The following is a 56,807-nucleotide window of genomic DNA, read 5'->3' on the forward strand; positions in this document are numbered from 1 at the left end:
GCGCCCCACGCGCCGTTCCGGCCACGGATGGGCAGCCAGAATCCCCCCGGCCGCCGCACCCGCCTCTTCCCCCCCAGACCACCAGAAGGCGGCAACAACATGGGTATGACGACTCCCCAGGTCGTCGTCCACCGGGACAAGGAGCTGATGGCCCAGGCCGCGGCCGCCCGGCTCATCACGAAGATCGTGGACGCGCAGGCGGCCCGCGGCAGCGCCTCGGTGGTCCTCACGGGCGGCCGCAACGGCAACGGGCTGCTCGCGGCCCTGGCGGCGGCCCCGGCCCGGGACGCGGTGGACTGGTCCCGCCTCGACCTGTGGTGGGGCGACGAGCGGTACGTCCCGGCCGACGACCCCGAGCGCAACCACGTCCAGGCCCGCGGGGCGCTGCTCGACGCGGTCCCGGTGGACCCGGCGCGGGTCCACGTGATGCCGGCCTCTGACGGCCCGTACGGCCATGACGTGGACGCGGCGGCCGCGGCGTACGCGGAGGAGCTGCGCCGGGCGGCGAGCCCGGAGGACCACGGTCCGGTGCCCCGCTTCGACGTGCTGATGCTGGGCGTCGGCCCGGACACGCACGTGGCCTCGCTGTTCCCGGAGCACCCGGCGGCGCGGGAGACCGAGCGCACGGTCGTCGGCGTCCACGGCGCGCCGAAGCCGCCGCCGACCCGGGTCTCGCTGACCCTGCCGGCCATCCGCGCGGCCCGTGAGGTGTGGCTGCTGGCGGCCGGCGAGGACAAGGCGGGGGCGGTGGCCATCGCGCTCGGCGGGGCCGGTGAGCTCCAGGCCCCGGCGGCCGCCGCGTACGGGCGCTCGCGCACCCTGTGGCTGCTCGACCGGGCCGCGGCGGCGAAGCTCCCGCCGGGCCTGTACCCGCCGGCCGCGGCCTGACCTGACACAGGGTCAGAACCGGACCCGGCCCGGACCTTGTCCGACCCGGGCCCGGCCCTCGTCCCGGCCCCCGTAGTACGCGCGGGGCCCGCCCTCCCCGGCAGGAACACCGGCGGGGGGCGGGCCCTTGGCGCGTGCCGGGGCCGGACGGCCGCGCAGGGTCAGGAACGGCCGCGCAGCGAGCGGTAAGCGGCCACCAGGCCCCGGGTCGAGGCGTCGAGGCCCGGGACGTCGGCGCCCTCGGTCAGCGCCGGCTCCACCCGCTTGGCGAGGACCTTGCCGAGCTCCACGCCCCACTGGTCGAAGGAGTCGATGTTCCAGACGGCGCCCTGGACGAACACCTTGTGCTCGTAGAGGGCGATCAGCTGGCCGAGCACCGAGGGGGTGAGCTCGGCGGCCAGGATCGTCGTCGTCGGGTGGTTGCCGCGGAAGGTCTTGTGCGGGACGAGGGGCTCCGGCACGCCCTCGGCGCGGACCTCGTCCGCAGTCTTGCCGAAGGCCAGGGCCTGCGTCTGCGCGAAGAAGTTCGCCATGAGCAGGTCGTGTTGGGCCGCCAGGGCCGGGGACAGCTCGGCCACGGGGCGGGCGAAGCCGATGAAGTCCGCCGGGATCACCTTCGTGCCCTGGTGGATCAACTGGTAGTAGGCGTGCTGCCCGTTGGTGCCGGGCGTGCCCCACACGACCGGGCCGGTCTGCCAGTCCACGGGGCGGCCGTCGCGGTCCACGGACTTGCCGTTGGACTCCATGTCGAGCTGCTGGAGGTACGCGGTGAACCGGGACAGGTAGTGGCTGTAGGGCAGGACGGCGTGCGACTGGGCGTCGTGGAAGGCGCCGTACCAGATCCCGAGGAGGCCGAGCAGCAGCGGTGCGTTCTCCTCGGCGGGCGCCGTGCGGAAGTGCTCGTCCATCAGCCGGAAGCCGCCCAGGAGTTCGCGGAAGCGGTCGGGGCCGATCGCGATCATCAGGGAGAGGCCGATGGCCGAGTCGAAGGAGTAGCGGCCACCGACCCAGTCCCAGAACTCGAACATGTTGGCCGGATCGATGCCGAAGTCCGACACCTTCTCGGCGTTGGTGGACAGCGCGACGAAGTGCCGTGCCACGGCGCCCCGGTCGCCGCCGAGACCGTCGAGCAGCCAGGCGCGCGCCGATTCGGCGTTGGTGATGGTCTCGATCGTGGTGAAGGTCTTGGAGGCGATGATGAACAGGGTGCGCGCCGGGTCGAGGTCGCGTACCGCCTCGTGCAGGTCGGCGCCGTCCACGTTGGAGACGAAGCGCACGGTCAGGTCGCGGTCGGTGAAGGCGCGCAGCGCGTCGTAGGCCATGGCCGGGCCCAGGTCGGAGCCGCCGATGCCGATGTTGACGACGTTGGTGATGCGCTCGCCGGTGGAGCCGGTCCACTCCCCCGAGCGGATCCGGTCGCTGAAGGCGGCCATCTTGTCGAGGACGGCGTGCACGCCGGGGACGACGTTCTCGCCGTCCACCTCGATGACCGCGTCGGGGGCGGCGCGCAGCGCGGTGTGCAGGACGGCGCGGTCCTCGGTGGTGTTGATCTTCTCGCCGCGGAACATGGCCTCCCGCAGCCCGGCCACGCCGGTCGCGTCCGCCAGCTCGCGCAGCAGCGCCAGCGTCTCGTCCGTCACGAGGTGCTTGGAGTAGTCGATGTGCAGGTCCCCGACCCGCAGCGTGTAGTCCGTGCCCCGGCCCGGCGCGGCCTCGAACAGCTCGCGCAGGTGCGTCTGCCCCAGCTCTTCCCGGTGCTTGCCGAGGGCTAGCCACTCGGGGGTCCGGTTGAGCCTCACACGGCTGTCTGCGTTCATTTCGGACATCAACCCGTTTCTTCCGTCCTGTCGTGCCCCGCCGATCACCAACTTAAGGGATCGGAAGAGGGCCAACCGCACGCGAAGGGGCCCGGCCCGCGGGAGAACACTCCTGCGGGCCGGGCCCCTGTCACATCGTCACCGCGCGTTCGTCAGATCTCGCCGCGGAGTTTGGCGAGCGCCTCCGCGAGGATCGCCTCGCCGTCGGCGTCCGTACGCCGCTCCCGTACGTACGCCAGGTGCGTCTTGTAGGGCTCGGTGCGGGGCGGCGCCGGGGGGTTGTCCCGGTCCTGTCCGGCCGGGAACCCGCAGCGCGGGCAGTCCCAGGTGTCCGGGACCTGCGCGTCGCTGGCGAAGCTGGGCTGCGTCTCGTGCCCGTTCGAGCACCAGAACGAGATGCGCAGGCGGGGCGCGGACTCGCCGCGCTCGGCCTCGCCCATCGGCCCCGCCCCGACCCGGCTACCACGGATCGCGTTGCCACTTGCCACGGTCGTAACTCCCTGCGTGATGGTGCCGCGAGGCGTGAGTGGTTTCCGCCGCGGGCGCCCCAGTCTACGTAAGGCCCAACGGACGTCCAGCAAATGGAGTTACTCACTCCAGGCTGTGGACGCCGTCCTCATGATAGGCGGGGCGGGTCCGGCCGGACGGGCCGAATGGCGAGAACCGATGGCTGCCCGGACGGGTCAGACCGCCGACTTGGTGAGCAGGCCGAGCACCACGATGCAGGCGAACCACAGCAGACCCACCACGATGGTGATGCGGTCGAGGTTGCGCTCGGCGACCGAGGAGCCGCCGACCGACGACTGCATGCCGCCGCCGAACATGTCCGAGAGGCCGCCGCCCTTGCCCTTGTGCATCAGCACCAGCAGCATCAGCAGGGCGCTGAAGACGATCAGGGCAATCGAGAACCCCATAACCACGGCTGATTCCTACTTTCTGGCTTCTCTGGCTTCCGGCTGGGCTGGGCGTGCGCGGGGGCCAGTGGCTGCTTGGTTCAGCCCCCTGGCCCCCGCAAGGGTACGACGGATCCGCCCTGCCGCCTACTCGCTGCCGCGAGCGTCCGGCCTGCGTGCGGACCCGCCGCGGACTACTGGTCCCGGAAACGGACGATCTTGACGAACTCGTCCGCGTCGAGGGCCGCGCCGCCGACCAGGGCGCCGTCCACGTCCGGCTGGGCCATGATCGCCGCGATGTTGCCGGCCTTGACCGAGCCGCCGTACTGGATGCGGACCTTGTCGGCCAGCTCCTGGGAGTACAGCTCGGCGAGGCGGGCGCGGATGGCCCCGCAGACCTCCTGGGCGTCCTCGGGGGTGGCGACCTCGCCGGTGCCGATGGCCCAGACGGGCTCGTAGGCGATCACGATGGTCTCGGCCTGGTCGGCCGGGACGTCCTTCAGACCGCCGTCGACCTGGGCGAGGGTGTGGGCGACCTGGTTACCGGCCTTGCGGACGTCGAGGCCCTCGCCGACGCACAGGATCGGGGTGAGGCCGTTGCGGAAGGCGGCCTTGACCTTGGCGTTGCAGAGCTCGTCGGTCTCGCCGTGGTACTGGCGGCGCTCGCTGTGGCCGACGGCCACGTACGTGCACTTCAGCTTCGAGAGCATCGGGCCGGAGATCTCGCCGGTGTAGGCGCCGGAGTCCTGCGCAGAGACGTCCTGGGCGCCGTACTTGATCTTCAGCTTGTCGCCCTCGACCAGCGTCTGGACCGAGCGCAGGTCGGTGAAGGGCACCAGGACGGCGACCTCGACGGCGTCGTAGTCCTTGTCGGTGAGGCCGAAGGAGAGCTTCTGGGCGTGGGCGATGGCCTCGAGGTGGTTGAGGTTCATCTTCCAGTTGCCCGCCATCAGCGGGATGCGCGTGGTCATGCGGGGTCAGACCTCCAGTGCAGCGATGCCGGGGAGCGTCTTGCCCTCGAGGTACTCGAGGGAGGCGCCGCCACCGGTAGAGATGTGGCCGAAAGCGTTCTCGTCGAAGCCGAGCGTACGCACGGCCGCGGCGGAGTCACCGCCGCCGACGACGGTGAACGCGGGGCTGTCGACGAGGGCCTGCGCGATCGCGCGGGTGCCGCCGGCGTAGTCGGGGTGCTCGAAGACGCCCACCGGGCCGTTCCAGAAGACGGTCTCGGCGTCGGCGATCTTCGAAGCGTACAGCTCGCGGGTCCTGGGGCCGATGTCCAGGCCCTCCTTGTCGGCGGGGATCTTGTCCGCGTCGACGGTGATGTAGTCGGCGGGGGTTCCGCCCTTGATGTCGGGGAAGTCCGCGGAGGCGAGGACGTCCACCGGCAGGAGCAGCTCGACGCCGTTGGCCTCGGCCCGCGCCATGTACTCCTTGACCTTCTCCACCTGGTCCTTCTGGAGCAGGGAGATGCCGACCTCGTAGCCCTTGGCGTGCAGGAAGGTGTACGCCATGCCGCCGCCGATCAGGAGGCGGTCGGCCTTGCCGAGCAGCTCGTCGATGACGGCGAGCTTGTCGGAGACCTTGGCGCCGCCCAGGACGACGACGTAGGGGCGGTTGACCTCGGCGGTCAGCTTCTTCAGGACGCCGACCTCGGTGGCGATCAGGGAACCGGCCGCGTGCGGGAGGCGCGCGGGCAGGTCGAAGACCGAGGCGTGCTTGCGGTGTACGGCACCGAAGCCGTCGCCGACGTAGAGGTCGGCCAGCTCGGCGAGCTGGTCGGCGAAGGCGCCGCGCTCGGCGTCGTCCTTGGACGTCTCGCCGGGGTTGAAGCGCAGGTTCTCCAGGACCGCGACCTGGCCGTCGGCGAGCTTCGCGACGGTCTCCTGCGCGGAGGCGCCGACGGTGTCGGTGGCGAAGGCCACCTCGGCGCCGAGCAGTTCGCCGAGCCGCTCGGCGGCCGGGGCGAGGGAGAAGGCCGGGTCCGGAGCGCCCTTCGGGCGGCCCAGGTGCGAGGCGACGACCACGCGGGCGCCGGCCTCGGCGAGCTTCGCGATGGTCGGCTGGACGGCGCGGATGCGACCGTCGTCGGTGATCCGGTCACCGGCGAGCGGCACGTTGAGGTCCGCGCGCACGAAGACCCTCTTGCCGGAGACGCCCTCGGCGAGGAGTTCGTCGATCGTCTTCATCTGTTTCTACTCCTTGTCCCCCGGCACGGGCGGTGCCGGTGCGGGGTGGGTGGGACAGGCAAGCAACAGGGCCCGTACAACGCTTCATCGCGCTGCGCGGACCCTGTGCTCACATCATCGTGTTTGGCTTTGGTGCCCGACGAACCTTAGAGCTGACCGCCGACGTAGACGGTGAGGTCGACGAGGCGGTTGGAGTAGCCCCACTCGTTGTCGTACCAGCCGACGACCTTGACCTGCTTGCCCTGGACCATCGTCAGGGAGGAGTCGAACGTGCAGGAGGCGGGCCAGTTCACGATGTCGGAGGAGACGATCGGGTCCTCGGTGTAGTCCAGGATGCCCTTCAGCTGGCCCTCGGCGGCCTTCTGGAAGGCGGTGTTGATCTCTTCCTTGGTCGTCTCGCGGTCCAGCTCGATGACGAGGTCGGTGACCGAGCCGGTGGGGACCGGGACGCGCATGGCGATGCCGTCCAGCTTGCCCTTGAGCTGCGGGAGGACCAGGGCGGTGGCCTTGGCGGCACCGGTGGAGGTCGGGATGATGTTCTCGGCGGCGGCACGGGCGCGGCGCAGGTCCGAGTGCGGGAAGTCCAGGATGCGCTGGTCGTTCGTGTACGCGTGGACCGTGGTCATCATGCCCTTGACGATGCCGAAGTTCTCGTCGAGGACCTTGGCCATCGGCGCCACGCAGTTGGTGGTGCAGGAGGCGTTGGAGATGACGTGGTGGTTGGCCGCGTCGTACTTGTCCTGGTTGACGCCCATCACGATGGTGATGTCCTCGTCCTTGGCCGGAGCCGAGATGAGGACCTTCTTCGCGCCCGCGGCGATGTGCTTGGCGGCGTCGGCCTTCTTGGTGAAGATGCCGGTCGACTCGATGACGATGTCGGCGCCCAGCTCACCCCAGGGGAGCTTCGCGGGGTCACGCTCGGCGAAGGTCTTGAAGGTGTTGCCGCCGACCGTGATGGTGTCCTCGGTGTGCGTGACCTCCTGCTGGAGGCGGCCGAGGATGCTGTCGTACTTGAGGAGGTGCACCAGGGTGGCGTTGTCCGTCAGGTCGTTGACACCGACGATCTCGATGTCCGCCCCCTGCTCCAGGAGAGCTCGGAAGTAGTTGCGGCCAATGCGGCCAAAACCGTTGATTCCTACGCGGATCGTCACGAACCGATCTCCTCGTTGGTGCGCCGGTCTGTGCGCCGGCGAGCTGTAATGGGATGTCCCCGACCGCTTACGACCCTACCTCTCCGTGAGCTTGCGAGTGACATCGTCCAGGGGCTGACACACCCCGGAGGCCCGCACCGGAAAGGCGGTGCGGGACCTCCGGGGCCCCGACCCCAGTGACGCAGGGTGAGCAGCGGCCGGGCCTTCGATCAGTGGTGCAGCGAGCGGAGCGCCTTACCGACGAGTACGGCACGGTCCCGGGCCGTCGGCAGGTGTTCCAGACCGAATCCGAGCAGGACGGTGTTACGGGTGGTGACCGACGCGTAGGACTTGAACAGCTCTCCGGAAAGGGACCAGTCGCCCGGAACCGCGGGGCTTCCGGTCGGTCCGGGCTGCACCGTCCAGGCTCCCAGGGAGCCCTCGAAACCGTCAGTGGTCTGGTCCACTGAGCCGAGGGAGAGGCGCGCTGTGTCGAGGAAGACCCCCCGGCCGCCCTCGCTGCCGTCGGTGACGTACGAGAAGGAGAGCTCGACCGTCTTGCCCGCGTAGGCGCTCAGGTCGAAGGAGACCTGCTTCCAGCCGTCGGACGAACCGGTGAAGCTGTGCCACGCGCCGCTGCTGCCCTGCGGGGTGCAGCCGTTGCTGCCGAGGGTCAGGTAGTGGCCCAGGAACGGATGGCCGCCCAAGAAGAACCCGGCCGCGCACTCCGCCGGTACCTGGGAGCGGGTGAGGCCGCCGGCCTCGGGCAGCGTGGTCCAGTCGTCCCCGCCTGCGGTACGGGCCTCCAGGACCGCGTGGTCGTAGCCGGGCTCGGTGTTCCAGTGGAGGGCGGCCTTGAGCTGCGGCTTGTCGGCCGCGGCGACCTTGGTGAGGTCGATGGTGCGGGTCAGCCGCTTCCAGTCGTCGTCGGCGTGGGCGGCCGCGGCCATCCCCGTGCCCGCGTACGGGGCGTAGGGGTTCACGACCCCGGCGTAGCTGCCGCCCTGTGCACTCTTGAACTGCGGGAACTGTGCCGGGGGCAGGGCCTCGGAGGTCACGGTGTACGCCCCGGGGGTGTCGAGCGGGTTGCCCGCCGCGTCGCCGACGGCCCCGTGGGCGCCGGCCAGGGCTCCTGCGCCGGTGAAGCCAGTGGCGCCGCTCGCTCCGGCGCGACCGTAGGCGCCGAGCCAGTACTGGCTGAAGTCGTCGGTCAGGGCGGGCCCGACGCGGGCCCTGCCGCCCGCCAGCTCGCCGGCCTCGATCAGTCGGCCCCCCTCGTTGAGGAAGTCGCGCACGGCGAGCTGGGTGGGGCCGCCGGGTGACGCCGCCCCGGTGTAGTGGACGGCGGTGCGGAAGTGGGAGAGGACACCGAGGCGGTGCGGGGCGCCGCGCTCGGCCACGTCCCAGACGGCCGCGGGCCGTCCGGCGGCGCGCAGGGCGTCGACGTAGGTCTGCGCGTGCCGGGCCGTGGCGCCCTCTTCGGCGATCACCAGGACGTCGGCGCGCGGCCGCTGCGCGACCGTGTACGTGAAGTGCTCGCTGGAGACCTGCCGACCGGACTCGTCGCGGCCGGTGAACCAGACCTCGACGCGGTCGCCGGGCCGGGTGCCCTCCACCTCCGCCCGGTACTGGTCGAACCAGTTGTTGTCCTCGCCTCCGTAGACGGACCCGCCCTTCCAGGCGCGCAGACCGTCGTCGTGCGTACGGCCCCCGTTGATGCGGTACTTGAGCCGCTTGTCCTTCAGCGCCTTGCGGGCCGTGACGGAGACCGCCTGGTCCTGGCCGCGGGCCGCGTAGGAGGTGGTGAAGGGGTCGAGGGTGAAGTCGGCGGCGGTCAGGCCCACCGGGGACTTCGGGCGGTCGGGGCGGGCTGCGCTCTCGGCGACGGCGAGGGCGAAGGGGATGTTCTTCGCGAACTCGGCCTGGACCAGCTTCTCGTCGTCCGGGAAGGTGAAGCCGGAGCGGCAGTCCTCGGGCCGCCAGCGGTCGTTCGGGTCACTGGCGGAGGCCGTCTGACAGGTGGTCATCTCCGGCGTGAACATCATGATGCCGTTGACGTTGGAGGCGTGGCCGTCGGCCTCGCCGTTGGTGGTGTAGAGCTCCGACGACAGCTGCGGGTGGTAGCCGGGGACGGCCGGGTTCTCCGGGGTGCCGGCCAGCGCCGCGTAGGCCACGTCGTCCGGGGTGCCGGTGGCCACCTGCCAGCCCACGCCGTAGAGGAGCAGCTCGGCGGCGGAGTGGTAATTGATCGCGTACCGGAAGCCGATGCGCTTTTGGAAGCGGTCGAGCGCGACGGTCTCGGGCTCGGAGGACGCCCGCGGGCCGCGGTAGGTCTCGCTCGACGGGACCGGCGAGGAACCCTCGTTGTCGTAGCCCCACTTGTAGGCGAAGTTCCGGTTGAGGTCGACGCCGTCCCCGGTGGTGATCTTTCCGTCGCCGTTGTTGTCGTGGAGGTTCTTGCGCCACAGCCGCTTGCCGTCGGGGGCGTGGGTGTAGTCGTACCCGTCGGGGTTGGCGGAGAGCAGGAACCACAGCTCGGTGGAGTCCACCAGTGCGGTGATCCGCGGGTCCTTGCCGTAGGTGTCGAGGGTGTGGTGCATCAGCCGCCGGGTCATCTCGGGGGTGATCCACTCACGGGCGTGCTGGTTGGACATGTAGAGCACGGCCGGCTTCCGGCCGTCGGCGGTCCGGGCCGCGTCCTTGGTGACCTTCAGCGCGAGGATGTCCTTGCCCTGGACGGTCTTGCCGATGGAGACCACCTTGGTGAGGGCCGGGTGGTCCTGGGCCGTCTTGAGGATCTCCTCCTGCAGCCCGCCCTTGCCGCTGTACGGGCGGAACACCCCGTCGCCGGAGGCCTGGGCGCGGGCCGACTCCCCGACCCGCCGCTCGGCGAGGCGGATTCCGCGTGCGGAGAGCTGCCCGGCCTGGGCGGGGGTCAGGACGAGCTCGACGCGGGCGGTGCCCGTCTGCGGGGCGCGCTCGGTGAGCTCGTGCGCGTCCTGGCCGGCGGCGAGGACGAGCGGGATCTGCTCCTTGGTGACGTCGGCCTCGTAGACGCGTAGGTCGTCGGTGCCGGTGTCGGCGCCCGGTGCGGTGTCTGCCGCGGGGCGCGCCTGGGCCGCCGGGAGGGCGGCCAGGGTGGTTCCTAACAGGAGTGCGCCGGCGGCGAGGATCGATCTCGTGAGGTGCCTCATGTGCCCCCCTGGGCGTCGTCAGCCACGAAAGCGAAAGCGTGTGCACGACAGGCTCACGAGAGCCCATGTTCATGTCAATGGGGCCTCGTGGGATTGAGCCGCCGCGCGGCAGGGGCCGGCACGTCACGCGGTCTGCGACGTGCGGGCCCCTGCCGCGCGGCGTACGGGCAGCAGGGATGCCGAACCGCAGGCGGCGCCGCCGCGGCCGCTCAGCCGGCCATGTTGTCGGCCATCTCCTCGCTGAGGTTCGACTCGGTGCCCGGGATCCCGAGGTCCTGGGCCCGCTTGTCGGCCATCGCCAGCAGGCGCCGGATCCGGCCGGCTACCGCGTCCTTGGTCAGCGGCGGATCGGCGAGCGCGCCGAGCTCCTCCAGGGAGGCCTGCTTGTGCTCCATGCGCAGCCGTCCGGCGGCGGCGAGGTGCTCGGGGACCTCCTCGCCGAGGATCTCCAGGGCGCGCTGGACGCGGGCTCCGGCGGCCACGGCGGCCCGGGCCGAACGGCGCAGGTTGGCGTCGTCGAAGTTGGCGAGGCGGTTCGCGGTGGCGCGGACCTCGCGGCGCATCCGCCGCTCCTCCCAGGCCAGGACCGACTCGTGGGCGCCGAGGCGGGTCAGCAGGGCGCCGATCGCGTCGCCGTCGCGGACCACGACCCGGTCCACGCCGCGCACCTCACGCGCCTTGGCGGCGATGGAGAGCCGGCGGGCGGCGCCCACCAGGGCGAGCGCCGCCTCGGGGCCGGGGCAGGTCACCTCCAAGGAGGAGGACCGGCCCGGCTCGGTGAGCGAACCGTGGGCCAGGAAGGCGCCGCGCCAGGCCGCCTCGGCGTCACAGGTGGCCCCGGAGACCACCTGCGGGGGCAGACCCCGGATGGGACGGCCGCGGCCGTCCACGAGGCCCGTCTGGCGGGCCAGCTGGTCGCCGCCGGCCACGACCCGCACGACGTACCGGCTGCCGCGGCGCAGGCCGCCCGGGGCCATGACCACCAGGTCCGACGAGTGGCCGAAGATCTCCAGGATGTCCTTGCGGAGGCGCCGCGCGGCGATCCCGGTGTCCAGCTCCGCCTCGATGACGATCCGGCCGCTCACCAGGTGCAGCCCGCCCGCGAACCGAAGGATCGCCGAGACCTCCGCCTTCCTGCAGCAGGTCCGGGTGACGGGGAGCCGGGAGATCTCATCCTTCACCGCTGGCGTCATCGCCATGGGCCGATCCTTCCATGCATCCGAAAAATACGGTCGTACGCGGCGGCGAGCAGCTCCGGGTCGTGCTTCGGGGAGCCGTCCTCCCTGGCCACCGGCGCCAGCTCGACCGCGGCGCCGAAGCGCTGCGCGGCATCGGCGAGGGACTCGCGGTCGGGCACGGCGGCCTGGTCGGCCAGCACCACGTCCAGGGCGAGTTTAGGGGCGTGTCGGGCCAAAACCTCCAAATGACGCTGCGGAGAGAAGCCCTCTGTTTCGCCGGGCTGCGGAGCCAGGTTCAGCGAGAGGACCCGCCGGGCCTTGGTCTCCATCAGCGCGTCGAGCAGCTCCGGCACCAGCAGGTGGGGGATCACGGACGAGAACCAGGATCCCGGGCCCAGCACCACCCAGTCCGCGTCCAGGACGGCGGCGACCGCCTCGGGCACGGCCGGCGGGTCGCTGGGCACGACGTGCACGGACAGCACCTCGCCGGGGGTGGTGGCCACGGTGGCCTGCCCGCGGACGGTGTCGACGTCCGCGGGACGCCCCGGGTCGTGGCCCCTGACCATGGCCTGGAGCTCCAGCGGCACCGCCGACATCGGCAGCACCCGGCCCTGGGCGCCCAACAGCCTGCCGACCAGGTCCAGGGCCTGGACGGGGTCGCCGAGCTGCTCCCACAGGGCCACGATCAGCAGGTTGCCCACCGCGTGCTCGTGGAGGGCGCCCGCCGACTGGAAGCGGTGCTGGATCACGCGGGCCCACGTCTGGCCCCAGTCGTCGTCGCCGCACAGGGCAGCCAGGGCCTTGCGGAGGTCGCCGGGCGGGAGTACGCCGAGCTCCTCGCGCAGCCGGCCGCTGGATCCGCCGTCGTCGGCGACGGTGACCACGGCCGTGAGCTCGCCGGTGATCCGGCGCAGGGCGGCCAGGGAGGCCGACAGCCCCATGCCGCCGCCGAGGGCGACGACCTTGGGGGCGGCCCCCTTGGAGGCCGCGCCGCGGCGCGGCGCGGTGCGGCCGGCGATGTCCTCGCCCCGCCCCGAGGTGAGACGGCGCAGGCGGCGCAGCCTCAGGGTACGTCCGGTCACTCGCGCCCCATGTCCCGGTGGACCACGACGGTCTCGACCCCTTCGGAGGCGAGGCGGGCGGCGAGCTTCTCGGACATGGCGACGCTGCGGTGCTTGCCGCCGGTGCAGCCGACGGCGATGGTCACGTACCGCTTGCCCTCGCGGCGGTAGCCGGCGGCGATGAGCTGGAGCAGCTCCGTGTAGCGGTCCAGGAACTCCTTGGAACCCGGCTGGCTGAAGACGTAGCCCGACACCTCCGGGTTGAGGCCGGTGAAGGGGCGCAGCTCGGGCACCCAGTGCGGGTTCGGGATGAAGCGGCAGTCAACGACGAGGTCGGCGTCGACGGGCAGGCCGTACTTGTAGCCGAAGGACATGACGGTGGCCCGCAGCTCGGGCTCCTCGTCTCCGGCGAACTGGGCGTCCATCTTGGCGCGCAGCTCGTGCACGTTCAGGCTGGAGGTGTCGATCACCAGGTCGGCGTCGCCGCGCAGCTCGCGCAGCAGGTCGCGCTCGGCGGCGATGCCGTCGACGATGCGGCCGTCGCCCTGGAGGGGGTGCGGGCGGCGGACCGACTCGAACCGGCGCACCAGGGCCTCGTCGGAGGACTCCAGGAACACGATGCGCCGGGTGACCCCGCGCAGCTCCAGATCGGCGAGGGACTCGCGCAGGGCGTCGAAGAACTGGCGGCCGCGGACGTCGACGACGACGGCGATCCGGGCCACGTTGCCCTGCGAGCGGGCACCGAGCTCCACCATCGTGGGGATCAGCGCCGGCGGAAGGTTGTCCACGACGAACCAGCCGAGGTCCTCCAGGCACTTCGCCGCGGTGCTGCGGCCGGCCCCGGACATCCCGGAGATGATCACCAGCTCGGGGATGGCGGCCTCGGCGCTCTCGCCGGGCTCTGGTGTCGTGCCCGTACTCACCTGTGCTCCGTCTCGGTCGTACTCGGTCTCGTGCTCGGTCATCGGTCGGTCCCCCGTTCGGACGACGTACCCCAGCCACCGCTGGGCGGTACCCCCACCGCTGGCGCGGTGGTCTCATCCTCAATGATCTCTCCTGTCGCCGTGTTGACGGCAGGAGCGGCAGGGGTCGCCAGGGCGAGGGCCGCGGCCACGGTCTCGGCCGTCTTGCGTCCTATGCCCGGGACCTCGCAGATCTGGTCGATTGTCGCCTGCCGGAGCTTCTTCACCGAACCGAAGTGCTTGATCAGGGCCTGCTTGCGCGTGTCGCCGAGCCCGGGTACCTCGTCCAGCGGCCCCGCCTTGAGCCGTTTGCCGCGCTTGCTGCGCTGGTACTGGATGGCGAAGCGGTGGGCTTCGTCACGCACCCGCTGGAGCAGGTACAGGCCCTCGCTGGTGCGGGGCAGGACGACCGGGTCGTCCTCGCCGGGCAGCCAGACCTCCTCCAGCCGCTTGGCCAGCCCGCACACGGCGACGTCGTCGATCCCGAGTTCCTCCAGGGCCCGCCGGGCGGCCGCCACTTGGGGCTGGCCGCCGTCGACCACGACGAGCTGCGGCGGGTAGGCGAAGCGCTTGGGCCGCCCGTCGTCCGGCGCCTGCTTCTGCTGGCCGTCGCCGTCCTCCTCTTCGGGGGACCACTCGCCGGTCTTCAGCTTCTCCTGGAGGTAGCGGCGGAAGCGGCGGGAGACCACCTCGTGCATGGAGCGGACGTCGTCCTGGCCCGCGAAGGACTTGATCTGGAAGCGCCGGTACTCGCTCTTGCGGGCGAGCCCGTCCTCGAAGACGACCATGGACGCCACGACGTCCTCGCCCTGGAGGTGCGAGATGTCGAAGCACTCGATGCGCAGCGGGGCGCTGTCGAGGTCGAGGGCCGCGGCGATCTCCTCCAGCGCCCGGGAACGGGTGGTCAGGTCGGCGGCGCGTTTGGTCTTGTGCAGGGCCAGGGCCTGCACCGCGTTGCGGTGCACGGTCTCCATCAGGGCCTTCTTGTCCCCGCGCTGCGGCACGCGCAGGCTCACCTGGGAGCCGCGCCGCGCGGCGAGCCATTCGCCGAGGGCGGCACCGTCCTCGGGCAGGGCCGGGACCAGCACCTCCTTGGGTACGGACTCGCCGGTCTCCTCCCCGTACAGCTGCTGGAGGGCGTGCTCGACGAGCCCGGCCGTGTCGACGGCCTCGACCCTGTCGGTGACCCAGCCGCGCTGGCCGCGGACCCGACCGCCGCGCACGTGGAAGATCTGGACTGCGGCTTCGAGCTCGTCCTCGGCGACCGCGATCAGATCGGCGTCGGTGGCGTCCGCCAGGACGACCGCGTTCTTCTCCATGGCGCGGCGCAGCGCCCCTATGTCGTCGCGCAGCCGGGCGGCCTTCTCGTACTCCGTCTCCTCCGCGGCCTCGTGCATCTGCGCTTCGAGGCGGGAGAGGTAGGCCCCCGTCCGTCCGGCCATGAAGTCGCAGAAGTCCGCGGCCAGTTCCCGGTGTTCCTCGGCACTGACCCGGCCGACGCAGGGCGCGGAGCACTTCCCGATGTAGCCGAGCAGGCAGGGGCGGCCGATCTGCGCGGAGCGCTTGAACACCCCGGCCGAGCAGGTCCGCACGGGAAACACCCGGAGCATCAGGTCAACGGTCTCGCGGATGGCCCAGGCGTGCGCGTACGGCCCGAAGTACCGCACGCCCTTCTTCTTGGGCCCGCGCATGACCTGGACCCGCGGGAACTCCTCGTTCATGGTCACGGCGAGGGACGGGTAGCTCTTGTCGTCCCGGTACTTCACGTTGAACCGGGGGTCGTACTCCTTGATCCAGGAGTACTCCAGCTGGAGCGCCTCGACCTCGGTGGACACCACGGTCCACTCCACGGAGGCGGCCGTCGTCACCATGGTCGCCGTACGCGGGTGCAGCCCGGCGACGTCCTGGAAGTAGTTCGCCAGGCGCTGGCGCAGGCTCTTGGCCTTGCCGACGTAGATCACGCGGCGGTGCTCGTCACGGAACCGGTAGACGCCCGGGGAATCCGGGATCTGTCCCGGCTGGGGACGGTAGCTGGAAGGGTCGGCCATGCCGCCACCATACTGGCGCCCACCGACAACCCGAACGCCCGCGCCCCCACGCTCCGCGCCCCGGTCCGCGCAGTTCCCCGCGCCCCTGATGGAGGTGCCCCCACTGCCCGGTCGTGTGCGGGCCACCCGCCCCTGATCGCGCAGTTCCCCGCGCCGCCGAGGGTCCCCCCCTCGCCCGGTCGTCGGCTGCGGGCCGTACGGGCTGAGCGCGCAGTTCCCCGCGCCGCGGGCATGGCGCCCCTCAGGGACACGGGGAACGGCGCGACCAACCACGGACAGCCCGCACCGAACCGGCCGGACCAGCACCGTCAGGGGCGCGGGAACTGCGCGGACGGCCACGGTCGGCCCGCAGCCGACACGACTCCCCCGGGCCCGGGCCCGACCGAACGGGAGCTGGGGGTGCGGCGCGGGAGCCGGGGGATCACCGGGACCGGGCCTGGCCCGCTCAGCCGGCGATCAGCTTGCCGCCCTCCGCCCGGACCGGAACCGCCGGCAGCGGGTCGGTGGCCGGCCCGCGCAGCACCTTGCCGGTGGCTACATCGAAGCGGCTGCCGTGGCAGGGGCAGTTGCCCTGCCCCTCGACGATCTTGTCCAGGACGCAGCCGGCGTGCGTGCACTGGGCGCTGAACGCCTTGTACTGGCCCTCCGCCGGGCAGCTGACCACGAGCTTCCGCTCCCGGTACAGCTTCGCGCCGCCGACCGGCACCTCGGAGGCGGCACCCAGCTCCACCGGGGCCGTGGGGACGGCCGGGGAGCCGGCGCCGCTGTTGGTCTCGGTGGAGCAGGCGGTGAGCGCCGCACTGGCCCCGGCGGCCCCGACGATCGCGGCGGCGCCCTTGAGCACGGTACGGCGGGCGGCGGGCTGCGGCGCGGACATGCGGTTCTCCTGGCGTGAGGGTTTTGGGCCCATCTGACGATACCGGCGGGGGATGGGATACCTTCCCCGCGTGATCGTCGTCGGTGGAGAAGCCCTGATCGACCTCGTGCCCGTGGCGCAGCCGCCGGGTGCGCTGCTGCCGCGGCCCGGCGGAGGCCCGTACAACACCGCCGTGGCCCTCGGCCGGCTCGGCGCCGAGGTCGCGTTCTGCTCGCGGGTCTCGTCCGACGGCTTCGGCGAGAGCCTGCTGGCGGGGCTGGGCGCGGCCGGGGTGGACTGCTCGCTGGTGCAGCGCGGCCCGGAGCCCACCACGCTGGCCGTGCCCTCGCTGGGTCCGGACGGGTCGGCGGCGTACGGCTTCTACGTCGAGGGCACCGCGGACCGGCTGTTCCGGCTGCCCGGGGCGCTGCCGCCGGGGGCCCGGGCACTGGCGCTCGGCACCTGCTCGCTGGTGCTGGAGCCGGGCGCGAGCGCGTACGCGGCCCTGCTGCGCCGGGAGGCGGGGCGCGGGCTGCTGACCCTGCTGGACCCGAACGTGCGGCCGGCGCTGATAGCGGATCCGGCCGCGTACCGGGCCCGGTTCCTGGGCTGGCTGCCGTCGGTGTCGGTGCTGAAGCTGTCGGAGGACGACGCCGACTGGCTCGGCGGGCGGGTGGCGGACTGGCTGGCGGCGGGCCCGTCGGCGGTGGTGCTGACGCGCGGGGCACGGGGGATGAGCGTGTGGACGCGGGAGGGCGCCCGGTACGCGGTGCCCTCGCCGGCGGTGTCCGTGGCGGACACGATCGGCGCGGGCGACACGGCCAGCGCGGCGCTGCTGCACCGCCTGGCGGCCCCGGGCGGCGGTCCCGGCGGCACGGTGGACTGGCCGGAGGTCCTGGCGTACGCCGCCCGTGCGGCGGCACTGACCTGTACCCGGACGGGAGCCGAGCCGCCGTACGCGGCCGAACTCGGCTGAGCGTCGCCGGGGCGGCCCGGAGGGTGTGCACGCAACGACCCTGCTCCTGCCCGAGGGGTGTCCCCTGGCAGGAGCAGGACCGGCCGGCGCTGTGCAGCCCCGCTGCGGCTGCGGCTACGCCGTGCGGGCGCGGGCCGCGGTCTTCTTGGCGGCGGTCTTCTTGGCCGCGGTGGTCTTCCGGGCGGCGGTCTTCTTCGCCGGGGCGGCGGCCGGGGCCGCGTCGGAGATCCGCTCCGCGCCGAGGATGTCCCGCAGGAACTTGCCGGTGTGGCTGTCGCCCACGGACGCCACCTGCTCGGGGGTGCCTTCGGCGACGACGAGTCCGCCGCCGTAGCCGCCTTCCGGGCCCATGTCGATGACCCAGTCCGCGGTCTTGATGACGTCCAGGTTGTGCTCGATGACGATCACCGAGTTCCCCTTGTCCACCAGCCCCGACAGCACCTTGATCAGCTTCGAGATGTCCTCGAAGTGCAGGCCGGTCGTCGGCTCGTCGAGGACGTACACCGTTCGCCCCGTCGACCGCTTCTGCAGCTCCGACGCCAGCTTCACGCGCTGCGCCTCACCGCCGGACAGTGTCGGCGCGGACTGGCCGAGCCGGACGTAGCCGAGGCCGACCTCGGTCAGCGTCTTCAGGTGCCGGGCGATCGTCGGGACCGCCTCGAAGAACTCCAGCGCCTCCTCGATCGGCATGTTGAGGACCTCTGCGATGGACTTGCCCTTGTAGTGGACCTCCAGCGTCTCCCGGTTGTACCGGTCGCCGTGGCAGACCTCGCAGGGGACGTACACGTCCGGCAGGAAGTTCATCTCGATCTTGATCGTGCCGTCGCCGGAGCAGTTCTCGCACCGGCCGCCCTTGACGTTGAAGGAGAAGCGGCCCGGCAGGTAGCCGCGCACCTTCGCCTCCATCGTCTCCGCGAACAGCTTGCGGACGTGGTCGAAGACGCCCGTGTACGTCGCCGGGTTGGACCGCGGGGTGCGGCCGATCGGAGACTGGTCGACGTGCACGACCTTGTCGACGAGGTCGTCGCCCTCGACGCGGGTGTGCCGGCCGGGTACCGAGCGGGCGCCGTTCAGCTCGCGCGCCAGGTGCGTGTACAGGATGTCGTTGACGAGCGTCGACTTGCCGGAGCCCGAGACGCCGGTGACGGCCGTGAGCACGCCCAGCGGGAAGGAGACGTTGATGTCCCGCAGGTTGTTCTCCTTGGCCCCGTGGACCGTGAGCTTGCGGCTCCCGTTGACGGGCCGACGCACGTCCGGCACGGCGATGGACCGCTTCCCGGACAGGTACTGCCCGGTCATGGAGGCGTTGTTGTCCAGGAGCTCCTTGAGCGAGCCGCTGTGCACGACCTTGCCGCCGTGCTCACCGGCGCCGGGGCCGATGTCGACGACCCAGTCGGCGGTCTTGATGGTGTCCTCGTCGTGCTCGACGACGATCAGGGTGTTGCCCATGTCGCGGAGCCGGACGAGCGTCTCGATCAGCCGGTGGTTGTCGCGCTGGTGGAGGCCGATGGAGGGCTCGTCCAGCACGTACAGCACGCCGACCAGACCGGAGCCGATCTGGGTGGCCAGCCGGATGCGCTGGGCCTCGCCGCCCGACAGGGTGCCGGCCGCCCGGTTCAGCGACAGGTAGTCCAGGCCCACGTCGACGAGGAACCGGAGCCTTTCGTTGACCTCCTTCAGGACCCGCTCGGCGATCTTCTTGTCGCGGGCGTCGAGCCGGAGCCGGCCCAGGAACTCCGCGCACTCGCTGATCGACATCGCGGCGACCTCGGCGATGGACCTCTCCATCACCGTCACCGCGAGGACGATCGGCTTGAGCCGGGTTCCCTCGCAGGTGGGGCAGGGCACCTCGCGCATGTACCCCTCGAAGCGCTCGCGGCTCGCGTCGCTCTCGGACTCCGCATGCCGGCGCCGGACGAACGGCACGGCTCCCTCGAACGCCGTCGTGTACGCGCGCTCACGCCCGTAGCGGTTGCGGTAGCGGACTTCGATCTGCGTCTTGTGCCCGTAGAGCAGGGCCTTCCTGGCCCGCTGCGGCAGCCCGGCCCACGGGATGTCCGTACGGAATCCCAGCTCGTCCGCGAGGGCGCCGATGAGCCGCTGGAAGTAGTCCTTGGTGTGGCCGAGCGACCACGGCGAGACGGCGCCCTCGTCGAGGGACTTCTCCTCGTCCGGGACGATCAGCTCCGGGTCCACCTCCATGCGCGTGCCGATGCCGGTGCACTCGGGGCAGGCGCCGAAGGGCGAGTTGAAGGAGAAGGAGCGCGGCTCCAGCTCCTCGAACGACAGGTCGTCGTACGGGCAGTAGAGGTGCTCGGAGAACATCCGCTCGCGCTCGGGGTCGTCCTCGGGGAGGTCGACGAAGTCGAGGATCACCATGCCGCCGGAGAGACCGAGGGCGGTCTCCACGGAATCGGTGAGCCGGCGCTTGGCGCTGTCCTTCACGGTGAGGCGGTCGACGACCACCTCGATGGTGTGCTTCTCCTGCTTCTTGAGCTTCGGCGGCTCGGAGAGCTGGACGGTCGTCCCGTCCACCCGGGCCCGGCTGTAGCCCTTCGTCTGCAGGTCGGCGAAGAGGTCGACGAACTCGCCCTTGCGCTCGCGCACCAGCGGGGAGAGCACCTGGAAGCGGCTGCCCTCGGGCAGCGCCAGCACCTTGTCGACGATGGCCTGCGGGGACTGCCGTGAGATCGGGCGGCTGCACTCGGGGCAGTGGGGCTTGCCGATGCGCGCGAAGAGCAGACGGAGGTAGTCGTAGACCTCGGTGATGGTGCCGACCGTCGAGCGCGGGTTGCGCGAGGTCGACTTCTGGTCGATCGAGACCGCCGGAGAGAGGCCCTCGATGAAGTCCACGTCGGGCTTGTCCATCTGGCCCAGGAACTGGCGGGCGTACGACGAGAGCGACTCGACGTAGCGGCGCTGGCCCTCGGCGAAGATCGTGTCGAAGGCCAGGGAAGACTTGCCGGACCCGGACAGACCCGTGAAGACGATGAGCGAGTCGCGGGGCAGGTCGAGCGAAACGTTCTTGAGGTTGTGCTCGCGAGCGCCACGAACGATGAGTCGGTCGGTCACGCCGGTCCGCACCTTTCTTGAGAGAGCGGGGGCACGGGCCCCCGTCCCAGGGTATGGGGGGCGCCTCTGCATTGGAGTCGAGCTGAGGAGTCGAGCTGGACTTCCGAGCGTATAGCACGCGCATTCGATTTACGGCACTCCGCCGACTGCTTCACCCGTTCGTGTGGCCGGGGACGCGGGCCACTACGCTCGGCTCCATGACCGATCATGTGCACGACCTGCAAGTTGTACGTGAAGCCACGGAGCGGCTGCTGACCGCGGTCGCACGACTGGACAACGCCGCCCTGGCCGAGGAGTCACACCTCCCGGGCTGGACCCGCGGCCATGTGCTCGCCCACCTCTCCCGCAACGCCGACGCCCTCGTCAACGTCCTCGCCGGGCGGCCCATGTACGAGAGCGCCGACGCCCGCGACAAGGACATCGAGCAGGGCTCCGGCCGCCCGCTCCAGGAGCAGCTCGCCGACCTGCAGGCCAGCCACGACCGCCTCATGGCGCAGACCGCGGGCGACCAGGACTGGTCCCGCACCGTCGAGCTCCGGGGCGGTGTCACCGACCTGGCCTCGAACGTGCCGTTCCGGCGCCTCGTCGAGGTCGAGCTGCACCACGTCGACCTGAACGTCGGCTACGGCCTGGAGGACCTCCCGGAGGAGTTCACCGGCCGCGAGATCGACTTCCTCGCCGACCGCTGGTCCGCGCGTCCCGAGGTGCCGCCCACCGCCCTGGCCGCCGACGACGGCCGCACGTGGCGCACGGGCGCGGCCGGGGAGCCGGCCGTCACCGTCACCGGCCCGGCCGCCGCGCTCCTGGCCTGGCTGGCCGGCCGCGGCGACAAGGGCGCCTCCCTGACCACCTCCGGCGGCCCCCTCCCGGCCCTCCCGCCGCTCTAGGATCAGCACATGACGTACACCGGAGCGGTCAAGGTCGGCGGTCCCGCCGACGTACACGAACTCGCGGACCTGATGATCTCCAAGGTCGCGGTGGGTCCCATGGACAACAACGCCTACCTGCTGCGGTGCCGGGCCACCGGCGAGCAGCTGCTGATCGACGCGGCCGCCGAGCCCCACACGCTGCTGACCCTGATCGGCGACAGCGGCATCGCGTCCGTCGTCACCACCCACCAGCACGGCGACCACTGGGGCGCCCTGAGGGAGGTGGTCGACGCGACCGGCGCGCGGACGTACGCCGGCGCCCTCGATGCCGAGGGCATCCCGGTACCCACCGACGTGCCCGTCGAGGACGGGGACGTGATCAGGGTGGGCCGGGTCGAACTGACCGCCCGGCACCTGGTCGGGCACACCCCCGGCTCGATCGCCCTGGTCTACGACGACCCGCACGGGCACGCGCACGTGTTCACCGGGGACTGCCTCTTCCCCGGCGGCGTCGGCAACACCCACGACGACCCGAAGGCCTTCGCCAGCCTCATCGACGACGTGGAGCAGAAGCTGTTCGGGCAGCTTCCGGACGAGACCTGGGTGTACCCGGGCCACGGCAACGACACCACGCTCGGTGCCGAGCGGCCGCATCTGGCCGAGTGGCGCGAGCGCGGCTGGTAGGTCTCGGTCATCCCTCCGGGCCCGTGCACTCGTTCCGGTCGAAGATGACCGAACGCACGTCCCGGGGGCGCGGGGAGGGGTAACTGCTGCACCATGCAACAGGCCCCTTCCCCGTCCCCGTCCCCCGTCCCCCGATCCCCCTCGATGCTGCGCCTCGCGTCGGCCGCGCTCGCCGGCACCGCGATCGAGTTCTACGACTTCTTCGTGTACGGCACGGCCGCGGCACTGGTCCTCGGTCCGCTCTTCTTCCCCTCCTTCTCCCCGCTCGCCGGCACCCTGGCCGCCTTCGGCACGTTCGGGGTCGGCTTCCTCGCCCGCCCGCTGGGCTCGGCGCTCTTCGGGCACGTCGGCGACCGGTACGGCCGGCGTCCGGTACTGCTCGCCTCGCTGCTGCTGACCGGCCTGGCGACGGTGGCGGTCGGCTGCGTGCCCACCTACGCCTCCATCGGGCTGGCCGCGCCGGTGCTGTTGCTCGTGCTGCGCTTCCTCCAGGGCCTCGGCCTCGGCGGCGAGTGGGGCGGGGCGGTCCTGGTCACCGCCGAGCACGCCCCCGAGGGGCGGCGCGGGCTGTGGTCGAGCTTCCCGCAGGTGGGCCCGTCGGTGGGCTTCCTGCTGGCCAACGGCATCACCCTGGCACTGTCCGCGACGCTGACCGACGCCCAGTTCGCCGCTTGGGGTTGGCGGCTGCCGTTCTGGGCGGCGGGGCTGCTGGCCCTGGCGGGGCTGTGGCTGCGCCACTCCGTAGAGGAGACCCCGCAGTTCCGTGCGCTGGCCGAGAGCGGGCAGCGGGCCGAGGCCCCCCTGTCGGAGGTGGTGCGCGGGCACTGGCGGCTGATCCTGCTGACCGGCGGGGCGCTGGCGGCCGCGTACGCGGTCTTCTACGGGGTCAGCACCTGGTCCCTCGCGTACGGCACCGAGCACCTCGGCGTGGACCGCACCACGATGCTGGTGTGCATCATGACCGGCGTGGGGATCATGGCCCTGTGGACGCCGGTGGCGGCGGTCCTCGGCGACCGCTGGGGCCGACGCCCGCTGTGCCTGGCCGGGTGTGCGGCCTGCGCCCTGTGGATGGCCCCGTTCGCGACGCTGCTGGCGACGGCGGACGCGGTGCCGATCGCGGTGGGCGCGGTCGGCGCGCTGCTGTGCATCGGGACGGTGCTGGCGGTGATCGGCGCGTACCTGCCGGAGTTGTACGCCCCGCGGATCCGCTGCACGGGCGCGGCCGTCGGCTACAACCTGGGCGGGGTACTGGGCGGTGCGCTGACCCCGATCGTGGCGACGGCGCTGGCGGACGGCTCCGGTCCGCCGTGGGGCGTGGCGGCCTACCTGGGCGGGATGGGGCTGGTGAGCCTGGTGTGCTTCGCGTTGCTGCCGGAGACCAACCCGGAGCTGGTGCGACGGGCCGCGAACACGGAAGCGGGGGCGCCCGAAGCGGCCGCCCCCGTGTAGCCCCGGGCCGGGGCCTTCCGTGCCGTGCCGGCGTCAGGCCTCGATGCTCTCCGGGGTCTGCTCGCCGTCGCGGCGGGCGGCCGGTACGGCGGTCGCCTCGGCGGCCGCCTGCTTCTTCGAGGCCATCAGGCTGGTGATGGTGGTGATCACGAGGACACCGCAGATGACCCCGAGGGAGACCGGGATGGAGATCTGCGGGACGTGGACCCCGGACTCGTGCAGGGCGTGGAGGACCAGCTTGACGCCGATGAAGCCGAGGATGACGGACAGGCCGTAGCTGAGGTGGACCAGCTTCTTGAGCAGGCCGCCGATGAGGAAGTACAGCTGGCGCAGACCCATCAGGGCGAAGGCGTTGGCCGTGAAGACGATGTACGGGTCCTGGGTGAGGCCGAAGATCGCGGGGATCGAGTCCAGGGCGAACAGCACGTCGGTGGTACCGATGGCGAGCATGACCACCATCAGCGGGGTCAGGATCCGCTTGCCGTTGTTCGTGATGAACAGCTTGGTGCCGTGGTACCGGTCGGCGACGCCGAACTTCTTCTCGATCGACTTCAGGAGGCGGTTCTCCTCGAACTCGTCCTCCTCCTCACCCGCGCGGGCCTCCTGGATGAGCTTCCAGGCGGTGTAGATCAGGAAGGCGCCGAAGAGGTAGAAGACCCAGGAGAAGGTGGTGATGATCGCGGCGCCGGCGGCGATGAAGATCGCGCGCAGGACCAGGGCGATCAGCACGCCGACGAGCAGGACCCGCTGCTGGAGGTGCGAGGGCACCGAGAACTTCGCCATGATCAGGACGAAGACGAAGAGGTTGTCGACGCTCAGGGACTTCTCGGTGATGAAGCCGGCGAAGAACTCCTGGGAGGCCTGGCCGTTGCCGAAGTACATCAGGCCCACACCGAAGAGCGCGGCGAGGACGATCCAGATGACGGTCCAGGTGCCGGCTTCCTTGATCGACACGTCGTGCGGTTTGCGGCCGATGAAGAAATCGGCGCCGATGAGGATGCACAGACCGAGAATGGTCAGCACCCACACGTTCAACGAAACATCCACGGTTCAGGCCTCCGGCAGATGGCTTGGCACACAGGTCAGCGACATCGCTGCCGGAGGTCTCTTCCACCCTGGCGGCCTGGAGGCCGTGGGCCGGCGCCCCGGGACCGCCTATGGGTCCGTACTGACGGGCACGCCGTAGCAGGAAAGCAGGAATACTCCCCTCCGCGGGCACCAGGATACCCGCGGAGGAGTGAAAAGGTAAAGGGAACACCAAGGACTGGTCACGGGCGGGCATGGCGGCGGGCCGTGGCGACCCGCTGCAGCGCCTCCTCCAGGACCAGGCTGCCGGGCGGCGGCAGGTCCGGCTCGAAGGTCCAGTGGTGGCCGACCCACGGGTCGGCGAGGTGGTCGTCGGGCACCGGCGTCAGCCGCATCAGCGACCGCCACAGGGGGTCCAGCAGGGGCCCGTACGCCGTCGACTCGTCGCGGTCGGCCACCATCAGCAGGTGCACGCCGACCGCCGGGCCCTCGTCGGCCAGGTAGCGCAGCTGCGTGACGGCCCGGTCGTCGAAGCCGTGCGGGAAGTCGTGCACGATCAGCAGTTGCTCGGCCGTGTCCACGTCGGGCGGCAGTTCCTCGGGCGCCCCGGCCCGCAGCGCCATCTGGACGAGGTCCACCCGGCGGGTCAGCCGCGCCAGGATCTCGGAGACTGCGGCGGCTCCGGCGGCGGGCGGCGCGGCGAGCACTCCGGCGTGCACCAGCGGACCCAGGGAGGCGGCCCCGGCCCCGGCCGCGTCGATCACGTGGACGGAGAACCGGCCGGCGGGGTGGACGGCGAGCAGCCGCGCCGCGTGCGCGACGGCCGTGTCCATGGCGGCCTTGCGGAGCCGGTCGGTGTCGGTGGCCATCGCGGCCTCGGAGCCGGTGCGACCGTTGTCGATCCACAGGCCGCGCTCCAGCGGGACCCGCACGAGCATGGGGATCCGCAGACCGGGCCGCTCCGGCAGGTGCAGGTCCCCGAGGCGCAGGGCCATCGGGGATTCCTCCGGCAGGGTGTGCCCCTGCCAGACGGGGCTGGACCAGCGGGCGTACGCGGCCGGCAGGGCCGGTTCGACCACCTCGGCCTCGGCGGTCAGCTGGGCGAGGTCCCGGTCGAGGGCGGTCTTGGCCTGGGCGACGAGCTCCTCGCGGCGGGCCCGGGCCGCCGCCTGGGCGGGGCCGCCGGCGCCGGCCGCGCGGTCGCGGGGGTCGGTCAGGGCCTGTTCGAGCTCGCGGTCGAGCCGGGAGTCGGCGAAGTCGCAGGCGCTGCGGTACGCCGCGACCGTCCGGGCCAGGTCCTCGAACATGCCCCAGACCTGGTTGTAGAGCCGCTCGTCCATGGACCAGCCGGAGGCGTCGCCCGCGACGGGAGCGGGCGGCTCGCCGGGCCGGCCGGGAGCGGCAGCAGCGGGTGCGGGCTCGGGCGGCTCGCTGGTGGTGCGGCGGCGGCGCGGGTGCACGTAGTCGATGGTCGGCGGCCCGCCCGCGGAGTCCGCGGGGGCGGCGGCCGGGGCGGGGCCCGGCGTACCGGCGTACGGGACGCCGGAGACGGGGACGGTGACCGGCTCCGGATCCTGCCGGACGGACGGCCCGGAGGGTCCGGAAGGACCGGACGGCCCGGAGGGTCCGGACGGCCCCGACGGCCCGGGGACCGCGTGGCCGTGCGGCGGGGTGGGCGCGGCCGCGGCCGGTACGGGTGCCGTGGCGAGGCTGGCGCGGTCGGCCGCCCCCGCCACCGCGGAGGCCAGCTCCGCGGCCACCGGGGCGCCCAGCCCGGCGTCGGCGAGCAGTGCGGCGAGCCCGTCGGCGTACCCCTGGCCGACGGCGCGGACCTTCCAGGCGTCCTGACGGCGGTACAGCTCCAGGGCCACCACGGCCGTCTCCTGGTCCAGGCCCGCCAGCGCGTACCCGGCGAGCCGGTCGCCCCCCGGGGCGGCCACGGCCACGGACGGGGCCGGTACCGCCCCGAAGCGGGCCGGGCCGCCGGGCGGCAGGAGGAGGACCACCTTCACCTGGTGCACCTCGGGCGCGACGGCGCCGAGGTCGACCGCGAAGCGGTGCTCGCCCGCCGCCGAACCCGGCACTTCCAGCCCGGGCAGGGCGGGAGAGCCGGGGTGGGCCAGCGCGCCGGGACCGGTGAGCCGGCCCTCGCCGTCGCAGGCGGCGGCCAGGGCGAGCACCGGTGCGCCCGCCGTGACCCTGATCTCCACCCGGCTCTGGGACAGGGGGTGGTTCTGCCCCCGGACCAGTTCGGCCGTCATCGTGCAGCCCTCCCCCGTTGCCTTGCTCTTCCGCTCCGCCGTGTACTGCTTACAGGTGCGGCACGATCGCCGGCATCAGGTCCTGGAACGTGCGGCCGTTGGCCGCCGCGCCCAGGGCCGTCATCTGCCAGCCGCTGCCGCTGCGCGACACCTTGGCCATGATCTGCGCCGTGTACTGGCCGCCGCCGTCGAGGGTGTACCGGGCCAGCTCCTGGCCGTTGGTCTCGTCGACGAGGCGGCAGAACGCGTTCTGCACCTCCTGGAACGTCTGGCCGGTGAACGAGTTCACGGTGAAGACGATCTGGTCGATGTGGACCGGGACGCGCTGGAGGTCGACGAGGATCGACTCGTCGTCCCCGCCCTGGCCGGCGCCGCCGATCAGGTTGTCGCCGGTGTGCCGGACCGAACCGTCGTCGCTCTGCAGGTGCCGGAAGAACACCACGTCCACCGGCTGCTTTTCGGCGAACAGCACCGCCGAGGCGTCGAGGTCGACTTCCCGCGTCCGCGAGCCGAACAGGCCGCGGCGCTTGGCCGCCTGCCAGCCGAGCCCCATGCGGACCGACGTCAGTGAGCCGCCGTCACCCTTCGTCAGACTGATGGCCTGACCCTTGGTCAAATTGACCGTCACCGCTGTCCCCTTTCCATAGCCACCCCCAGGCAGCGTGTACCTGCGGCTGCCGCCAACCCTACTGACCTCCGTGGGGGTCAGGCGAGGCCCGCTTCCTTCATCTGCCGCAGCTCCTTCTTCAGCTCGCTCACCTCGTCCCGGATACGGGCCGCGACCTCGAACTGCAGCTCGGCCGCGGCGGCCCGCATGCGCTCGGTCATCTGCTCGATGAGCGAGGCCAGTTCCTCGGCCGGGCGGTCCGTCACCGCCACGGCGGCCTTGGCGCCCTTGGCTCCCTTGGCCGCCTTGCCCGGCGCGGCCTTGGCCCCCGACAGGGCGGGCACGGGGGCCTTGGCGCCCTTGCCGTCCTTCGACTGGCGGTAGCCGGTACCGAGCAGCTGCTCGGTGTCGAGCTCCTCGCGGGCGATGGTGGCGACGATGTCGCTGATCTTCTTGCGCAGCGGCTGCGGGTCGATCCCGTTGGCCGTGTTGTACGCGATCTGCTTCTCCCGGCGCCGGTTGGTCTCGTCGATGGCCTTCTCCATCGCCGGGGTCATCTTGTCCGCGTACATGTGGACCTGGCCGGAGACGTTGCGCGCCGCGCGGCCGATGGTCTGGATCAGCGAGGTGCCCGAGCGCAGGAAGCCCTCCTTGTCGGCGTCGAGGATCGCCACCAGGGACACCTCGGGCAGGTCCAGGCCCTCGCGCAGGAGGTTGATGCCGACCAGCACGTCGTACTCGCCGGCCCGCAGCTCGCGCAGCAGCTCGACGCGGCGCAGCGTGTCGACGTCGCTGTGCAGGTAGCGCACCGCGATGCCGAGCTCCAGGAAGTAGTCCGTGAGGTCCTCGGCCATCTTCTTGGTGAGGGTGGTGACCAGGACGCGCTCGTCCCGCTCCACCCGCTGCCGGATCTCGTGGACCAGGTCGTCGATCTGCCCCTCGGTGGGCTTGACGACGACCTCGGGGTCGACGAGGCCGGTGGGGCGGATGATCTGCTCGACGAAGCCGTCGCCACGGGAGAGCTCGTACGGGCCCGGGGTCGCCGACAGGTAGACCGTCTGGCCGACGCGCTCCAGGAACTCTTCCCACTTCAGCGGCCGGTTGTCGAGCGCGGACGGCAGCCGGAAGCCGTGGTCGACGAGGGTCCGCTTGCGGGAGGCGTCGCCCTCGTACATGGCGCCGATCTGCGGCACGGTGACGTGGGACTCGTCGATGACGAGGAGGAAGTCGTCGGGGAAGTAGTCGAGGAGGGTGTGCGGCGGGGAGCCGGGCTCGCGGCCGTCCATGTGCAGCGAGTAGTTCTCGATGCCGGAGCAGGACCCGATCTGCTGCATCATCTCCAGGTCGTACGTGGTGCGCATGCGCAGCCGCTGGGCCTCCAGCAACTTGCCCTGCTTCTCCAGCTCGGCGAGGCGCTCGGCGAGCTCCGTCTCGATGCCGCGGATCGCGTTGTGCATGCGCTCGGGGCCCGCGATGTAGTGGCTGGCGGGGAAGACGTACAGTTCGCGGTCCTCGGTGATGACCTCGCCGGTCAGCGGGTGCAGCGTGGAGAGGGCCTCGATCTCGTCCCCGAACATCTCGATGCGGACGGCCAGTTCCTCGTAGACCGGGAAGATCTCGATGGTGTCGCCGCGCACCCGGAAGGTGCCGCGGGTGAAGGCCACGTCGTTGCGGGTGTACTGGATGTCGACGAAGCGGCGCAGCAGCTGGTCCCGGTCGATCTCCTCCCCGACCTTGAGGGGGACCATCCGGTCGACGTACTCCTGCGGGGTACCGAGGCCGTAAATGCAGGAGACCGACGCGACCACGACGACGTCCCGCCGGGTCAGCAGCGAGTTCGTCGCGGAGTGGCGCAGCCGCTCCACCTCCTCGTTGATCGAGGAGTCCTTCTCGATGTACGTGTCCGACTGCGGTACGTACGCCTCGGGCTGATAGTAGTCGTAGTACGAGACGAAGTATTCGACCGCGTTGTTCGGCAGGAGTTCGCGGAACTCGTTCGCCAGCTGGGCGGCGAGCGTCTTGTTCGGCGCCATGACCAAGGTGGGCCGCTGGAGCTTCTCGATCATCCAGGCGGTCGTCGCCGACTTTCCCGTGCCGGTCGCGCCCAGCAGGACGACATCCTTCTCACCTGCGCGGATGCGCTTCTCCAGCTCGGCGATGGCCGTCGGCTGGTCACCACTGGGCTGGTAGGAGCTGACGACCTCGAAAGGTGCCACCGTGCGTTCGATCTTCGATACGGGCCGCATGACTCCACCGTACGACCCGGCACTGACACTCATGCACCCGCACGGCCCCACGGGCGGGCGGGGACCGGGCAGGGGCGGGGCGCCCGGCGCCCCTTCCCCCTTTCTGGTCCGTTTGTCGTAGTTCGGTGGCGCCCCGGTGATCTTCAACCCCATGATCGCTCCAACGGACACCGCAGTCGCTGCGTCGCGGAACGCCTGCCGTTCTGCGCCCGTTTGACGCCGGAGCAGGGTTCACGACCCGAGGAGAACGCACATGTACGTCCGACCCTCCGCAGCAGCAACCGCCGCATTCCTGGGCTTCGCCCTCACCGCGATGGGCGGGTCGGCCGCGACCGCCGCCACCGACCCCGGGGCCCGCGCCGCCCGGCCGGGGGTGCTCGGCCCCGTCGTGTACGCCCACCGGGGGGCTTCGGCGTACGCCCCGGAGAACACGCTGGCCGCGGTGGACGCGGCGCTGCGGCTGGGCTTCTCCTGGGTCGAGAACGACGTCCAGCGCACCCGGGACGGCGAGCTGGTCGTGATCCACGACGACACCCTGGCCCGCACCACGAACGTGGAGGAGGTGTTCCCGGACCGCGCGCCCTGGCGGGTGCGGGACTTCACGGCGGCCGAAATCGCCCGGCTCGACGCGGGCAGCTGGTTCGGCCCGGCGTGGGCGGGCGCCCGCGTGCCCACACTGCGGGAGTACCTGGACCGGGTCGAGCGCAACCGGCAGCGGCTGCTGCTGGAGATCAAGAAGCCGGAGCTCTACCCCGGGATCGAGAAGCAGACCCTGGAGGTGCTGGACGCGGCCGGGTGGCTCGATCCGGGCCACGTCCAGCGCCGCCTGGTCGTGCAGAGCTTCAGCGCCGACACCGTGCGCGCCGTGCACGAGCTGCGGCCGGACCTCGTGACGGCCTTCCTGGGCACGCCGAAGGTGGCCGACCTGCCGAAGTACGCCGAGTTCACGGACCGCATCAACCCCTGGCACACCACCATCTCGGCGGAGTGGGTGGCGGCGGTGCACGGCCTGGCAGGGGCCCACGGCAAGGCGATGGAGGTGGACACCTGGATCGTCGACGACGCGGTGACCGCCCGGAAGGTCCGCGGGATGGGCGTGGACGGGATCATCACGAACGCCCCGGACGTGGTGCGGCAGGCGGTGATCGGGGGGTTCGCCGAATGATCCGCGCCGGGCGGACCGGGCCGCCGGCCGCCGGGCCGCCTGCTGCTGGGCCGGCTGCTGCCGGGGCGTCGGGGCCGGGCCGGCGCTGGCTGCCGGTGGCCGCCCGTACGGTGGAGGGGTGGACACCACCGACCGGCCGCGCGGGCCGCACCTGGAATGGACCGTCGTCCCGAGCGACATCGGTCCGCTGCTTCTGGCCGCGACCCCGGAGGGCCTGGTCCGGGTCGAGTTCCATGCCGCCCCGGACCGGGTCGAGCGGATGATCGGCGCGCTGGTCTCCCGGGTCGGCGCCGAGGCCCTGCGGCCGGCGCGGGGCGAGGAGGTGCTGCTCGCCGAGCCGGTGCGCCAGCTCTCCGCGTACTTCGCGGGCTCGCTGCGGCGCTTCGAGCTGCCGCTGGACTGGCGGCTGAGCTCCGGTTTCCCCCGGACGGTGCTCCAGGAGCTGGACCGCTCGGTGCCGTACGGGTCGGTCGTCGGGTACGGGGAGCTGGCCGCCCGCGTCGGGCAGCCGGGCGCCGCCCAGGCCGTGGGCCGTGCCATGGGGTCCAATCCGCTGCCGTTGGTGGTGGCCTGCCACCGGGTCGTGGAGAACGACGGCGGGATCGGCGGCTTCGGCGGCGGCGTGGAGACCAAGCGGGCGCTGCTGGCGCTGGAGGGCGTGCTTCCGCAGCCGCTGTTCTGACGGCAGGAGGCAGGGCCGGGCGGGCGGGCTCCGGACGGGCAGGGAGCGGCGTTTTTCCTGTTCCGCCGAACGGTAAGGGGTGGGAAACTGCTGCGGTGACTACTCCTGCCGCACCAGGCTCCGCCGCTCCCGCCGCCGCCACGCCGCGCCGCCCCGGACGTCCGCAGTGAGCGCCGCGCCCGGCACCGGGACGGGCACCGGCACCGGCCGGCCCGTCACGCCCGTGGACCCGGCCGAGCTGCCCCGGCTGCGCCGCCGCACCTCCTCCGTGCTGATCGCCTCCCAGATCCTGGGCGGCCTCGGCGTGCCCGTCAGCATCGCCCTGACCCCGGCCCTCGCCACCGAGGTCAGCGGCACCGAGTCACTGTCCGGGCTCGCCTCGACCGCCGCCGTGGTCGGCACCGCGCTCGTCTCGCTGCCCCTCGCCGCCCTGATGACCGCACGCGGCCGCAGGCCGGGGCTGGTCCTCGGGTACGCGATCGGGGCCGCGGGCGCGGCCCTGGTGGTGCTGGCCGCCGCCATCCGGAGCTTCCCGCTGCTCATGCTCGGCATGGCCGCGTTCGGAGCCGCCTCCTCCGCCAACCTCCAGGCCCGGTTCGCCGCCGCCGACCTGGCCGCCCCGGACCACCGCGCCCGGGCCATCTCCGTCGTGGTCTGGGCCTCCACCATCGGCGCCGTGCTCGGCCCCAACCTCTCCGCCCCTGCCAGCCGCAGCTTCGCCGGGACCTCCATACCCGAGACGGCGGGCCCCTTCCTGTGGGCCGGCGCCGTCTTCGTCCTGACCGGGTCCCTGATCGCCGTGTTCCTGCGGCCCGATCCGCTGCTCACCGCCCGGGCACTGGCCGGGCCCGAAGAGCACGTCCGCGGGGGCCACTCGCTGCGCGCCGGGTTGGCGGCGGTCAAGGCCGCCCCACGGGCGCGGCTCGCGCTGGTCACCGTCGCGGCGTCGCACACCAGCATGGTCTCGATCATGGTGATGACCCCGGTCGACCTGGGCCACCACGGCGCCGGGATCCAGCTCATCGGACTGGTGATCAGCGGGCACATCGCCGGCATGTTCGCCTTCTCGCCGGTCATGGGTTGGCTGTCGGACCGGCTCGGCCGACTGTCCGTGATCGGCCTGGCGGCCGGACTGCTGTCGCTGGCCGCACTGCTCGCCGGCACCGCGGGCCCGCGCCACGGGCAGAGCGCGCTCGGCCTGTTCCTGCTGGGCCTCGGCTGGTCGGCCGGCATGGTCTCCGGCTCGGCGCTGCTGACCGACTCGGTGCCGACCCGCGCCCGGGCCGCCGTACAGGGCCTGAGCGACCTGACGATGAACACCTGCGCGGGCGTCGGCGGCGCGCTGGCCGGCCTGGTCATGGCGGAGGCGGGCTACGGCTGGCTGAACGCGATCGGGGCCTCGCTGCTGCTCCCGATGGCGGTACTGGCCCTGTTCACCGCGCGCCGCCATCCGGCGGTCAAGAACTGATCTGGTAGGCCTTGCGCAGCGTCTCGTGAACGGTCCAGGTGGTCCGGTCGCCCTCGCGGAGCACACAGGCCGAGCCGGGCCCCACCTCCAGGGTCGCGCCGCCCTCGACCTCGATGGTGGCGCGGCCGCTGACGACGACGAACAGCTCGTTCGCCTCGACGTCCGTGACCACCCCCGGGGTGATCTGCCAGATGCCGCGCACCTGAGTGCCGTCCGGGGACTCCCACAGCACCTTGCCCGTCACGACGGGGTGGCCGGAGACGATCTGGCCGGGGTCCAGTTCTTCGGCCTCCAGTTCGGCGTCCGGAACGTCCGGGACGGAGACGGCGAAGGAGGCGGGGACCGCCGCGACGGCGTCAGCGGTGTCGTGGTCGCTGGTGCTCATGGGGCGCCAGCGTAGTGGGGGCGGGCCGGGTCGCGGAGTGGCCACTGTGTCCACCGCGGCGGCGCCGGGCAAGGCATCCTGTCGGGGGGAACGGCGACAACCGGCCACTGCTCGGGCGCCGCGTTTGGCGGTGCTGATCGCGTGCCATGGATGGGGCATGCCACAGCACACAGCATCCGCATCTCCGCCCCCGCCCGGCACTCCCGTCCTGTCCGAGGAAGTCCGCGAGGCGCTGGAGCACGGCCAGCCCGTCGTGGCCCTGGAATCCACGATCATCACGCACGGCCTGCCGCGCCCCCGCAACCTGTCGGTGGCCGCCGAGCTGGAGGCGGTCGTCCGCGCCGAGGGGGCCGTACCGGCCACGATCGCCGTCGTGGACGGGGTGGCGTACGCCGGCCTGGACAAGGAGCAGCTGGAGCGGATCGCGGGCGGCGAGGGCGTGCGCAAGCTCGGCCACCGGGACCTGGCGCCGGCCCTCGCGGCGGGCGCGACCGGCGCGACCACGGTCTCGGCGACGGCGTTCCTGGCCGCGCGGGCCGGGCTGCGGGTCTTCGCCACGGGCGGGCTGGGCGGCGTCCACCGGGAATGGGCGCAGACCCAGGACGAGTCGGCGGACCTGCGGCTGCTGGCGCGGACGCGGATCACGGTGGTGTGCGCCGGGGTGAAGTCGATCCTGGACGTGCCGGCCACGCTGCAGCGGCTGGAAACGCTGGGGGTGACCGTACTGGGGTACGGGACGGAACGTTTCCCCGGCTTCTACCTGGCCAGTTCCGGTGAACCGGTGGACTGGACCGTGCACCGGCCGGAGGAAGTGGCCGAGGTGATGGCCGCTCAGGACCTCCTCGGAGGGCCCGAATCCGCGCTGCTCGTGGCCAACCCGGTGGACAAGGCGGAACAGCTGGATCCGGGCCTGCACGACCGGGTACTGGCGGAGGCCCTGGACGAGTGCCGGAGGCGGGCGGTCACGGGGCAGGAGGTGACCCCGTTCCTGTTGGACTTCCTGGTACGGGCGACGGGCGGGGCCTCGCTGGAAGCCAATCTGGCGGCGGTACGGGGCAACGTGGCCCTCGGGGCCCGGATCGCCGGGGCCTGGGCGGCACGGCAGTGACGGCGGCCGGCCCGGCGCCGGGGCACGGGCCGGAGGAGGGGCGACGGGCCGGGACGGGGACGGGGCCCGAGCGAGGGGCGGGGCCCGGGCAGCGGTGGGGGCAGGAGAAGGATCCGACACCTGGTCGGGGCGCCGGTTCTGGTTCCGGATCTGGTTCCGGATCTAGTTCCGGTCCGGGGGCGCTGCTGGTCGTCGGGGACGTGGTGACGGACGTGGTGGCGGTGCACCCGGAGCCACTGGTTCCGGCCACCGATACGGCGGCCCGGATCCGGACCCTGCCCGGCGGCGCCGGGGCCAATGCGGCCTGCTGGGCGGCCCGCGCCGGGGTCGCCGACGTGCGCATCCTCGCGCGGGTGGGTGCGGAGTCGGCCCGGTGGCACGAGCACGCCCTGCTGGCCTGTGGGGTGCGGCCGCGTCTGGTGGTCGACCAGGACGAGCCGACGGGGACCGTGGTGGCGCTGGTCGGCCGGGACACGGAGCGGACCTTCCTGACCGACAGCGGGGCCGCGCTGCGGCTCTCCCCCGCCGACTGGACGCCCGGTCTGCTGGACGGGGTCGCCCACCTGCACCTCTCCGGCTACCTGTACTTCGCCGACGGCAGCCGCGAACTGGCCCTGGTCGCGCTGCGGGCCGCCCGCGCCCGGGGGGTGCCGGTGAGCGTGGACCCGGCCTCGGCGGGGTTCCTGCTCGACCTGGGGCCGCAGCGCTTCCTCGATGCGGTGGCGGGGGTGGACGTACTGCTGCCCAACGAGGACGAGGCCCTGCTGCTGGCAGGGCTGCCGCGGCCGGCCGGGGCGGCCCGGGCGGCGGCGGAACTGAGCCGCCTGGTGCCGCTGGTGGTGGTCACCCGGGGCGCGGCGGGGGCGCTGGTCGCCGAGGGGGGCCGGGTCACGGCGGAGGTGGCCGCGGAGCCGGTGCGGGCGGTGGACTCCACGGGCGCGGGAGACGCGTTCACCGGCGGGTTCCTGGCGGCCCGGCTGGCCGGAGCCGACCCGGTGGAGGCGGCGCGGGCCGGCTGCCGGTCGGCGGCCCGCGCGGTCACCCGGCTGGGCGGACGTCCGTAACGGCCGGTGCGGCAGCAGCGTCAGCGGCGCAGGCCCGTCCAGGCGGGGTGGCGCGGATCGTCGGCCCGGACGACGGCGTCGGCCAGTGCGGCGGGGTCGGTCTCGGCCTCGTAACGGGCGAAGGCGGGCAGGGTCCAGCGGGCGGCCTCCTCGGTACGGCGGGCCAGCGCGCCCGGGGAGAGCCGGATGTGCACGCTGAGGTCGAAGGGGAACCAGCGGCCCAGCAGGAGCGGCCCGTGCACGATCACGACGGCGCCCGGCGGCAGTTCGGTGTACGGGCTGCGGGTCGCCCGGTCGGTCACCGGGTCCCACAGGTCGGGCAACACCCGCCCGGTGCCGCCGGGGTCGGTCGGGCCGAACACCTCCCGCCACAGGGCGGCGGTGTCGTACCAGCCGCCGAGGTAGGAGTCCACGTCCTCGCGGCCGTACTCGAAGCGCAGCGAGGCCGGCCGCAGGAAGCCCTCGGCGGCGACGACGAGGGCGGTCCGGCCGCGCCCGCGCAGCGCCTCGGCGAGCAGCCCGGCGAGGCCGCCGGTGTCGGCGGCGGGCGCGCCGTCGATGCCGACGCGCTGCCAATCCGGCTCCCCCGCCCGCGGTTCGTGTTCGTCCAGACGGCCGGCGAGCCGCTCGGCCATCCGCTGCCAGGTGATCGCTTCCAGGTGCACGGGCCCATTGTCAGTGGCGGCCCCTAGCTTTTTGCCACGAGGGAACACCGGCGGGGATGAGCCGTCGGGCCCGGCCTTGGGGAGGGGTCTGTCATGGCTCGCGAGACGACGTACCTGGAGCTGTCGCAAGACGGCGGCGGAGCGCACAAGTTCTACGAGGTGACGGTGGACGGCACCGCCGTCTCGGTGCGGTACGGGCGCATCGGAGCGGCCGGCACGCTGCAGGACTCGACGTTCCCGACGGCCGAGAAGGCCCGGGCGGCCGCGGCCAAGAAGATCGGGGAGAAGGTCCGCAAGGGGTACGCGCCGGCGGTGCCGGGGCAGCGCGCGGCCCGACCGGTGACCCGCCGACAGGTGGCGTCCGCGCCGTCGACGGCCCGCGCGGCCGCCCCGGTGCTGTGGCGGTTCCGTACGGGCGCCTCGGCGTTCGGGATCCACGTGGACGAGGACCGCTGCTGGGTCGGCAACCAGGCCGGCGACGTCTACACGCTCAGCCACGGCGGGGAGGTGCTGGCCCGGTACTCGCTGCCGGACGGGGTCAAGTGCCTGGTGGCGGACGATTTTTGGATCTACGCGGGCTGCGATGACGGAGGCGTGTACGACCTGTCCTCGAAGGTCCCGTTCAAGGCGTACGACATCGCCGAGGACGTGGACATCTTCTGGCTGGACATCCGCGAGGGCGTGCTCAACGTCTCCGACGCGAACGGCGGTCTGACGGTCATCGACCACGAGGACGAGTTCCAGTGGTCGCGCAGGTCCGCCGGGGCCCACGCCTGGATGGTCCGGGCGGACGAGCACGCCGTCTACCACGGCCACACGGGCGGCGTGACGGCGTACGCCCCGGACGGCAGCGACGAGTTGTGGCACACCCGGACCGCGGGCGGGGTGCTCTTCGGCTGGCAGGAGGACCGTGCGGTCTTCGCCGGGACGGGCCGCCACACCGTGCAGCGGCTGGCGAAGGACACGGGTGCGATCGAGGCCTCGTACCGCTGTGACGCCGCGGTGTACTCGTGCGCGACCTCTCCCGACGGCCGCCACGTGTTCGCCGGGGACTCCGCCTCGTCCGTCTACTGCTTCGACGCGGACGGAACCAGGCTGTGGAAGCTGGGCACGGGCAGCGGCTCGGCCCTGTCCATGCAGTACCTGGACGAGCGGCTGTACCTGGTCACCACGGACGGCTCGCTGGTCTGCGTGGACGCGAGCGAGGCGGCGATCGGCGCGGCCCAGCAGGGCACGGTGCCGACGGCCCGGGACGTGAAGTCCGCCGCCGCCCTGCCGGTGTTCACCCCGGCGGTTTCGGCTGCCGCGGTGGCGCGCGTGTCGGCGGCTGCCGCCCCGGCCGACGGCGTGGTGGTCGAGTGCGTGCAGCAGGGCAACCGGGTGCGGGTGCAGGTGGTGTCGAGCGGGTTCGAGCGCTCGTGGAACGTCCAGTTCCCGCGTGGGATCCGGGAGCCGGGGGCCCGGTACGTGGTGGACGGGCTGCACCCGGCAGCGGGCGGCTTCTACCGGGTGCGCGGGGAGATACGCCGCCTGGTGTGAGCGGGCGGCGCCGCGGCACGGCCGGTCACCAGGTGTGGCCCGGGCAGGCGCAGGGGGCGGCGGTGCCCGGCGGGGCGGCGGGTACGGAGAACGGCTCGCCCTCGGTGAGGGCGCTGGTCACGTACAGCACGACGGGTTCGGTGCCGGGGTTGCGGCCGAGGTGGAGGTGCTCGGGGCCGGCGGGTTCGATGAAGCTGGTCCCGGCCGGGTGCACCACGGTGGTGAGGTCGTGCAGGATCCGGGTGAGCGTCCCGGACTTGACCAGAGCGATCAGTGGGACCCGGTGGAAGTGCCAGCCGGTGCAGGCGCCGGGCGCGATGACCACCTCCCGACCTGCGAGGTCCGGTGGGGCGTCCTCGGAGCCCGCCGGTATCGCGGGGCCGGGTATCGCGGGGCGGAGTATCGCGAGTCCCGGCGTCGCGGGGCGGGGTATCGCGAGTCCCGGGGTCGCGGGGCGGGGTATCTCAGGGCCCGGCGTTGCAGGGCCGGGTATCGCAGGATGTTCCGTCGCCGTCTGACGTCCGCTCATGTTTCCCCCTCGGTTCCGGGCACCCCGGGCGTCACGGCCGCACCACAGGTCCCGACCTCCCACGGTAAGCGACTTACTGAAATCGAGGGAGAGTTGACCGATCCCGAGTCGTCACCGACAGCAAAGTGATAAAGGGGCCGAACGGCGGTATCACACCGTCATGAGCCTGGTCGTGTTCGAGTCGGTGAAGGCGATCCACTGCGCCCGGTGCCGCCGGGGACCGCTGCGGCATCTCGTGCGGGAGGCGGGCGTGCCGCGCTGCCTGGACTGCGCGGACCTCGGGCACCTGGTCTACCTACCGCGCGGGGACGCCGCACTCACCCGCCGGGCGCGCGAGGCCAGTTCGCTGTCCGCCGTCGTCGTCCGCTTCAACAAGCGCCGCCGCCGCTACGAACGCCAGGGCCTCCTCGTGGAGGATCCCGCGCTGGCGCGGGCCGAGCGTGCCTGTCTCGCGGACGCGGAGGCGCGGGCGCGCCGCCGGGAACGCGACCGTCTGCGCCGGGCGGCCGAGGACACCCGCTTCACGGCTGCGTTCGCGGCGGAGATACGGCGGCTGTTCCCCGGCTGCCCGGCCGACCGGGCGGCTGCCATCGCCACTCACGCCTCGGTTCGGGGCAGCGGCCGGGTCGGGCGTACCCGGGCCGGCCGGGCGCTCGACGAACTCGCCGTGACGGTGGCGGTGCGGGCGGCGGTACGGCACGTCGACACCGAGTACGACGCCCTGCTGATGGCGGGCGTGCCGCGGTTCGCGGCCCGGGCCCGGCTGGCCGCGCAGATCGACGCGGTCCTGGACGCATGGCGGATCCCGCCGCCCGCCGCGGACACCGGTCCGGTTCCCGTTCCCGTTCCCGTTCCCGTATCCGGGCCCGGGGACCGGGACGGGACCGGGCCCGGGGACCGGGACGGGACCGGGCCCGGGGACCGGGACGGGACCGGGCCCGGATACACAGAGGCCCCCCGGGACGCGGCCGTGCCGGGTCCCGAGGGGCAGTGACCTGCGGCCCTACTGGTGGCGGAAGCGCCGGTACAGCAGCATCCCGCCGAGGAGCAGGGCCCCGCTGCCGGGCAACAGATAGCCGAGGCCGTCGGACCCGGTGTGGGCGAGGGCTCCCGGGACGTGCTCCTTCTCCTGCTCCGGCGCGGGCGGGGTCACCGGCCGCGGGGTGGTCGGCTTCTTCACGGGCGGCGTCGGCTGCGCGGGCTCGACGGGCCGGGTCGGCTGCGGCGGCTTGACCCCACTGGGCTCCTCGCCGTTGACGGCGGTGTTGGCGGTGGAGGAGTTGCCGATGCCGACGACGTTCACCGAGTTGCCGCTGACGTTGACCGGCAGCTTGACCGGCAGCTGGATCGCGTTACCGGTCACCACTCCCGGGGAGTCCTTCGCGGTACCGTCGGCGCGGGCACCACCGCTGGTGGAGGACGCGGATCCGGCCGACGGGGCGGAGCCGGCGTTGGTGCAGCGGTTGCCCGCGGCCGGGTTGAGCAGCCCGACGATGCTGACGGTGTTCCCGCACACGTTGACCGGGCTGTGCACGGGCAGCTGTACCAGGTTTCCGGACAGCAGCCCCGGCGAGCGCTCGGTCTTCCCGCTCGCGTCCGCGTCGGCGTAGGCGAAGCCGCCCACACCCGCTACCGCGAGTCCGCCTCCCGCGACCACTGTCGCGATCAGGCCGTTCCGGCGACTGTGACGCATCAGTTTTCCTGCCTTCCGGAAAAGTTCACGGGCGCCGCTGCACCCGCATGAGGAGACAACGCGTCAAAACCCGTTCGGGTTATAGCGGCGGTAGGCATTTCACTCCATCGTGTAGCGGGTAGTGGCTCGTTCATGACCGATCGCCCCCTGCTCCTCCTCGACGTGGACGGCCCCCTCAACCCCTTCCGCTCCCGCCTCGCCGGCCTGCGCGGCTACACCAGCCACCGGATGCGGCCCACGGTCTGGATGTCGTACCGGAGCCCGGACTCGCGCCGCGCCCGGCGCGGCCTCAAGGTCCGCCTGCACCCGTCGCACGGCGCCCGGCTGCTCGCCCTGCCCTTCGACCTGGCGTGGGCCACGACCTGGATGGACGAGGCCAACACGATGGTCGCCCCGCACATCGGGCTCCCCGGCGACCTCCCCTACATCGAGTGGCCGGAGTTGTTCGCCCGCGATCCCGACGGGCTCTCGTGGAAGACCCGCCCGCTGCTCGCCTGGGCGGCGGGCCGCCCCTTCGCCTGGGTCGACGACATGATCAACCCGCGGGACCGGGCCTGGGTGGCCGCCCACCACCCGGCGCCCGCCCTGCTGCTGCGCGTCCACCCCCGCCACGGCCTGCGCGACCGGGACTTCACCGCCCTCGGCCGCTGGGCGGCCGGCATCAGTACGGGAGCGCGCTGACCGGGTCCACGGACGGCCGGCCCGCGGGCCACCAGTCCTCGCTGCCCGGCCGGGACTCGTACGCGTACCAGAGGCCGTCGCGGCCGAGCCTCAGTTGGCGGTTGCCCGCCGTCAGCCGGTTTCGCTCGGGCCGGAACGATCCGCAGGAGGCGGCCATCAGCGCCGGCCGGGCCCGGTCGAAGGGGCCGGCCGGCGGGTCCCAGGGCTCTTCGAGGGCGGCGAGCGCGGGCAGGCCGCCCTGGCGCCAGGCCGCCGCGGCCCGGGCGAGCTCGGTGGTGGTGCGGCCGGTGGCCCGGGCCAGGTCCCGGTAGAGCGTCCGGGCGGCGCCGGTCAGGCCCGCGGTGTGGTGCGCGGACGCCAGCCGAACGGCGTCCTGCCACAGGGTGAGCCCGCCGATCGGGTCCTCGCCGGTGCGTAGCAGCGCCAGGGCGCGGGCGGCCGCGTCCGTGGCGAGCTGGTCCAGCGCCAGCGGGTCCGGGGCGCCCGGCACTCCCGGCTCGTCCGGGCAGGCGGGCGGCAGCCCCGGCACGGCGGGCGGGGCGGCCGGGGCCGGCAGCGGGGGCAGGGTGGTGCGGGCCAGCGCGGCGTGCGCCGGAACGCCGGGGAAGTCGGGGGCGGCTGCGGGCTGTTCGCGGGCGGCGTGGGCTGCGTTGCGGCGGGCCAGCTCGTCGAGGAGCTCCTGCTCGCCCCGGCCGCGCAGGAGCAGCAGCAGGAACGGGTCCTCGTCGAGGAGGCGGGCGGCGCGGTAGCACAGGGCCGCGGCGTGCTTGCACGGCGGACGGGCCTGGTCCGGGCAGGAGCAGCGCGGCAGGAGCTCGCCCGCCCCGGGCAGGATCCGCCCCGCCAGGGACTGCGGGACCTCCCGCTCCAACAGGGTGGCCAGGGCCGCCGGGTCCGCGGCGGCCGCCTCCAGCAGCTCGTCCCATCCGGCGGCGTCGAACGGGCTCAGCGCCAGTTCCGTGCGGTACGGGCGGGCCCGGGTGCCGCGGACGTAGGCGACGATCCGGCCGGGCGTGACCGTGACCGCCTCCACGTGCCCTTCGGCCGCGTACGTGCGCCCCCGGGCCAGGCGCGCCGCGTCCCGAGCCGCGAGCTCCAGGGCCGACACCCACGCCCGGCCCCACCAGCTGGCGGCTTCCACGCCGGCGGGCACCGTCTCGAAGGTGCGGCGGCGGTCCTCCCGGGTGGTGATCATCCGGGTCTCCTCAGGGAGACGAGGTCGGCGAGCTCGCGGTCGGTCAGCTCGGTCAGGGCCGCCTCCCCGGAGCCGAGGACGGCGTCGGCCAGCGCCCGCTTGGACTCCAACAGCTCGGCGATCCGGTCCTCCACGGTGCCCTCGGCGATGATCCGGTGCACCTGGACGGGCTGGTCCTGGCCGATGCGGTACGCGCGGTCGGTGGCCTGCGCCTCGACCGCCGGGTTCCACCAGCGGTCGAAGTGGACGACGTGTCCGGCGCGGGTGAGGTTCAGCCCGGTGCCGGCCGCCTTCAGGGACAGCACGAAGACCGGGACCTCCCCGGACTGGAAGCGGTCGACGAGTTCCTCGCGCTGCGCGACCGGGGTCCCGCCGTGCAGGAACTGGTGGGAGATCCCGCGCGCCGACAGGTGCCGCTCGATGATCCGGCCCATCGTCACGTACTGGGTGAAGACCAACACCGAGCCGTTCTCCGCGAGGATCGTGTCCAGCAGCTCGTCCAGCAGGGCCAGCTTGCCGGAGCGGTGCGGGATCCGGGGCCGCTCCTCCTTCAAGTACTGCGCGGGGTGGTTGCATATCTGCTTCAGCGAGGCCAACAGCTTCATGATCGTGCCGCGCCGCTCCATTCCCTCACTGGCCCCGATCACGGCCATCGCCTCGTCCACCGCGGCCCGGTACAGCGAAACCTGTTCGCGGGTGAGGGAGACCGGGTGGTCGGTCTCCGTCTTCGGGGGCAGTTCCGGGGCGATGCCCGGGTCGGACTTCCGGCGCCGCAGCAGGAACGGCCGGACGAGCGCCGCCAGCCGGGCCACGGCCGCCTCGTTGCCCCCGTCCTCCTCCTGCTGGTGCTCCACCGGCCGGGCGTGGCGGGCCCGGAAGGCCGTCAGCGGCCCCAGCAGACCCGGCGTGGTCCAGTCGAGCAGCGCCCACAACTCGGAGAGGTTGTTCTCCACCGGGGTGCCGGTGAGCGCCACCCGGGCCGGGGCTGGGATCGTGCGCAGCGCCTTCGCGGTCGCCGAGTGCGGGTTCTTCACGTGCTGCGCCTCGTCGGCGACGACCATGCCCCAGGGCTGCCCGGCCAGCCGGGCGGCACTGGCGCGCATGGTCCCGTACGTGGTGAGGACGAATCCCCCGGAGAGCCCGTCGAGGCTGCGGCCGCCGCCGTGGAAACGGCGTACCGGCACCCCGGGCGCGAACTTCTCGATCTCCCGCTGCCAGTTGCCCAGCAGCGACGCCGGGCACACGACGAGCGTCGGCTCGGGGCGGTCCCGGTGCAGGTGCAGCGCGATCAGCGTGACGGTCTTGCCCAACCCCATGTCGTCGGCGAGGCACCCGCCGAGGCCGAGCGAGGTCATCAGGTCCAGCCACGCCAGGCCGCGCGCCTGGTAGTCGCGCAGGGTGGCCTTCAGGCCGGCGGGCTGCGGCAGCGGGGCGAGGTCGCCGGTGAGCCGCTCGCGCAGCGCGGCCAGGGCCCCGACGGGAACCGCCTCCACCTGCTGCCCTTCGACCTCGGCCGATCCGGTCAGTACGGTCGCCAGCGCGTCCACCGGGTCCAGCAGGCCCAGGTCCCGCTTGCGCGCCTTGCGGACCAGCTCGGGATCGACGCGCACCCACTGGTCGCGCAGCCGCACCACCGGCCGGTGCGCCCGGGCGAGCTCTTCCATCTCGGACGGGGTGAGCCGGTCACCGCCCAGGGCTAGTTCCCAGGAGAACGCGAAGAGGTGCTCGGCGTCGAAGAAGGAGGTGCCGTCGATGGCGGAGCCGGGCGCGGTGGAGCGGACGACGGCGGTCGCGGAGAGCGTGCGGGCCAGCTCGCGCGGCCAGTGGACCGGGACGCCGGCAGCCGCGAGCCGGGTCGCGGCGGTGCCGAGGAGGTCTTCGAGCTCCGCGTCGGACAGCGGCAGCAGGTCCGGGACGGGCCGGTCCAGTAGGCGCAGCAGAGGGGGCCAGACGCGGGCGGCCCGACGCAGCGCGAGGACGGCGTCGATACGGGCGCGGGGCCCGAAGCCGACGGGCGCGGCGCCGGCCCACAGTTGCGCCGCATCGGTGACGAGCGTGGGGTCGGCCAGGCTGTGCACCTGGACGACGGCGGCGCCCGCCCGGCGCAGCTCCACCGACCCGGCGCCGTCCTCGTGCGACCCCGCACCCGCGCCCGTGTCGGTTCCCGCGCCCGTGTCGGCGGCGGCGTCCGCTCCGGTGTGCGCGTCCACCCCGTCCCCGGAGTCGAAGAGGCTGAAGGAGGACAGGTCCAGCCGCAGCGAGATCCCCACCCCCGCGTCGGCACCGGCCGCGACTTGCGCCGCCCAGTCCCGTATCCCGGGCACTCGCTGCGGCTCCCGGGCGGCGAACGGCAGCCCCGCGGCAACGGGCGCGGCCGGGGTGCGGGGCAGGCAGTCGGTGACGGCGTCGAGGAACGCCCGGACCAGGGCCTCCGGCTCGGGCAGCTGGAGCGGACGACGGCCGGGCAGGGGCGTGGCGTACCCCTCGTGCGGGAGCGCGGCGGCGACCGCCCGGAGGTGGCCGACGTCCTCCGCGTCGAGCGGTCCGGCGCGCCAGGCGTCGACGTCGTCGGGGGTGAGCCCGGGCAGCAGCCGACCGCGGGCGGCGAGCGTGAGCGCGTGCGTGGCGGCGGTGCCCCAGGCCCGGGTGGCGGGGTGGGTGACGGCGCTGCGCGGGGCGCGGACCAGCAGGGGTAGCGCGTCGGTCACGGCGAGGGCCACGGCGGGTACGGTCCGCGTGCGCACCCCGGTGCCGTGCGGGCGGACCACCTCGATCCGGGTCCGGATCCCCTCCGGCACCTCGGGCAGGGGGTCGCCGTCCGGCGCCCAGAACGCGATGCGGCCCTCGCGCGGGACCGGGGCGGGCAGGAAGACGGAGGCGTGGCGCAGCAGTGCTTGCTGCGGCGGTTGCGGTGTCACCGTTCCCCCCTTCCCTGCCGTTCCGTCGGTCGGACCACGTCTTCCGCCGAGTCTAGGCGCGCACTGTGACAATCCTCGCTGACCTGCACGTTCCCCGCGTCCAGAGGGCGGGGGGCACCTGGTGGCACCATGGGAACGTAGGGACATAGGGGCTTACACAGGGGCTTGGGGACTTAGGCACTCAGGGACGTGGGGACGGACCTAGGGCCCCTCGCCCGGCACGGCCGGACCGTCAGGTGATGAGGCGATGTGCCATGCGTACCGGAAACGAGCCGGTGAACGCCCGCAGTCCGCTGCGGCTGCGGTTCTGGCTCAGCCTGTGGGGGCTGGTCTGGGCGGCCGCCGGGACGGTGCTGTTCTCCCTGGCCGGCCGCCCCGGCTGGGCGGCGGCATGCGGAGTGGTCGCGGTGCTGGCGGCGGTCGACATGACCGTCGTCGCCCGTCACATCCACCAGGGCCCGCACTACCAGCCGGGCCGGAACATCCCCCCGTACGAGCCCCCGCGCCGGTAGCCGGCCGCCACCGGCAGCCGGCAGCCGGCAGCCCCCACCCGGGCTGGAACTGCAGCACCTGCAGGACGTGCGGGACCCGGTGAGCCCGTGCGCGGGACCCGATCAGGAAGGACCCGGGTCGTCGAAACGGGCGGCCGCCACGTAGTCCGGCTGGGGGTCCAGGGCGGCGGCGAGCCGGAAGTGCCGGCGTGCCTGTTCGGGCCGGCCCGCCCGCTCATGCGTACGGGCCAGGGCGAAGTGCGCGAACGCGTTGTCCGGCTCCCGCTCCACGATCAGCTCGAACTCCCTGGTCGCGCTCCCCAGTTGGGCGGAAGCGAAGTACGCCCGGGCACGCAGCAGCCGGGCCGCGCCGCTCTCCGGGTGGGCCGCGATGACCGAGTCGAGGAGCTTCACGGCGCCGCGCGGGTCCCGGGCGGCCAGCAGCTGCTCGGCGGCCCGGAAGTCGATGACGTGGGTCTCCGGGGACGAGGGAGGGCGGCCGGGCGACGGGGCCTGCGGCGCGGTGTCGGACACGGTCTGCTCCTTCCCTCTCCTCGTGCGCCTCACGCGACCGGCATGCCGGTCAGTCCTCGGATGCCACCGCGGCCTTCGCCCGGGCGGTCAGCTCGTCCCACACGGCGCGCACCTGCGGTTCCAGGGCCTCCAGCGGCCCGTCGTTGTCGATCACGAGGGTCGCCACGGCGAGCCGCTGCTCCCGGGTGGCCTGGGCGGCCATCCGGGCCCGGGCCTCCTCCTCGGCCATCCCGCGCAGGGCGGTCAGCCGGGCGATCTGCGTCTGCGGGGCCGCGTCGACGACCACCACCAGGTCGTACAGGGGTGCGAGGCCGTTCTCCGTGAGCAGCGGCACGTCGTGCACGACGATCGCTTCGGGGCCCGCAGCGGCTTCCAGCTCGGCCGACCGGCCCCTGACCAGCGGGTGGACGATGCCGTTGAGGGTCCGGAGCTTCTCCTGGTCGGCGAAGACGATCGACCCGAGCTTCGGCCGGTCGAGCGTCCCCTCGGGAGTCAGTACGGACTCCCCGAAGGCCGCGACGACCGCCGCGAGGCCGGGCGTGCCGGGTGCGACGACCTCCCGGGCGATGCGGTCGGAGTCGACGAGGACCGCTCCGTACCCGACGAGCAGCCGTGAGACCTCGCTCTTGCCGGCACCGATGCCGCCGGTGAGTCCTACCCTGAGCACGCCCCTGCCTCCACCCCTCGATCCTTCTGCGCGGGCAGCAGCCACCGGCGCCCGCGAGCGCTAGGCTAGCGGACCGGTGACGGGCGGGAACGGTCAGCCCTCGCCCTCGCGCTCCGCGAGGAACCGCTCGAACTCGCGGCCGATCTCGTCGGCGGACGGGATCTCCACCGGCTCGGCGATCATGTTGCCGCGGGTCTCGGCGCCGGCCGCCGCGTCGTACTGGTGCTCCAGGCCCTGGACCAGGGAGACGAGTTCCTCGTCGCCCTCCCGGATCTGCCGGTCGATCTCGGTCTGGGTGCGGTGTGCCTCGGTGCGCAGCGCGTGGGCCACGGCCGGCAGGACCAGCCCGGTCGCGGCGGTGATCGTCTCCAGTACGGTCAGCGCGGCGTCCGGGTACGGCGAGCGGGCGATGTAGTGCGGGACGTGCGCGGCGACGCCCAGCACGTCGTGCCCGGCCTGGCCGAGGCGGAACTCCAGGAGCGATTCCGCGCTCCCGGGGACCTGGGCCTCGTCGAAGGGGCTGGTGTGGCCCGGCGTGAGGTCGGTCCGGTTGCCGTGCGGGGTGATGCCGACGGGCCGGGTGTGCGGGACGCCCATGGGGATGCCGTGGAAGTTGACCGAGAGCCGGACGCCGAGGCGTTCGACGATCTGCCGGACGGCGACGGAGAAGCGCTCCCACTCCACGTCCGGCTCGGGGCCGGACAGCAGCAGGAACGGGGCGCCGGTGGCGTCCTGGACGAGGCGGACGTCCAGGCGGGGCTCCTCGAACTCCGTCCAGTGGTCGCGCCGGAAGGTGAGCAGGGGGCGCCGGGCCCGGTAGTCGATCAGACGGTCGGTGTCGAAGCGGGCGACGACCTGGTGGGGCAGGCTGTCGAGTAGCCGCTCGACGATCTGCTGCCCGGTCTCGCCCGCGTCGATGTACCCCTCGAAGTGGTAGAGCATGACCAGGCCGGCCGAGTCCTGGGCCAGCGCCAGGTCAGCGACCGCCAGCCCCTTGGCGTCCCATGCGTACAAATCCTGTGGATCAAGCACCGTCACCGCTCCTCCTCGCCGCGTTCTCTGCCGTGAACGTCCGGGGGAGCCGCACCATTCCCCGCCGCGCCGGGGTGATCACGGAACGCACCGCAGGACGCGCCACAGGACGGCGGCAGGGAGGTGAGACAGCGGGAGGTGGCGGGAAGGGGCGGAAGGTGGCGGAACAGCAGCGAGGCCCGCCCCCCGAAGGGGACGGGCCTCGCTCTCAGCTCAGCTCACTCCCGGATCGCTCCGGGTGTGCGCGGTGCGCTGCGGTCCTGCGATCAGCTCTGGCCGCCGGCCAGCTTCTCGCGGAGCGCGGCCAGGGCCTCGTCGGAGGCCAGGGCGCCCGAGGTCTCGTCCGACTCCGAGGAGTAGGAACCACCCGAGATGCCCGCACCGGCGTTGCCGGCGGCCGGGGCGGCAGCACCCTCGGCAGCGGCGGCCTCGTCGGCCTCGCGGCTCTTGATGACCTGCGCCTGGTGCTGCTCGAAGCGAGCCTGCGCCTCGGCGTACTGGCGCTCCCAGGCCTCGCGCTGAGCCTCGTAGCCCTCGAGCCAGTCGTTGGTCTCGGGGTCGAAGCCCTCGGGGTAGATGTAGTTGCCCTGGTCGTCGTAGGACGCGGCCATGCCGTACAGGGTCGGGTCGAACTCGACCGACGCCGGGTCGGCACCGAAGGACTCGTTGGCCTGCTTCAGGGACAGCGAGATCCGGCGACGCTCCAGGTCGATGTCGATGACCTTGACGAAGATCTCGTCGTTGACCTGGACGACCTGCTCCGGGATCTCCACGTGGCGCTCGGCCAGCTCGGAGATGTGGACCAGGCCCTCGATGCCCTCGTCCACGCGGACGAACGCACCGAACGGAACCAGCTTGGTGACCTTACCCGGGACGACCTGACCGATCTGGTGGGTCCGGGCGAACTGCTGCCACGGGTCCTCCTGCGTCGCCTTCAGCGACAGGGAGACGCGCTCGCGGTCCATGTCGACGTCGAGGACCTCGACGGTGACCTCCTGGCCGACCTCGACGACCTCGGACGGGTGGTCGATGTGCTTCCAGGACAGCTCGGAAACGTGGACCAGACCGTCGACGCCACCCAGGTCCACGAAGGCACCGAAGTTGACGATCGAGGAGACGACGCCGGAGCGGACCTGACCCTTCTGCAGGGTGGTGAGGAACGTCTGGCGGACCTCGGACTGGGTCTGCTCCAGCCAGGCGCGGCGGGACAGGACCACGTTGTTGCGGTTCTTGTCCAGCTCGATGATCTTCGCCTCGAGCTCCTTGCCCACGTAGGGCTGGAGGTCGCGGACGCGACGCATCTCGACCAGGGAGGCCGGGAGGAAGCCGCGGAGGCCGATGTCGAGGATGAGACCACCCTTGACGACCTCGATGACGGTACCGGTGACGATGCCGTCCTCTTCCTTGATCTTCTCGATGGTGCCCCAGGCACGCTCGTACTGGGCGCGCTTCTTCGAGAGGATCAGGCGGCCTTCCTTGTCCTCCTTCTGGAGGACCAGGGCCTCGATCTCGTCGCCGACCTTGACGACCTCGTTCGGGTCGACGTCGTGCTTGATCGAGAGCTCGCGGCTCGGGATGACGCCTTCGGTCTTGTAGCCGATGTCGAGCAGGACCTCGTCCCGGTCGACCTTCACGATGACGCCGTCGACGATGTCGCCGTCGTTGAAGTACTTGATCGTCTCGTCGATCGCGGCGAGGAAGGCTTCCTCGTTACCGATGTCGTTGACCGCAACCTGCGGAGTGGTGGCGGTGGTCTCGGTGCTGCTCGTCATGTGGGAAAGGGCTCCGGTACGGACATTGAAGTCGTAGGTACTGCTACGCCGGGAGCCCTTATCGGCATCTGCCGAAGAAGCCGGACAGCCTAGGAAGCCCAAATCCGCCGAAGGCGGCAGGGCCTCGAGAACCGAGGGGACATCAACAGATGCAAGCGCAGCCTGCTAGGTCTGAGGAGCACAGGCTCGCAGCGCAACTTGTAGCATACGGGGATGGCCGGACGGGGTCAATGCGCGAAGGCGCACACCCCGGGCGGATCACCGCACAACCGGCACAATTCATGGGCGGGCAGCCACGAATGAATGGCCCTCCCGACCTCTTCCGCAGACTACGACGACGGGCCCCATGAACCAAGAGGACTACGCCCCCGAACACGCGCACGGCACCCACGGTGACACCGGGGACGACTCCGTCGCCACACGGCGTAACGCCGACGAAGCGGAGAGCAGCCGGGCGAGTCGCTCCTGGTGGGACCGCAACGCCGACGACTACCAGCGCGAGCACGGCGCCTTCCTCGGCGACGACCGCTTCGTGTGGGGCCCCGAGGGCCTGGACGAGGCCGACGCCGCCCTCCTCGGCCCGACCGCCTCCCTCCGGGGCAAGGACGTCCTGGAGATCGGCGCCGGCGCCGCCCAGTGCTCCCGCTGGCTGGCCGCCCGGGGCGCCCGCGCGGTGGCCCTCGACCTCTCCCACCGCCAGCTCCAGCACGCCCTGCGCATCGACGGCGGCGCGGTCCCCCTGGTGGAGGCCGACGCCGGGCGCCTGCCCTTCCGTGACGGCTGCTTCGACCTGGCCTTCTCCGCGTACGGGGCCGTGCCCTTCGTCGCCGACCCGGTGAACGTCATGCGCGAGGTGCGCCGCGTGCTGCGCCCCGGCGGCCGCTGGGTCTTCTCCGTCACCCATCCGATCCGCTGGGCCTTCCCGGACGAGCCCGGCCCGGAGGGGCTGTCGGTGTCGGCCTCGTACTTCGACCGGACCCCGTACGTCGAGCAGGACGAACAGGGGCGCGCCGTGTACGTGGAGCACCACCGCACCCTCGGCGACCGGGTCCGGGACGTGGTGGCCGGCGGGTTCCGCCTGCTCGACCTGGTGGAACCTGAATGGCCCGCATGGAACAGCCAGGAGTGGGGCGGCTGGTCCCCGCTGCGGGGCAACTTGATCCCGGGAACGGCGATCTTCGTGTGCGAGAGGGACTGAGCGGCGCATGACACCGTCGCCGCCGTCACCGCGTACCGACGCCCTCCACGCCCTCCCCGTACGGGCAGCGCTGCCCGCGCTCGCCTCGGCCCTGGACGGCCACGGCGCCGCGGTGCTGTGCGCCCCGCCCGGCACCGGCAAGACCACGCTGGTGCCGCTGGCCCTGGCCGGGCTGGTGGGCGGCGGCCCGCGGCGCCGGGTCGTCGTCGCCGAACCCCGGCGGATCGCCGCCCGGGCCGCGGCCCGGCGGATGGCCTGGCTACTGGGCGGGCGGAACGGCACGGGGGTCCCCCCGGCGGAAGGCTGGGGGAAGGTGGGCGGCGCGGTCGGCTACACGGTGCGCGGGGAACGGGCGGTGGGTCCCGACACGGTGGTGGAGGTGGTCACCACCGGTGTCCTGCTCCAGCGCCTCCAGCGGGACCAGGAGCTGGCCGGCGTGGACGTGGTCGTCCTGGACGAGTGCCACGAGCGGCACCTGGACGCCGACACGGTCGCCGCGTTCCTCCTGGACGTACGGGAGACCCTGCGCCCGGATCTGCGGCTCGTCGCGGCATCGGCGACCACCGACGCGGAGGGCTGGGCGCGGCTGCTCGGCGGCGCGCCGGTGGTACGGGCGGACGGGGTCTCGTACCCGGTGGAGACGGTCTGGGCCCCGCCGGCCCGGCCGGTGCGGCCGCCGCACGGGATGCGGGTGGACCCGGCGCAGCTGGCGCACGTGGCCGCCGTGGTGCGGCGGGCGCTGGTGGAGCGCTCCGGGGACGTGCTGTGCTTCCTGCCCGGCGTGGGCGAGATCGGCAGGGTGGCCGGGCTGCTGGCTGGGGTCGACGCGGAGGTGCTCCAGGTCCACGGGCGGGCACCGGCGGCGGTCCAGGACGCGGTGCTCACGGCGGCCGGGCACCGCAGGGTGATCCTCTCCACGGCGGTGGCGGAGTCGAGCCTGACCGTGCCCGGGGTGCGGGTGGTGGTGGACTCGGGGCTGGCCCGCGAGCCGCGGACGGACCATGCGCGGGGCCTGGGCGCGCTGACGACCGTGCGGGCCTCCCGCGCGGCGGCCCGGCAGCGGGCGGGGCGTGCGGGGCGCGAGGCCCCGGGGACGGTGTACCGGTGCTGGGCGGAGGCGGAGCACGGGCGGCTGCCGGCGTTCCCGGCGCCGGAGATACGGCTGGCAGACCTGACCGCTTTCGCGCTGCACGCGGCCTGCTGGGGGGATCCCGACGCGTCGGGGCTGGCCCTGCTGGACCCGCCGCCGGCGGGGGCGATGGCGGCGGCGCGGTCCGTGCTCTGCGCCGTGGGGGCGCTGGACGCGGCCGGCCGGGTCACACCCCGGGGCACGGCCATGTCGCGGCTCGGCCTGCACCCGCGGCTGGCCCGGGCCCTGCTGGACGGGGCGGCGGCGCTGGGCGGGCGGCGGGTGGCCGAGGTGGTGGCGCTGCTGAGCGAGGAGCCGCCGCGGGAGTACGGCGACGACCTCGTCGCGGCGTGGCGCGCCGCGCGGGCCGGAGGCGCCGGGGGCGCGCGGGGCGGGGGCGACGGCTACGCGGGGCGTTGGCGCGCCGAAGCCGGGCGGCTGGCCTCCGCGTTGGTCGCCGCGGAATGCTCCCCCACCCCGCCCCTTGCCGCCGTATCCGACGGCCGCTGCGCGGCGGGCGGGGCTGGCGGCCCCGGCCGCCGCTCGTCGGACGCTGCGCACCCGGCCCGGAGTACGGCCCGCCCGACCGGGCCGGAGCCGGGCGGGGACGGCCGCGCAGCCCCCGTCCCGGTGCCCGACGACCACGCGGCCGGGCTCGTCGTCGCGCTCGCGTTCCCCGAGCGCGTGGCCCGCGCCCGCGGCCGGGGCCACTACCTCATGGCCTCCGGTACGGGAGCCGCCCTCCCGGACGGCTCCCGTCTCGCCACCGCGGGCGACTGGCTCGCCATCGCCGTCGCCGACCGCACCACCGGCTCCGCCGACGCCCGCGTCCGGCTGGCCGCCGTCCTCGACGGGGCCACGGCCCGGGCCGCGGCCGAGCACCTGCTCTCCTCCGCGGAGGAGGTGCACTGGGAAGCCGGTGGCGGCGCCGGTGCAGGGGAGGTGGCGGCGCGCGCCGTGCAACGCCTCGGCGCGATCGAGCTGACCTCCCGCCCCCTCCGCGACCCGGACCCCGCCCTGGTGCGCCGGGCCCTGCTGGACGGGCTCGCGGCAGAAGGACCGGGCGCGCTGCTGCGCTGGTCCCCGGACTCCCTGGCCCTGCGCGAGCGGCTCGCGTTCGTGCACCGCACCCTCGGCGGGCCGTGGCCGGACGTGTCCGACGCCGCCCTGCTGGCCCGCCCGGCGGAGGACTGGCTGGAGCCGGAGCTGTCCTCCGCCCGGCGCCGCGCGGACCTCGGGCGCATCGATGCCGGCCAGGCCCTGACGCGGCTATTGCCCTGGGCCACGGGCGAGGCCTCCCGCCTGGAAGAGCTCGCCCCGGAACGGATCGAGGTACCCAGCGGTTCCCGGATCCGGGTGGACTACTCGTCCGAGCAGCCGGTGCTCGCGGTGAAGCTGCAGGAGCTGTTCGGGCTGGCGCAGACGCCCCGGGTGGCGGGGGTGCCCGTACTCGTACACCTGCTGTCGCCGGCCGGGCGGCCCGCAGCGGTCACCGCCGACCTGGCCTCGTTCTGGCAGGGCGGCTACCGCGCCGTCCGTGCCGAGCTCCGCGGCCGCTACCCCAAGCACCCCTGGCCGGAGGATCCCGCGACGGCCGAGCCGACCCGGCACACCAACGCCCGCCTCAAGCGCTGACCTCCTCCCCGGCTCCGGCCCCGGCCCCGACGGCGGCCCGGCGGCCGCGGGCCTCCAGCCACAGGGCCGCTCCGAGCAGCGCGAGCCCGGCGGCGGCCAGCCCGGCCGGGGCGTAGGTGTGGAGGGCGAGGACCTTCGTGCGGTTCGACCGGACCAGATCGACGGTGTACCGGCTGTAGTCCTCGCGCATCTTGACGTGCCCGGCGAAGACGGTGAGCCGGCCCTCCGGCGCCCCGGCGGCGATGCCGCCGCGCATCTCCTGCTCGACGACCTGCTCGGCGTTGACGGGCGCCCCCGTGACCGGATCGACCCAGAACATCGCCCTGGCCTTGTACCAGAGGCTGGTGCCGGTGCTCTGTTCGAAGGTCGCCGGGTCGATGCCCTCGATCGGCATCTTCTTGGGCAGGGGGACCTTCGTCCAGGGCACGTGCTGCTCGAAGTAGTACACGTCCATGCCGCGGAAGGTGCGCGGGCCGACGTAGTGCACGGGGGTCGAGGTGCGGGTCTGGGCGTCGAAGTACAGATAGTCGCGCGGCTCGGGGAAGAACGGCCACTTGAACTCGATGCCCTCGCGCGTGACCGGGTCGCCGTCCACGGCCTCGCCGGCGGCGTGCACGGGCGCCTGGGTGTGGGCGTCGAAGACGTAGCGTTCGGGGATCTGGGAGACCATCTTCCCGTCGGGGCCGGCGATGTGGGACAGGGCGTCCCAGACGACGACGTCCCGGCCCGTGCTCGCCTCGATCTCCCTCGACGCCTCGACGTTGCCCTTGAGGGTCTGGATGATCGTGACCTTGTCGACCTTCCGGGGCTGCATCCCGCCGGTGTAGTCGAGGAGGGTCGCGTCCTTCGCCTCCAGGACCACCTCCTGGTACTGGTTCGGCGGGATCTTCGCCAGCCGCGGGTACGCGTACCAGCGCAGCAGCGGCGCGAGGGCGGTGCAGAACACCGCGAGGGCGATGAGGACGAGGCTCGCTCGGCGTCGCACGTCCGGCCTCCTCACCGCTGCCCGGGGGCGGCGGGCGCGGTGGTGAGCAGTGGTCTGGGCGAGGTCTTGCCTTCCCGGGCCCCGAGCGCCGTGAGGGCGAGGACGAGGGCCAGCGCGGCGGCAAGGCCGAGGGCGGCGGCGGCGAGTGCACGCATACCGGGCCTCCGGATCTGATGGGGCGTCAGGGCGGAGGCACGGTAGCAACGCGCGTGCGAGAAGAGAACCGTTCGGCTACGGGGCGCGCGTACCGCTCCACGCCGGGCCCGGAGGGCTGGACGCGGACGGCGTGGCGGCGGAGGGCGTCGGCCGGACGCTGGCCGCGGGGGTGGGGGTGCGCGTGGGCGTCGGCGTCGGCGTGGGCCGGGGGGTCGCCGTCGGCTTGGGCGTCGGGGTGGGGGTGGGCGTCGGCGTGGGGGTGGGCGTCGGCGTCGGCGTCGGCTTCGGGGTGGGCGTCGGCGTGGGCGTGGGGCTCGGGGTGGGCTTCGGGCTCGGCGTCGGCGTCGGCTTCGGGCTCGGCGTCGGGGCCGGAGTGGGCGTCGGCGTGGGCGTGGGCTGCGGCTGCGGCTTCGTCGGCGCGCCCGCGCCGCCTCCCGCGTTCGGAACCCCGTGCGCCCCCTTGAGGTAGTACGCGAACCAGGACCGCACCGTCCGCAGGTACTCCGAGGAGTGGTTGTAGGAGAGCACCGCCCGGTCCAGGTCCGCGTCCGCCCGCAGGTCACGGCTGCCCGCACACAGGTAGCGTCCGGCGGCGAGGGCGGCGTCGTACACGTTGCCGGGGTTGCGCGTGCCGTCACCGTCGGCGTCCTGACCCCAGGCCGCCCAGGTGGACGGGATGAACTGCATGGGCCCGACCGCGCGGTCGTAGGCGGTGTCCCCGTCGTAGCGGCCCCCGTCCGTGTCCCGGATCGTCGCGAAGCCGTTGCCGTTCAGGACCGGCCCGAGGACGGGCCGCAGGGTGGTGCCGGCGGCGTCGACGCGCCCGCCGCCCGCGTGCCCGGACTCGACCTTGCCGATCGCGGCGAGGAGCTGCCAGCGCAGCCCGCAGCCCGGGTCGGTGCGGCCGATCCGGTGCTCGGCCTGCTCGTACGCGGCCAGCACGGTCACCGGTATCCCCTGCGCGCCGACCGCGCCGCCCATGGCGGCGGGCTGGTTCGGGGACCCGGCCGTCCCGCCGGCACCGGCCGGCGGGGCCTGCGCGTCCTCCGGCAGCAGGGCGGCCGGCGGCTCCGGGCTGGTGAGGGGCGGGAGTTCGGTGAGGTAGGTGCCGTCACCGCCGTCTTCGCCGCCGGCCGGCGGGGGCGCTGCGGCCCGGACCGCGCCCTCCCCCGCGGCGGCCGTACGGTAGCCGGGCGGGGCCTGCGAGGCGGTCACCGCGGCCGCAACCAGTGCACAGGCCACGGCGGCGGTCCCTCCCCTGCGCAGCCTGCCACGAGCCGTCCACCGAGCCGACATCAGCCGGTCCCCTCCCCCTCGACGTCGGCGTGACCCTACGTCAACTCCCTTCACACCGCAGCGATCGGCGCCCGGGCTTCACCACTTCCCCACGCCATGTGCAGGTCACGCATACTGTCCCGACCAGTTCGGGACGCATTGGCCTGAAGTAAAGGCACCGTCACCCGACGTGATCCGACGCCCGACACCCGACGCCTGACGCCCGTCCACCCGATGCCGCCGAAACACCAAGAGGTGCCGTGCCGTTCACCCTCAGCCATGCCGCCGCCGTCCTGCCCGCCGTACGCCGCACCGGCCGTGCGCGCGGCCCGCTCGTGGCCTCCGCGCTCGTCCTCGGCTCGTTCGCCCCCGACACGTTCTACTTCGCTGACGCCGTCGTCGGCGGCGTCATGCAGTACGGGGGGTTCACGCACTCGCTGCCCGGCGTGCTGACCGCGGACGCCCTCCTGACCGCCGTTCTCGCGGCCTGCTGGCTGCTGTTGCGCGAACCGCTGGTGGCGCTGCTACCAAGGGCCCGCCAGGGCCGGGTGCACGCCCTGCTGCGGGGAGAGGACTGGCGGGGCGGGTCGGACGGGCGGGGCGCGCGGCGGCCGGCAGTGCTCGTGCTGTGGTTCTACCTCTCGGCGGTACTGGGCTCGCTGACGCACGTGGTGTGGGACAGCTTCACGCACCTGGACCGGTGGGGGACGAACGCCCTGCCCCGGCTCGGTGAGCCGATCGCCTTCGGGTACCCGCTCTACACCTACCTCCAGTACGGCTCGTCGGCGGTCGCGGCCGGCGGGCTCCTCTGGTTCGCGGCAACGGCCTTGCGCCGGACGCCCGATCGGCCCGCGCCCGCGGCGGTGCCGGTCCTGCGCCGGGCCGAGGTGCTGGTCTCGGCCGTCCTCGTGGCCGGCTGCGTGGCCGCCGGGGTGACGACGCGGTTGATGCGCTTCTTCACGTTCTACGACCGGATCCGATCGCCCCTCGACATCATCCCGACCGTCTGCTTCGGCGCGGGCGCCGGCCTCGCGGTGGGCCTGCTGCTGTACGGGGCCCTGGTGCGGCTGCGGCACCGCCGGCCGGCCACCGCCCAAGACCCCGACCCCGACGGACAGGGCCAGCGGGCGGAGCGGAGCGGCCGGCACCCCGCGGACACGGAATCGCCCGAACCGCTCCGCACCCGGTAGCACGAACGCGTGCGCCCGCCCCCACCGGACGGCGGGGGCGGGCGCAGGCGTTCGGGGCTCCGGGTCGGTCAGTGGGCGGCGGACTCCCAGTCGGTGCCGACGCCGACGGACACGTCCAGCGGGGCCCGCAGCTCGACGGCGGCGGCCATCTCGCGGCGCACCAGCTCCTCGACCCGCTCGCGCTCGCCCGGGGCGATCTCCAGCACGATTTCGTCGTGGACCTGGAGCAGCATCCGCGACTTCAG

The 56,807-nt window shown here is 73.2% G+C and carries 47 protein-coding genes and 1 pseudogene (1 of these 48 running past the window's edge); 17 read left to right on the plus strand and 31 right to left on the minus strand.

The features are described from left to right. The first annotated feature begins 105 nt into the window (after window positions 1-105). Entirely contained in the window at window positions 106-888 is a 783-nt protein-coding gene (gene pgl, locus ACFV7Q_RS14375) for a 6-phosphogluconolactonase (RefSeq protein WP_385428234.1), read from the plus strand. A gap of 161 nt (window positions 889-1,049) precedes the next feature. Here the strand turns inward: pgl and pgi are convergent, their stop codons facing one another. The 12 genes from pgi to ACFV7Q_RS14435 form a co-directional block, all read right to left on the minus strand. Continuing rightward, entirely contained in the window at window positions 1,050-2,705 is a 1,656-nt protein-coding gene (gene pgi, locus ACFV7Q_RS14380; RefSeq protein WP_385428319.1) for a glucose-6-phosphate isomerase, read from the minus strand. 152 nt (window positions 2,706-2,857) lie between these two features. Then, window positions 2,858-3,193 carry an RNA polymerase-binding protein RbpA gene (locus ACFV7Q_RS14385; RefSeq protein ID WP_007263454.1) on the minus strand — a complete coding sequence of 112 codons (336 nt, stop codon included), beginning with the start codon at window positions 3,191-3,193 and terminating at the stop codon, window positions 2,858-2,860. A 195-nt stretch (window positions 3,194-3,388) separates the two neighbouring features. Continuing rightward, window positions 3,389-3,619 (minus strand): preprotein translocase subunit SecG, encoded by a 231-nt coding sequence (gene secG / locus ACFV7Q_RS14390; protein ID WP_385428237.1) that lies wholly within the window; start codon window positions 3,617-3,619, stop codon window positions 3,389-3,391. Between the two features lie 173 nt (window positions 3,620-3,792). Further along, window positions 3,793-4,569: a triose-phosphate isomerase gene (gene tpiA, locus ACFV7Q_RS14395; RefSeq protein ID WP_385428239.1), complete on the minus strand. Its 777-nt coding sequence runs from the start codon at window positions 4,567-4,569 to the stop codon at window positions 3,793-3,795. A 6-nt stretch (window positions 4,570-4,575) separates the two neighbouring features. Continuing rightward, complete coding sequence (locus ACFV7Q_RS14400) at window positions 4,576-5,787, minus strand: phosphoglycerate kinase (protein WP_385428241.1); 1,212 nt, start codon at window positions 5,785-5,787, stop codon at window positions 4,576-4,578. 146 nt (window positions 5,788-5,933) lie between these two features. After that, window positions 5,934-6,938: a type I glyceraldehyde-3-phosphate dehydrogenase gene (gene gap, locus ACFV7Q_RS14405; protein ID WP_385428243.1), complete on the minus strand. Its 1,005-nt coding sequence runs from the start codon at window positions 6,936-6,938 to the stop codon at window positions 5,934-5,936. A gap of 209 nt (window positions 6,939-7,147) precedes the next feature. Continuing rightward, window positions 7,148-10,111, minus strand: coding sequence for a M14 family zinc carboxypeptidase (locus tag ACFV7Q_RS14410; protein ID WP_385428246.1), 2,964 nt, complete (start codon window positions 10,109-10,111; stop codon window positions 7,148-7,150). Between the two features lie 209 nt (window positions 10,112-10,320). Then, window positions 10,321-11,310 carry a DNA-binding protein WhiA gene (whiA, locus tag ACFV7Q_RS14415; RefSeq protein WP_361902175.1) on the minus strand — a complete coding sequence of 330 codons (990 nt, stop codon included), beginning with the start codon at window positions 11,308-11,310 and terminating at the stop codon, window positions 10,321-10,323. Next, entirely contained in the window at window positions 11,301-12,371 is a 1,071-nt protein-coding gene (gene yvcK, locus ACFV7Q_RS14420; RefSeq protein WP_385428249.1) for a uridine diphosphate-N-acetylglucosamine-binding protein YvcK, read from the minus strand. Before yvcK ends, whiA begins: the two co-directional genes overlap by 10 nt. Further along, the gene (gene rapZ, locus ACFV7Q_RS14425) at window positions 12,368-13,315 is read right to left on the minus strand and encodes an RNase adapter RapZ (RefSeq protein ID WP_385428251.1); all 948 of its coding nucleotides are present in this window, start codon (window positions 13,313-13,315) and stop codon (window positions 12,368-12,370) included. The genes yvcK and rapZ overlap by 4 nt, the downstream gene beginning before the upstream one ends. Further along, window positions 13,312-15,360 carry an excinuclease ABC subunit UvrC gene (gene uvrC, locus ACFV7Q_RS14430; protein WP_385428253.1) on the minus strand — a complete coding sequence of 683 codons (2,049 nt, stop codon included), beginning with the start codon at window positions 15,358-15,360 and terminating at the stop codon, window positions 13,312-13,314. Before uvrC ends, rapZ begins: the two co-directional genes overlap by 4 nt. Before the next feature lie 445 nt (window positions 15,361-15,805). After that, on the minus strand, window positions 15,806-16,237 hold the full coding sequence (locus tag ACFV7Q_RS14435; RefSeq protein ID WP_385428255.1) for a Rieske (2Fe-2S) protein: 432 nt from the start codon (window positions 16,235-16,237) through the stop codon (window positions 15,806-15,808). 70 nt (window positions 16,238-16,307) lie between these two features. On the opposite strand from ACFV7Q_RS14435, the gene ACFV7Q_RS14440 reads away from it, so the two are divergent. After that, complete coding sequence (locus ACFV7Q_RS14440; protein WP_385428320.1) at window positions 16,308-17,192, plus strand: carbohydrate kinase; 885 nt, start codon at window positions 16,308-16,310, stop codon at window positions 17,190-17,192. Between the two features lie 114 nt (window positions 17,193-17,306). Here ACFV7Q_RS14440 and uvrA read toward each other — a convergent pair whose 3' ends face one another. Then, the gene (uvrA, locus tag ACFV7Q_RS14445; protein ID WP_385428256.1) at window positions 17,307-20,264 is read right to left on the minus strand and encodes an excinuclease ABC subunit UvrA; all 2,958 of its coding nucleotides are present in this window, start codon (window positions 20,262-20,264) and stop codon (window positions 17,307-17,309) included. Window positions 20,265-20,461: 197 nt separating this feature from the next. Between uvrA and ACFV7Q_RS14450 the strand changes: the two genes are divergently transcribed. The 3 genes from ACFV7Q_RS14450 to ACFV7Q_RS14460 all read left to right on the plus strand — a co-directional run bounded on the left by ACFV7Q_RS14450 (window position 20,462) and on the right by ACFV7Q_RS14460 (window position 23,266). Continuing rightward, window positions 20,462-21,151 carry a maleylpyruvate isomerase family mycothiol-dependent enzyme gene (locus ACFV7Q_RS14450; protein WP_385428257.1) on the plus strand — a complete coding sequence of 230 codons (690 nt, stop codon included), beginning with the start codon at window positions 20,462-20,464 and terminating at the stop codon, window positions 21,149-21,151. Window positions 21,152-21,160: 9 nt separating this feature from the next. Then, window positions 21,161-21,817, plus strand: coding sequence for an MBL fold metallo-hydrolase (locus ACFV7Q_RS14455; RefSeq protein WP_385428258.1), 657 nt, complete (start codon window positions 21,161-21,163; stop codon window positions 21,815-21,817). A 144-nt stretch (window positions 21,818-21,961) separates the two neighbouring features. Then, complete coding sequence (locus ACFV7Q_RS14460; RefSeq protein ID WP_385428260.1) at window positions 21,962-23,266, plus strand: MFS transporter; 1,305 nt, start codon at window positions 21,962-21,964, stop codon at window positions 23,264-23,266. Between the two features lie 33 nt (window positions 23,267-23,299). Here the strand turns inward: ACFV7Q_RS14460 and ACFV7Q_RS14465 are convergent, their stop codons facing one another. The 4 genes from ACFV7Q_RS14465 to uvrB form a co-directional block, all read right to left on the minus strand. Then, entirely contained in the window at window positions 23,300-24,313 is a 1,014-nt protein-coding gene (locus tag ACFV7Q_RS14465) for a TerC family protein (RefSeq protein ID WP_385428262.1), read from the minus strand. Between the two features lie 221 nt (window positions 24,314-24,534). Further along, on the minus strand, window positions 24,535-26,553 hold the full coding sequence (locus ACFV7Q_RS14470) for a TerD family protein (protein WP_385428264.1): 2,019 nt from the start codon (window positions 26,551-26,553) through the stop codon (window positions 24,535-24,537). 49 nt (window positions 26,554-26,602) lie between these two features. Further along, entirely contained in the window at window positions 26,603-27,181 is a 579-nt protein-coding gene (locus tag ACFV7Q_RS14475; protein ID WP_385428266.1) for a TerD family protein, read from the minus strand. Window positions 27,182-27,258: 77 nt separating this feature from the next. Further along, window positions 27,259-29,406 (minus strand): excinuclease ABC subunit UvrB, encoded by a 2,148-nt coding sequence (uvrB, locus tag ACFV7Q_RS14480; RefSeq protein WP_385428268.1) that lies wholly within the window; start codon window positions 29,404-29,406, stop codon window positions 27,259-27,261. 253 nt (window positions 29,407-29,659) lie between these two features. Here uvrB and ACFV7Q_RS14485 point away from each other — a divergent pair, with 253 nt between their 5' ends. The 3 genes from ACFV7Q_RS14485 to ACFV7Q_RS14495 all read left to right on the plus strand — a co-directional run bounded on the left by ACFV7Q_RS14485 (window position 29,660) and on the right by ACFV7Q_RS14495 (window position 32,721). Further along, window positions 29,660-30,571, plus strand: coding sequence for a glycerophosphodiester phosphodiesterase (locus ACFV7Q_RS14485; protein WP_385428269.1), 912 nt, complete (start codon window positions 29,660-29,662; stop codon window positions 30,569-30,571). 118 nt (window positions 30,572-30,689) lie between these two features. Then, entirely contained in the window at window positions 30,690-31,253 is a 564-nt protein-coding gene (locus ACFV7Q_RS14490) for a methylated-DNA--[protein]-cysteine S-methyltransferase (protein WP_385428271.1), read from the plus strand. 166 nt (window positions 31,254-31,419) lie between these two features. Further along, the gene (locus tag ACFV7Q_RS14495; RefSeq protein ID WP_385428273.1) at window positions 31,420-32,721 is read left to right on the plus strand and encodes an MFS transporter; all 1,302 of its coding nucleotides are present in this window, start codon (window positions 31,420-31,422) and stop codon (window positions 32,719-32,721) included. On the opposite strand, the gene ACFV7Q_RS14500 is transcribed toward ACFV7Q_RS14495, so the two are convergent. Next, window positions 32,711-33,106 carry a cupin domain-containing protein gene (locus ACFV7Q_RS14500; RefSeq protein WP_385428274.1) on the minus strand — a complete coding sequence of 132 codons (396 nt, stop codon included), beginning with the start codon at window positions 33,104-33,106 and terminating at the stop codon, window positions 32,711-32,713. The genes ACFV7Q_RS14495 and ACFV7Q_RS14500 overlap by 11 nt on opposite strands. 157 nt (window positions 33,107-33,263) lie before the next feature. Between ACFV7Q_RS14500 and ACFV7Q_RS14505 the strand changes: the two genes are divergently transcribed. Then, window positions 33,264-34,214: a pseudouridine-5'-phosphate glycosidase gene (locus tag ACFV7Q_RS14505; RefSeq protein WP_385428275.1), complete on the plus strand. Its 951-nt coding sequence runs from the start codon at window positions 33,264-33,266 to the stop codon at window positions 34,212-34,214. Between the two features lie 200 nt (window positions 34,215-34,414). Next, window positions 34,415-35,278: a carbohydrate kinase family protein gene (locus ACFV7Q_RS14510; RefSeq protein ID WP_385428276.1), complete on the plus strand. Its 864-nt coding sequence runs from the start codon at window positions 34,415-34,417 to the stop codon at window positions 35,276-35,278. A gap of 20 nt (window positions 35,279-35,298) precedes the next feature. On the opposite strand, the gene ACFV7Q_RS14515 is transcribed toward ACFV7Q_RS14510, so the two are convergent. Further along, complete coding sequence (locus tag ACFV7Q_RS14515; protein WP_385428277.1) at window positions 35,299-35,943, minus strand: uridine kinase; 645 nt, start codon at window positions 35,941-35,943, stop codon at window positions 35,299-35,301. 93 nt (window positions 35,944-36,036) lie between these two features. Here ACFV7Q_RS14515 and ACFV7Q_RS14520 point away from each other — a divergent pair, with 93 nt between their 5' ends. After that, entirely contained in the window at window positions 36,037-37,482 is a 1,446-nt protein-coding gene (locus tag ACFV7Q_RS14520; protein ID WP_385428278.1) for a WGR domain-containing protein, read from the plus strand. A 25-nt stretch (window positions 37,483-37,507) separates the two neighbouring features. On the opposite strand, the gene ACFV7Q_RS14525 is transcribed toward ACFV7Q_RS14520, so the two are convergent. Continuing rightward, window positions 37,508-37,807 carry a cupin domain-containing protein gene (locus ACFV7Q_RS14525; RefSeq protein WP_385428280.1) on the minus strand — a complete coding sequence of 100 codons (300 nt, stop codon included), beginning with the start codon at window positions 37,805-37,807 and terminating at the stop codon, window positions 37,508-37,510. Window positions 37,808-38,171: 364 nt separating this feature from the next. Here ACFV7Q_RS14525 and ACFV7Q_RS14530 point away from each other — a divergent pair. Continuing rightward, window positions 38,172-38,813: pseudogene (locus ACFV7Q_RS14530) on the plus strand (DUF2293 domain-containing protein); the annotation flags it as partial. A gap of 201 nt (window positions 38,814-39,014) precedes the next feature. On the opposite strand, the gene ACFV7Q_RS14535 reads toward ACFV7Q_RS14530, so the two are convergent. Next, complete coding sequence (locus ACFV7Q_RS14535; protein WP_385428282.1) at window positions 39,015-39,704, minus strand: chaplin; 690 nt, start codon at window positions 39,702-39,704, stop codon at window positions 39,015-39,017. A 132-nt stretch (window positions 39,705-39,836) separates the two neighbouring features. On the opposite strand from ACFV7Q_RS14535, the gene ACFV7Q_RS14540 reads away from it, so the two are divergent. After that, the gene (locus ACFV7Q_RS14540) at window positions 39,837-40,385 is read left to right on the plus strand and encodes a hypothetical protein (protein WP_385428284.1); all 549 of its coding nucleotides are present in this window, start codon (window positions 39,837-39,839) and stop codon (window positions 40,383-40,385) included. Here ACFV7Q_RS14540 and ACFV7Q_RS14545 read toward each other — a convergent pair. Beyond that, window positions 40,366-41,580, minus strand: coding sequence for an SWIM zinc finger family protein (locus ACFV7Q_RS14545; protein ID WP_385428286.1), 1,215 nt, complete (start codon window positions 41,578-41,580; stop codon window positions 40,366-40,368). The genes ACFV7Q_RS14540 and ACFV7Q_RS14545 overlap by 20 nt on opposite strands. After that, window positions 41,577-44,498: a DEAD/DEAH box helicase gene (locus ACFV7Q_RS14550; protein WP_385428288.1), complete on the minus strand. Its 2,922-nt coding sequence runs from the start codon at window positions 44,496-44,498 to the stop codon at window positions 41,577-41,579. Before ACFV7Q_RS14550 ends, ACFV7Q_RS14545 begins: the two co-directional genes overlap by 4 nt. Window positions 44,499-44,752: 254 nt before the next feature. Between ACFV7Q_RS14550 and ACFV7Q_RS14555 the strand changes: the two genes are divergently transcribed. Beyond that, on the plus strand, window positions 44,753-45,010 hold the full coding sequence (locus ACFV7Q_RS14555) for a DUF6343 family protein (RefSeq protein WP_385428289.1): 258 nt from the start codon (window positions 44,753-44,755) through the stop codon (window positions 45,008-45,010). Between the two features lie 102 nt (window positions 45,011-45,112). Here ACFV7Q_RS14555 and ACFV7Q_RS14560 read toward each other — a convergent pair whose 3' ends face one another. The 4 genes from ACFV7Q_RS14560 to rpsA form a co-directional block, all read right to left on the minus strand. Continuing rightward, complete coding sequence (locus ACFV7Q_RS14560) at window positions 45,113-45,523, minus strand: tetratricopeptide repeat protein (protein ID WP_385428290.1); 411 nt, start codon at window positions 45,521-45,523, stop codon at window positions 45,113-45,115. Between the two features lie 49 nt (window positions 45,524-45,572). Then, window positions 45,573-46,190, minus strand: a complete 618-nt coding sequence (coaE, locus tag ACFV7Q_RS14565; RefSeq protein ID WP_385428292.1) for a dephospho-CoA kinase — start codon at window positions 46,188-46,190, stop codon at window positions 45,573-45,575. Between the two features lie 93 nt (window positions 46,191-46,283). Then, window positions 46,284-47,222: a PAC2 family protein gene (locus tag ACFV7Q_RS14570; protein ID WP_385428294.1), complete on the minus strand. Its 939-nt coding sequence runs from the start codon at window positions 47,220-47,222 to the stop codon at window positions 46,284-46,286. A gap of 266 nt (window positions 47,223-47,488) precedes the next feature. Beyond that, window positions 47,489-48,994 (minus strand): 30S ribosomal protein S1, encoded by a 1,506-nt coding sequence (rpsA, locus tag ACFV7Q_RS14575; RefSeq protein WP_179176975.1) that lies wholly within the window; start codon window positions 48,992-48,994, stop codon window positions 47,489-47,491. A 346-nt stretch (window positions 48,995-49,340) separates the two neighbouring features. Here rpsA and ACFV7Q_RS14580 point away from each other — a divergent pair, with 346 nt between their 5' ends. Next, window positions 49,341-50,192 (plus strand): class I SAM-dependent methyltransferase, encoded by an 852-nt coding sequence (locus ACFV7Q_RS14580; RefSeq protein WP_385428295.1) that lies wholly within the window; start codon window positions 49,341-49,343, stop codon window positions 50,190-50,192. Between the two features lie 7 nt (window positions 50,193-50,199). Beyond that, window positions 50,200-52,956, plus strand: a complete 2,757-nt coding sequence (locus tag ACFV7Q_RS14585) for an ATP-dependent RNA helicase (RefSeq protein WP_385428297.1) — start codon at window positions 50,200-50,202, stop codon at window positions 52,954-52,956. On the opposite strand, the gene ACFV7Q_RS14590 is transcribed toward ACFV7Q_RS14585, so the two are convergent. The 3 genes from ACFV7Q_RS14590 to ACFV7Q_RS14600 all read right to left on the minus strand — a co-directional run bounded on the left by ACFV7Q_RS14590 (window position 52,946) and on the right by ACFV7Q_RS14600 (window position 55,339). After that, window positions 52,946-53,941, minus strand: coding sequence for a DUF3068 domain-containing protein (locus ACFV7Q_RS14590; protein WP_385428299.1), 996 nt, complete (start codon window positions 53,939-53,941; stop codon window positions 52,946-52,948). The genes ACFV7Q_RS14585 and ACFV7Q_RS14590 overlap by 11 nt on opposite strands. Before the next feature lie 11 nt (window positions 53,942-53,952). Next, window positions 53,953-54,096 (minus strand): SPW_0924 family protein, encoded by a 144-nt coding sequence (locus ACFV7Q_RS14595; protein ID WP_385428300.1) that lies wholly within the window; start codon window positions 54,094-54,096, stop codon window positions 53,953-53,955. A gap of 76 nt (window positions 54,097-54,172) precedes the next feature. Continuing rightward, window positions 54,173-55,339 carry a lytic transglycosylase domain-containing protein gene (locus ACFV7Q_RS14600; protein WP_385428301.1) on the minus strand — a complete coding sequence of 389 codons (1,167 nt, stop codon included), beginning with the start codon at window positions 55,337-55,339 and terminating at the stop codon, window positions 54,173-54,175. A 293-nt stretch (window positions 55,340-55,632) separates the two neighbouring features. Between ACFV7Q_RS14600 and ACFV7Q_RS14605 the strand changes: the two genes are divergently transcribed. Next, window positions 55,633-56,562 carry a DUF4184 family protein gene (locus ACFV7Q_RS14605; RefSeq protein ID WP_385428303.1) on the plus strand — a complete coding sequence of 310 codons (930 nt, stop codon included), beginning with the start codon at window positions 55,633-55,635 and terminating at the stop codon, window positions 56,560-56,562. Window positions 56,563-56,630: 68 nt separating this feature from the next. Here ACFV7Q_RS14605 and polA read toward each other — a convergent pair whose 3' ends face one another. Next, window positions 56,631-56,807 carry the 3' portion of a DNA polymerase I gene (gene polA, locus ACFV7Q_RS14610; protein ID WP_385428304.1) on the minus strand. The gene runs 2,544 nt beyond the window's last position, so the window shows 177 of its 2,721 coding nt (coding positions 2,545-2,721); its start codon lies off the right edge, out of view — the gene reads right to left on this strand; the stop codon is at window positions 56,631-56,633.

The organism is Streptomyces sp. NPDC059851 (genome assembly GCF_042732005.1).
In the GTDB taxonomy this organism is placed as follows: Bacteria; Actinomycetota; Actinomycetes; order Streptomycetales; family Streptomycetaceae; genus Streptomyces.

What these genes read in the sequence shown, in the direction of transcription:
- pgl (WP_385428234.1), top strand. Translation starts at nt 106, where the DNA reads ATGACGACTCCCCAGGTCGTCGTCCACCGGGACAAGGAGCTGATGGCC.
- pgi (WP_385428319.1), bottom strand. Translation starts at nt 2,705, where the DNA reads ATGAACGCAGACAGCCGTGTGAGGCTCAACCGGACCCCCGAGTGGCTA.
- secG (WP_385428237.1), bottom strand. Translation starts at nt 3,619, where the DNA reads ATGGGGTTCTCGATTGCCCTGATCGTCTTCAGCGCCCTGCTGATGCTG.
- tpiA (WP_385428239.1), bottom strand. Translation starts at nt 4,569, where the DNA reads ATGACCACGCGCATCCCGCTGATGGCGGGCAACTGGAAGATGAACCTC.
- ACFV7Q_RS14400 (WP_385428241.1), bottom strand. Translation starts at nt 5,787, where the DNA reads ATGAAGACGATCGACGAACTCCTCGCCGAGGGCGTCTCCGGCAAGAGG.
- ACFV7Q_RS14410 (WP_385428246.1), bottom strand. Translation starts at nt 10,111, where the DNA reads ATGAGGCACCTCACGAGATCGATCCTCGCCGCCGGCGCACTCCTGTTA.
- whiA (WP_361902175.1), bottom strand. Translation starts at nt 11,310, where the DNA reads ATGGCGATGACGCCAGCGGTGAAGGATGAGATCTCCCGGCTCCCCGTC.
- rapZ (WP_385428251.1), bottom strand. Translation starts at nt 13,315, where the DNA reads ATGACCGAGCACGAGACCGAGTACGACCGAGACGGAGCACAGGTGAGT.
- uvrC (WP_385428253.1), bottom strand. Translation starts at nt 15,360, where the DNA reads ATGGCCGACCCTTCCAGCTACCGTCCCCAGCCGGGACAGATCCCGGAT.
- ACFV7Q_RS14435 (WP_385428255.1), bottom strand. Translation starts at nt 16,237, where the DNA reads ATGTCCGCGCCGCAGCCCGCCGCCCGCCGTACCGTGCTCAAGGGCGCC.
- ACFV7Q_RS14450 (WP_385428257.1), top strand. Translation starts at nt 20,462, where the DNA reads ATGACCGATCATGTGCACGACCTGCAAGTTGTACGTGAAGCCACGGAG.
- ACFV7Q_RS14455 (WP_385428258.1), top strand. Translation starts at nt 21,161, where the DNA reads ATGACGTACACCGGAGCGGTCAAGGTCGGCGGTCCCGCCGACGTACAC.
- ACFV7Q_RS14460 (WP_385428260.1), top strand. Translation starts at nt 21,962, where the DNA reads ATGCTGCGCCTCGCGTCGGCCGCGCTCGCCGGCACCGCGATCGAGTTC.
- ACFV7Q_RS14470 (WP_385428264.1), bottom strand. Translation starts at nt 26,553, where the DNA reads ATGACGGCCGAACTGGTCCGGGGGCAGAACCACCCCCTGTCCCAGAGC.
- uvrB (WP_385428268.1), bottom strand. Translation starts at nt 29,406, where the DNA reads ATGCGGCCCGTATCGAAGATCGAACGCACGGTGGCACCTTTCGAGGTC.
- ACFV7Q_RS14485 (WP_385428269.1), top strand. Translation starts at nt 29,660, where the DNA reads ATGTACGTCCGACCCTCCGCAGCAGCAACCGCCGCATTCCTGGGCTTC.
- ACFV7Q_RS14500 (WP_385428274.1), bottom strand. Translation starts at nt 33,106, where the DNA reads ATGAGCACCAGCGACCACGACACCGCTGACGCCGTCGCGGCGGTCCCC.
- ACFV7Q_RS14505 (WP_385428275.1), top strand. Translation starts at nt 33,264, where the DNA reads ATGCCACAGCACACAGCATCCGCATCTCCGCCCCCGCCCGGCACTCCC.
- ACFV7Q_RS14520 (WP_385428278.1), top strand. Translation starts at nt 36,037, where the DNA reads ATGGCTCGCGAGACGACGTACCTGGAGCTGTCGCAAGACGGCGGCGGA.
- ACFV7Q_RS14535 (WP_385428282.1), bottom strand. Translation starts at nt 39,704, where the DNA reads ATGCGTCACAGTCGCCGGAACGGCCTGATCGCGACAGTGGTCGCGGGA.
- ACFV7Q_RS14540 (WP_385428284.1), top strand. Translation starts at nt 39,837, where the DNA reads ATGACCGATCGCCCCCTGCTCCTCCTCGACGTGGACGGCCCCCTCAAC.
- ACFV7Q_RS14545 (WP_385428286.1), bottom strand. Translation starts at nt 41,580, where the DNA reads ATGATCACCACCCGGGAGGACCGCCGCCGCACCTTCGAGACGGTGCCC.
- ACFV7Q_RS14555 (WP_385428289.1), top strand. Translation starts at nt 44,753, where the DNA reads ATGCGTACCGGAAACGAGCCGGTGAACGCCCGCAGTCCGCTGCGGCTG.
- rpsA (WP_179176975.1), bottom strand. Translation starts at nt 48,994, where the DNA reads ATGACGAGCAGCACCGAGACCACCGCCACCACTCCGCAGGTTGCGGTC.
- ACFV7Q_RS14580 (WP_385428295.1), top strand. Translation starts at nt 49,341, where the DNA reads ATGAACCAAGAGGACTACGCCCCCGAACACGCGCACGGCACCCACGGT.
- ACFV7Q_RS14585 (WP_385428297.1), top strand. Translation starts at nt 50,200, where the DNA reads ATGACACCGTCGCCGCCGTCACCGCGTACCGACGCCCTCCACGCCCTC.
- ACFV7Q_RS14595 (WP_385428300.1), bottom strand. Translation starts at nt 54,096, where the DNA reads ATGCGTGCACTCGCCGCCGCCGCCCTCGGCCTTGCCGCCGCGCTGGCC.